We start from the raw sequence: 57671 nt of genomic DNA on the forward strand, positions 1-57671 counted from the left end.
CAACCGCAACGCGGCGGGCGCTGGCCTTGTCACCCAAGGCGCGCATGGTCTCGGCTTTGGGACCGATAAAGGTGATGCCGTTGGCAGCGCAGGCATCCACGAAATCAGGGTTCTCGCTGAGCAACCCGTAACCCGGATGGATCGCATCCGCGCCACATTCCTTGGCCACGCGGATGATCTCGTCAATCGAGAGATATGCCGCAACAGGCCCCATCCCCTCGCCAATCCGATAGGCCTCGTCCGCCTTGAAACGGTGCAACGACAGCTTGTCCTCTTCCGCGAAAACAGCAACCGTCCGCTTCCCCATCTCATTCGCAGCGCGCATCACACGGATCGCAATCTCACCACGGTTCGCTATCAGAATCTTGTCGAAGTCAGGCATGGGTTTCCCCTCTTGTTTGCTCTGTCTAAAAAATTTCACAAGGCCTAAGCCATGCTACCACACGGGTGCAATACCTAGAATTGTGGGTTTTGACGGTATTTGTAGGGTTTCGTTACATTTCGGAAAGAATTTGTTCCTTTTTTGGACCCTAGCATGCCGGAACGATCACGACTTTTTGTGTATCGACATATTGAAACCCGAAACCGGCCATGACATCACTTTAGTAGATATTAACTTTTCGGAATGTGATCATGACAAATCGACGTTCTTTTTTGACTGCTCTTGGGGCGGCGGCACTGTTTCCGGTGGTTGCGCAAGCCAAGCTTGGGGTTCTCGGGGCGGAAGACGCCCTTGAGAATCTGGATGACGGATCCCTTATCCTTATTGATATCCGCACGCCGCAAGAGTGGCATGAAACAGGCGTGGCCAAAGGGGCGTGGCCTTTGGATATGACACAACGCGATTTCGGGCCAAAGTTTCTGGCGGTGCTCGAGCGTAACCCCGGACGTCAGGTTGCTATCATCTGCCGGACCGGCAACCGCTCTGGTTATCTGATGGATGTGCTTGCCAAGAACGGGATCACACATGTTCTGGATGTAGCGGAAGGCATGGCCGGAGGGCCGAATGGCAAAGGGTGGATCCCTTTGGGGCTGCCCGTTGTCACAGGTGAAGCAGCCATGAAAAGCCTGCCCGCAGATTTGGTTGCGACCTAGGTCTTGAGACAAGACGGCAGGTCGGAGAGGTTTTGTGCCCCGATTTGCCCCATATTGGCTTGGATATCCTGAAACAGGATGTCGAAAAGGTGGTCGGGGCCCTTTGCGCCAAGCGCGGCCAAAGCATAGTGAAAGCCGCGCCCCATCATCACAAAATCGGCCCCTAAAGCGCGCGCCCGCATGATGTCGAGGCCGGTTTCGATACCGCTATCAAGGATAAGAGGCAAATCCGTCTGTGCGCGAATGGCTGGCAGAGCTTCAATCGTGGCGGGCGCGGCATCAAATTGTCGTCCTGCGTGGTTGGATATCCAAAGCGCATCTACGCCCGCCTTTTCCAAGCGCGGGGCGTCTTCGGGGCGCAGCACGCCTTTGACCACAAGCGGACCCTCCCAATGGTCGCGCAACCAGTCGAGGTAGCTCCAATCGGGCGAGGTGCGCAAAAGATACCCGGCATGCGCCGTAGAGTTGAGGCCGGTCAGGTTTTCTGAATATTCGTCAACCAATCGCATGCGCGGCATGCCATGACGTGCGATGCCCAATGCCCAAGCGGGGCGCGCGATGATTTGGGCCAAAAGCCGTGGTGACAGGCGGGGCGGGGTGGTGAGGCCAGAGCGCACCTGCCGTTCTCGCCGACTTGCAACCGGCACATCCACCGTCAGGACCAAGGTGGAAAACCCCGATGCTTTGGCGCGGTTCAGCATGTCTTTCCGGATGTCCGTATCGTGGGGCGGATACATTTGAAACCATGCGTGGTCGCCCAGATGCGAGGCCATGTCTTCGGGTGTTTGCGTGGCCACAGTCGACAAACAATAAGGGATGCCAAGCCGCTTTGAGGCCTGCGCCAAAAGCTGTTCGGCTTGAGGCCAAATCAATCCGGACATGCCAATGGGGGCGATTCCAATGGGCAAACGGAAATCGGATCCGAACAGGGATGCCTCGCTGCTGCATGTGATCTCACCGTGCAAAATCGATGGCCAGAACAGGAATTCGTCCAGCTTGGCGCGGTTGCGCGCTTTGGTCCGTTCATCGCCTGTTGCGCTATCGAGATATTCCCACACGAATTTGGGGATACGTTTCTGTGCTTTTTGGCGAAGATCGCTCAGAGCGGGGTATGAGGCATGCAAATCCATGCCTCTTTGTTGAACTCTGCTGCGGATTTGTCCAGAGCCGTGCGCGGCGCCGCCTGTGAGCGCGCTAGGCGAATTGGAACATAATGGGAACTTCCCTTCGCGGATGACTGGGGTTACATTGCCGGACATGAGCAGTTTTGATGAATCCGATGCGTTTGAAAGCGCCTCTTTGTCCGCCCGAGCCATGGCCGCGCGGCCGATGCCCTATTTGAACGAGCTGAACCCCGCCCAACGCGAAGCTGTCGAGCGGTTGGATGGTCCGGTTTTGATGTTGGCAGGGGCCGGAACGGGCAAGACCAAGGCGTTGACGGCGCGGATCGTACATCTGTTGAACACTGGTCGGGCCAAGCCAAACGAGATTCTGGCGGTGACCTTTACCAACAAGGCTGCGCGCGAGATGAAGAACCGGGTTGGTGGCATGTTGGGCCATGCCGTCGAGGGCGTGCCGTGGCTTGGGACGTTTCATGCCATATGTGTCAAGCTGTTGCGGCGGCACGCCGAGTTGGTGAACCTCAAGTCCAATTTCACGATTCTGGATATGGACGACCAGAACCGTCTGTTGAAGCAATTGATTGTCGCCAACGGAATCGATGAAAAGCGGTGGCCTGCACGGCTTTTGTCCAGTCTGATTGATGGCTGGAAAAACAAGGCTTTGACGCCTCAAAAACTGCCAGCGGGGGATGCTGGTGCTTTCAATCATCGTGGTGGTGAACTCTATGATCAATACCAACAGCGCTTGCGTGAACTGAACGCCGTCGATTTTGGTGATCTGCTTTTGCACATGGTGACCATTTTTCAGGAACACCCTGATGTGCTGGCCCAGTACCAACGCTGGTTCCGCTATATCCTAGTGGACGAATACCAGGATACGAACGTGGCCCAGTATCTGTGGCTGCGTTTGCTGGCCGGTGGTCACAAAAACATATGCTGTGTCGGGGATGACGACCAGTCGATCTATGGATGGCGTGGCGCAGAAGTCGGCAACATCCTGCGGTTCGAGAAAGACTTTCCGGGCGCGCATGTGGTGCGTCTTGAGCAGAACTATCGCTCGACCCCGCATATTCTGGCGGCAGCCTCCAACGTGATCCGTGGAAACGCGGATCGTTTGGGCAAGACCCTTTGGACCGAAACCGAAGAGGGGGAAAAGGTTCGTCTGATTGGCCATTGGGATGGCGAAGAAGAGGCGCGCTGGATCGGGGAAGAAATCGAGGCCATGCAATCCGGCACACGGGGTCTTCGGGCTATGTCGCTGAATGAAATGGCGATCCTTGTGCGGGCGTCGCATCAGATGCGCGCCTTTGAAGACCGTTTTTTGACCATCGGTTTGCCCTATCGTGTGATTGGCGGGCCGCGCTTTTACGAACGTCTCGAGATTCGGGATGCGATGGCCTATTTCCGGCTGGTCGTGTCGCCCGAAGACGATCTTGCCTTTGAGCGGATCGTCAACACGCCCAAACGTGGCCTTGGGAATGTGGCCCAGCAAAAAATCCAGACCTGCGCGCGCTCGAACGGTGTCTCGCTTGTCGAAGGGGCCCGCATTCTTCTCGAAGAAAAGGGGCTTGGCGGTAAGGGCGCAAAGGAACTGGCGCTGTTGCTTGAAAACCTTGCACGCTGGCGTGGCAATCTGATCGGTCCTCAAACGACGTTGCCAGATGATGATGCTGTTTTGGACGACGGTCCTGATTTGGCGTCGCCAGTATTTGACGAGCTTGGCGGACGGCCAACCCCGAACGCCGGTGTTGCAGCCGTCGGTCACATCGAGCTTGCCGAGATCATTCTTGATGAATCCGGCTATACAACCATGTGGCAGAACGACAAAACGCCAGAAGGACCGGGGCGGCTGGACAACTTGAAAGAACTGGTCAAGGCGCTGGAAAACTTTGATAATCTTCAAGGGTTTCTCGAGCATGTCAGCCTGATTATGGACAACGAAAGCGACGATGCCGAGGCAAAGGTTACCATCATGACCTTGCACGGGGCCAAGGGGCTGGAATTTCCGGCCGTGTTTTTGCCGGGATGGGAGGACGGTCTTTTCCCGTCACAGCGTAGTATGGACGAAAGCGGCCTGAAAGGTCTCGAGGAAGAACGGCGTCTGGCCTATGTCGGTATCACGCGGGCCGAAGAAATATGTACCATTTCCTTTGCTGGGAACCGTCAGGTGTATGGTCAGTGGCAATCGCAAATGCCATCGCGCTTTATTGACGAGTTGCCAGAAGATCACGTGGATATTTTGACGCCTCCGGGTCTCTATGGCGGCGGTTTTGGCGCGGCGTCCCGCCCCACGGCAACCGCGTTGGACGAGCGTGTCGCAAATGCGAACACCTATAATTCGCCAGGTTGGAAGCGGATGCAGGCCCGTGCGGGCGAGCGCGGCATGTCACAGCCACGCGAAAGCAAAAGCTCGGTTATCGATGCGAGTGCCGTGTCGAGTTTCACCGTGGGTGACCGTGTTTTCCATCAGAAATTCGGATATGGCGCGATCCTCAAAATTGAGGGTGACAAGCTTGAAGTCGCTTTTGAAAAAGCGGGCACAAAGAATGTCGTGGCAAGCTATGTGACCGGTTCGGACGACATTCCGTTTTGATCTAATCTGAGACCTCAAACGATTTTTAGCAGGTTCTGTAGCCCGCGTCTGGTGTGCCGGCTGTGTCGTGGCACCCCATCACATCCCCAAATTATGCCTTTGAAAGGCAAGAGCGCTGTTCCCCGGCGGGGCGCGAAGCGTCGATTGAAATAGAGGCGCAGGTCTGAAAACAAAAAACGACGGCACCAGGGAGGAGGAGAGGTGCCGCCGTTCTTATCTACAAGACACCTCAGGGAGGAGGAGGAGGCGCCTTGATCCGGTTGGGCCGTAGCCTGAATTCTGTGCGGCGACACCAGGGAGGAGGAGAGGTACCGCCGCTTAGTCTCAAAGCACCTCAGGGAGGAGGAAGAGATGCCTTGATTTCATGTGGACCCGAAGGTCCGAATTCTGTGCGGCGACACCAGGGAGGAGGAGAGGTGCCGCCGCTTAGTCTCAAAGCACCTCAGGGAGGAGGAAGAGGTGCCTTGATTTCATGTGGACCCGAGGGTCCGAATTTCTGCGACGACAACAGGGAGGAGGAAGTTATCGTCGCTATGAACAGAAAACCGAGGGAGGAGTGGCTTTCTGAAACTGTATTCAGTTGCCGTATGCAGCCTGATAGGCCATGCGGCGGATCATCGAGCGGTGCAGTCCCAAGTCTTTGAGCTCTGCGGTGCTCAGGTTATTCAGTTCGCGGTACGTCTGGTTGTACAGACGCGCTTTACGGAAGCGCTCGCCCAGTCCGGCAAACATCGCGACCATGCGGTCGGCGGAGCCGTTTTTGGCGGAGCTATATTCGCTGACTAATGCCATCGTTTTTGCCTCGTGATTTCCGGGAACGCTGTTCGCGGCGTTTCGTTGATATCAGTGATATAAGTTTATGCTGCAGGTGCACAATAGATTCCTGTGCAATGCTGCTATGCAGAAAACGAAAGGGGAAGCTACGTAAACCAAACACTGCCTTATTTTTGGTCATCGGCTTGAAAAAATAGACAGATTTGCGTTTGGACTTGTCTGTTAAGGCAAAAGCGGGTCTCTGTTGGGCAAGAAACAGGAGTTGAAAATGGCGGTTACGAAACAGCAAGTCCTTGATACGCTAAAACGGATAGGGCTGCCTGATGGATCTGATCTGGTTTCGAACGATATGGTGCGGGCTTTGTCCATTGAATCGGGAATCGTTCGCTTTGTTATTGAGGCGCCGAATCCGGAAACAGCGCGCAAAATGGAGAGAATCCGTGAAGCGGCAGAGAATCTGGTAGCATCACTGCCCGGAGTTGATTCTGTTTCCGCCGTGTTGACGGCGCACGAGTCGGCGCCGGCGGCCAAGAAACCGGCGCCAAGTCTCAAAATCGGCGGGCACCCGAAACCGCAGCAGGGATCGATGAAGCCCTCCGGCGTGAAAAGCATCATTGCCATCGGATCGGGTAAAGGTGGTGTTGGCAAATCCACAGTGTCGAGCAATCTCGCAGTGGCGCTTGCCCAAAAGGGGCGTCGAGTTGGCCTCTTGGATGCGGACATTTATGGCCCAAGCCAGCCACGGATGATGGGAATCAACAAGCGCCCCGCCTCACCGGACGGCAAGACGATCATCCCATTAAAGGCCCACGGGGTCACGTTGATGTCCATTGGGTTTATGCTGGAAGAGGACAAGGCGGTTGTGTGGAGAGGCCCGATGTTGATGGGCGCCCTGCAACAAATGTTGAGTCAGGTCGAATGGGGAGAGCTGGACGTTCTGCTGGTTGATATGCCTCCCGGAACAGGAGACGTGCAGTTGACGCTTTGTCAGAAGGCTGAGATCAGCGGTGCCATCGTTGTGTCAACACCACAGGATGTGGCCTTGTTGGATGCGCGCAAAGCGCTGGATATGTTCAAGACATTGAACACGCCGGTTCTCGGGCTGATCGAAAATATGTCGACCTATGTCTGCCCAAGCTGTGGACACGAGGCCCATTTGTTCGGTCACGGTGGTGTGGCGGATGAAGCCAAGAAAATGGATGTACCTTTGTTGGGGGCGCTGCCAATCGATTTGGATACACGTCTGGCAGGGGACGCAGGCACGCCCGTCGCCGCAAAAGATGGGCCTATGGCGGATGCTTATGCGCGCATTGCCGAAGGGCTTATTCGTGGCGGGCTTGCCTGACACGCAAATCTATTAAGTCGTGCACAGATCAAAAAGCCCCGCAGTTTCTGCGGGGCTTTGTTTTTCGGTGTGGCGTTATCCCATCACTTCGCCGATCAACATTTGCGGCTTCGAATTGGTAAAGTTTGGAATGTCGGCCAGGACATCCGCCGAGTCTCCCAATGCTGAGTTCAGGGCGTCTTGATCCTTGAACACGATGGTCGCGATTGCATGGAACGGCGCAGGCACATTCGGGCCGCCTGCCAGACCTTTGGTCACAAGTGTCGATTCAATGTAGGGGCCCATGTGTTTGCCCACCAAGGCCATATGTGAGCTCAGGTAATAATCCAGATCAAACGTACTGTCTTCGGATACGGGGTAAGCGACTTGAAGGGAAACAGGCATGTGTTAGTCCTTTTTTTGTGTGCCAAAGAACCGTAGCAGCCGATTTCTTTCCGGTCATTGTTTTTTAAGAAACGCGTCAAGTTCCGTAAACAGAACCTTGCGTTCGTCTTCGGATAGAAAGCTTCCGATTTCCACCGTGCGCCCGTTTCCGGTAAGGGTCACATAGTGGGGCAGAGGGCCCCCATCGACGTGCAGTTCCACACGCGCCCAATAGATATTGCAGTCCCAGCTTTTGGTTGGACCGCGCGACGGTCTGTGGGTGAGCGTCAGGATATCCCCGTCCCGCTGCAGCTCTTCAAGAATGTCGCCGTCTTTGTAGGATCGTTCGAGGCCATACCACAATGCGCCGACGACCAGCAAAATGAAGGGCAAAATACCCCAAAGAACAACCGATCCCAGCAACCCGTACAGGGGCACCGTTCCCAGCGAAAAGGCCATCAGAACCATCGCCGCAAATCCGCGACGGGGCAGGGACCGGAAGGGCCAGAGAGTTAACACAACTTTTGTGTCAGGGCTTTGAGGTGTCCAACGATAAGGCATGTTGATCGATCGCGTTTGATACGTTTGTGGGGTCCCCATTGACGCTTGCCCAGCTTGGGCAGTGCGGCCTGTGTCCCCGAAAGAATTGGCAAAGAAAAAGGGCCCCAGACATGATATCCGGGGCCCTCTTTTGAACTGATCAGGTTAACCCGTTTAGTGGGCGTGACCTTTGTCCCAGTCTTCCTGCTTTGGCAGGATTTCGAAGGTGTGCTCTGGGGGAGGTGACGGAAGCGTCCACTCCAGCGTGTCAGCATATTCGTTCCAGTAGTTGTTCTCGGTGATACGAGCGCCGCGCAGCAGCGAATAGATCATGATACCGAAGAACAGAACGAAAGAGGCAAACGACAACATGGCGCCGTACGAGCTGATCTTGTTCCAGTAAGCGAATGCTTCAGGATAGTCGATGTAACGACGTGGCATACCCTGACGACCCAAGAAGTGCTGTGGGAAGAAGGTGACGTTGACGCCAATAAAGAACATCCAGAAGTGGATTTTCGCAGCCAGTTCAGGATACTGACGCCCGGTCATTTTGCCGAAATAGAAGTATATCCCCGCAAAGATGGTAAAGGCGGCACCCATGGACATGGTGTAGTGGAAGTGCGCAACAACATAGTATGTGTCGTGATAGGCGCGGTCTACACCAGCCTGCGACAGGACGATGCCGGTTACACCGCCGATGGTGAACAGGATCAGGAAGCCCAGGGCAAACAGCATTGGTGCTTTGAATTCGACCGATCCACCCCACATTGTGGCGATCCAGCTGAAGATCTTAACACCTGTCGGTACCGCGATGACCATCGTTGCCAGCATGAAGTAAGACTGCTGGGTCAGCGACATGCCAACGGTGTACATGTGGTGCGCCCAAACAACGAAGCCGAGACCACCAATCGCGATCAAAGCCCAGACCATTGGCAGATAGCCAAAGACCGGTTTGCGCGAGAAGGTTGCGAACACGTGGCTGACCAGACCAAAGCCAGGAAGAACCACGATGTACACTTCAGGGTGACCGAAGAACCACAGAATGTGCTGGTACAGGATCGGATCGCCACCACCGGCAGGATCAAAGAATGTTGTACCAAAGTTACGGTCTGTCAGCAGCATGGTGATCGCGCCAGCCAGAACAGGCAGGGACAGAAGAATCAGCCACGCGGTGATGAAGATCGACCAAGCGAACAAAGGCACCTTGAACAGTGTCATGCCGGGGGCACGCATGTTCAGGAAGGTGGTGATCATGTTGATCGCGCCAAGGATCGACGAGGCACCGGAAACGTGCACAGCGAAGATCGCAAGATCCATCGACATGCCGCCTTCGTTGACCGACAGAGGTGGGTACAGAACCCAACCCACGCCCGAGCCAAGCTGGTCATTGCCACCTGGGGACAGGAGCGATGCCACGCCCAGCGAAACGCCGGTGACATACATCCAGAACGACAGGTTGTTCATGCGGGGGAACGCCATATCCGGCGCGCCGATTTGCAATGGCATGAAATAGTTGCCGAAACCGCCGAAAAGCGCCGGAATAACAACGAAGAACATCATCAGAACACCGTGATAGGTGATCATAACGTTCCAAAGGTGACCGTTGGGGGTACATTCTTCGCCAGTGGCAAAGAAACGTGCGCCTTCGAGACACATGTATTGAACGCCGGGCTCCATGAGCTCCAAGCGCATATAAACGGTAAAGAGGACCGCGATCAGACCGACCAGCGCCGACACGACGAGGTAAAGCAGCCCGATGTCTTTGTGGTTGGTCGACATGAACCAGCGCGTAAAGAAACTGCGCTCGTCTTCATGGTCGTGGCCGTGAATGGCTGCGTCTGCCATGTCTTGCCTCCTGTTGGTGCATTAAAAGACGCCTGAGATTCTCTCACGCGCCTTGGTTCATCGTCTTTTTTAGATGTGAAGGCCTGAGGCCGCAATCATAGGTTTTGATCTGGATCAATAAAAAGTGTCGCACCCTCTTTGATTTACTTCAAAAACACAGGTCTGAACCCCCGTTTTCCGGTTTTGAAGTGGCCGGAGGTCCTTCGACGACATATTCCGCGCGATTCGAGTCGCGCATCGCTTGTTCTTTATTTGTTCCAAAGGTTGAGGCATATTGCCAATATTGGACCGGAGGAGGCACCCAGTGACACGAACATTAGCGCGTTTTCAGGCTTTCAAAGCGCTGCACGAGGGGGCGGGGTGTTTTGTGATGCCAAACGCCTGGGATGCCGGATCGGCGCGGCTTTTGGCGTCGATGGGGTTTCAGGCCCTTGCCACAACCAGCGCCGGCTATGCGTTTTGTGCCGGCAAACGGGATTCTTTTGCCGGATTGAGTCGCGGTGAAATTCTGGCCAACGCCGCGGACATTGTTCAGGCAACCGAATTGCCTGTCTCGGCTGATCTGGAGGACGGTTTCGGCGCAACGCCGGAAGAGTGCGGTGAAACGATGCGACTGGCGGTCGAATGCGGCCTTGTTGGTGGTTCTCTCGAGGATGCAACCGGCAATGCGGATGCGCCCATTCGAGCGTTCGCAGACGCGGTTGAGCGTGTTGAGGCCGCAGCGGAGGCTGTGAAGGGAAAACCCTTTTTGCTGACGGCGCGTTCGGAAAACTATTTGTGGGGCCGTCACGATCTTGATGACACGATCCGACGTCTTCAGGCGTTTTCCGAGGCGGGCGCCGATGTGCTTTATGCGCCGGGCCTGCCTGACCTTGATGCGATCCGCACGGTGTGTCGCGAAGTGGATCGGCCGGTAAATGTCGTCATGGGCCTCAAAGAGCCTTCGTTCTCGGTACAACAGTTGGCCGAGGCCGGAGTGCGCCGCGTGAGTGTGGGAGGATCATTTGCAAGGGCTGCGTTTGGTGGCCTGAAACAGGCCGCGCAAGAGGTGCTGGGGCAGGGCACGTTCTCTTATGCGCAAAAAGCCATGCCCGGAGCCGAGCTGTTTGAGCTTATGTTTGACGGGCGCCCTGACGAGCGGACCTGACAAAGAAAAACCCCGCGCCAGAGACGCGGGGTTTGGAAATTCCGATATGGAACAGCGTTATTCGGTCGCTGCAGGCGCTTCTTCTTCGGTCGCTGCTTCTTCCATGGCAGGCGCAGGAGCGACTGAAGCCAGATAAGCTGCGACGTCATCGCCGCCCTTTTTCAGCTTGAACGACATTTTGGATTTTGCGTCGTAGCCGTTGTCTTTCAGCCATGCCTTAGGGTCGGCGACATAAGCGGCCAGAGCTTCTTCGGTCCAGACAAAGCCAGCTTCAGCTGCGCCTTTGAGGCCGGAACCGTACTTAAAGCCTTCTGTCGAACCGGCGACGCGGCCGACAACGCCATAAAGGTTAGGACCAGTTTTGCCGCCTTTGAAGAATGTTTCTCCTTCGGGCGAGACGACCATGTGGCATGCCTTGCATTTTTTGAAGGATTTTTCGCCCTTGGCAGCATCGCCTGCTGCAAAGGCGGGGGCGGACAGAGCCAGAGTTGCTGCGGCTACTGCAAAAAGGATTTTCATGGGTTTGCCTCTTTCGGGTTGCTAGCGCGTTTGGCGCACAATCGAACATGTAGCGCGATTGTGCAACGGACAATTCCGCGCGGGTACTTTGGTCGTAACAATCAGTTGATGTCGCTCTTTCAGTGAAAAAATTAACAACTTCCCGTATAGATGGCGTTCAAAGTAGAAAAAATCGTATAAATAACGGAAAAATTGACGAATCACGATTGTGGGGCTGTATGGACCAGATAGACCGGAAAATTTGTAAGTTGCTTCAACAAAGTGGACGCATGTCAAACGCAGAGATCGCCAACGCTGTTGGTGTGCCTGTTTCGACCGCCAATGACCGCGTGCGGCGGTTGGTGGCAAATGGCACCATCACGGGATGGCATGTGCATCTCGCACCGGATGCTGTCGGCGCCGACCTGTGTTGTTTCGTAATGATTGATATGGCCTACCAAGGCGAAGCCGAGGCTTGCGCGGTTCTTGTCGGTTTGGACGAGGTGCAGGAATTGCACCATATCAGTGGGGCGCATTCCTATCTGATGAAGCTTCGTCTGCGAAACACCAAAGAGCTTCAGGCGTTTATGTCCGAAAAGGTCAAACCGTTACCCGCCGTGCAGCGGACAGAGACCATTTTCTCAATGGATGCGCTTAAGGAAAGTTCGGCCCTTCGCATAGCTCAAGATGTTGGAAGCAAGTGAGGGGGCGGAATGGAAATTGACGTATTGCTGCGCGGGATTGGCATTGGCTTTGCCATTGCGGCACCAGTTGGTCCGATAGGTCTGTTGTGTATTCGCCGTACATTGGCGGACGGGCGGGGCGCGGGCATCGCCACCGGTATGGGGGCCGCAACTGCGGATGCGGTCTACGGCTTGTTGGTCGCGGTTGGTTTTGCGGCAACTGGTGTTTTGCTGCGTTATGCGACGCCGATGGCCTTTTGCGGGGGGCTCTTGATCATATGGCTCGGCATAGGAACCCTGCGCAGCTTTTTCGCAGCGGGTACCACGCGCGATTCGCAGTTGGCAGTCTCATCTCACAAAACGATCTTGCGGTCTTGGGCGACGACGTTTGTTCTGACCCTGTCCAATCCCATGACCATTCTGGCCTTTGTGGGATTGGTGGCCGGGCTCGGGGCGACAACTCAGGGCACGCAGACCGGTCCTTACTGGCTCGTCTTGGGCGTTTTCCTTGGGTCTGCGCTCTGGTGGTTGATCCTTGTTCAACTGGCCCTGACCGCACGCACCCGTTTGACACCCGATGTGACCCGTTGGTTCGATCTGTTCTCGGGATGCCTGTTGTTAGGGTGGGGGGCGTGGATCGCGGTGACTGCCGTGGTTTAGGCGTCGCCAAAAATCTCGCCAAATGAACGTTGCAGCGCGACATCGACGTCGTGCATCGTAACAGGCAGCCCCAAATCAACGAGTGACGTCACACCATATTCGGTTATGCCACAGGGCACGATGCCGTCGAAATGCGACAGGTCGGGCTCTACATTGATGGAAATTCCGTGAAAGCTCACCCATTTGCGCAGACGAATCCCGATCGCGGCAATTTTGTCTTCCGCCTTTTGCCCCGTGATGGTCAGGGGGCGATCCTCTCGGGCAATCCACACGCCAACACGTCCTTCGCGGATTTCACCTCGCAGGTTGAAGTCGGCCAGCGTCGCGATCACCCATTCTTCGAGTTGATGCACGAATTTGCGCACATCATGCCCACGTTTTCCGACATTGAGCATGACATAAGCCACGCGCTGTCCCGGTCCGTGATAGGTATATTGCCCCCCGCGTTTTGACGGGTACACAGGGAAACGGTCCGGGTCTGTCAGGTCTTCAATCTTTGCGCTGGTGCCTGCCGTATAGAGCGGCGGGTGTTCGACAAGCCAAATGCATTCTTCAGCTTCCCCTTTGGCGATGGATTCTGCGCGGGCCTCCATAAACGCCACGGCCTCGTCATAGTCCAGCAACCCGTCATGGGTGATCCATTCAACCATTGTTCTACTCCGCGTCTTTTGCCCGTTCTTAACGGTGATGTGGCCAAAAGAAAACACAAGCGCACAAGCGGGATAATTGAGGAATCTGGGCCCGAATGAAAAAATCCGCATCAACCTGTGTGTTTACCTGCGTTTTCCGGCTTGGCATCCCTGTAACGACTCGCTATAGACCCCCCACCAAGCCTAGGCGTGCGGCCGTGGCGGAATTGGTAGACGCGCAGCGTTGAGGTCGCTGTGGGGTAACACCCGTGGAAGTTCGAGTCTTCTCGGCCGCACCAAAATTTTCGAAAATCAGAATAAAAGCAATCGCTTGGATGCGGGTCTCTACCCCGTTCCCCGTAGTTTCCCCAATTTTTGTTGTATTGCTTGGTGCAAACCGGCGCGAAGAGACACAAGCTCTTACGGTGTGCTTTGTCCAAAAGTCCTGACCAGTGAACGCAGGGGGGGCAGGCACAGTTCTGGTTTTGGGAGCCGTGTTGGGGCGCGAATGGGTAGGATCGGTCAGCGCGGTCAAAGCCTGACCGACAGTTTTCCCAGTCTGAAGGCCGCGCGACTATGCTCTGCTGTTAGAAGTGAAATAGGTTGGAACAGAGCCTGATGTCAGACCCTGTTCCACTGTTGCAGGCCAGTTGTTAGATCACGTCCAGTGTCAGGATGATGCTGGTGTCGTCCGGATACGGCAGACGCAGGATGATCTGGTCGATATCAGCGGCATTGTCGAACCGCACGCGGGCGTTGCCGTTTTCATAGAGCCACATATTGCTGTGGGTCGTCTGTGACACGCCAAAGCTATCAACGGTGGTGCTGCTGTCATAGCGCAGTTCAAACGCACCCGTGCCGGTCAGGCGGCCGTCAAAGACCAGTGCGTCGCCCTCTGCGGCATTATAATCGGTGATCGCGGCGCGATCCCAGCTGCCTTCGTCCGAAAAGAAGAAACGATCGGCGCCGGTGCCCCCGGTAAGGAGGTCGAACCCAGCGCCACCGAACAGGAAATCATCGCCGTCGTCGCCGTACAGGGTGTCATTGCCATAGCCCCCTCTGAGGGTATCATTGTCAGCCCCACCGGTCAGAATGTCACTGCCGCCGCCGCCAAATAGGGAATCGTCGCCCGCGCCGCCCGACAGGGTGTCTTGGTAATGGCCCACGTTGTCATCATCCCCCAGCAGGGTATCATTGCCGTCGCCACCGCCGAGATAGTCCCAGTCGCGACCGCCCGATAGCAGGTCATCGCCCGCGCCGCCACCAAGGATGTCGTCGTGAAGGCCGCCTTCCAGCGTGTCGTTGCCATCCATGCCGTCGAGACTGTCCTGCCCGTCGCCACCGAGCATGCTGTCGTCCCCCAGACCGCCATAGGCGCGATCATTGCCATTGCCTGCGTCGATCTCATCGTCATCATCACCACCGGCGATGGTGTCTCTGCCGCCGCCGCCAAGGATGGTGTCATTGCCCGCGCCGCCGTGGATATTGTCCAGCCCTTCGTGACCCAGAATACTGTCATTACCGCCCAGACCGGCCAGAATATCAGGGCCGGAGGTGCCCTCGATCGTGTCGTCGCCCGCGGTGCCGGGGCGTTCAATCGCGCTTTCGAGTGTCAGAGTGAAGGTGGTGGATGCACTCTGGCTGTCGATCTCGGTCGCGGTCAGAAGCAGATCATAGGCAGCAACCTCGGTCAGGGTTTGAGAGGGGAAGCTGAGCGTGCGGGTATCGGCATCCCACATCATCCAAGAGGGCAGGGCCTCGCCCCCTGCCAGCGTCAGGTCATAAGTCAGCGCCACATCGGTGGGATCGGTGAAGACAGAAGTGGGAAAGGCTAGCGAGAAGGAATTGTTGTAGAAATGGGTCAGATCGTCCAGCGGGGCGGTCAGTATTGGATCCAGATCCGCGCCACCCACATGGATGTTGACTGTTGCGGTGGCTGCGCCACCAAACCCGTCTGTCACCTGATAGGTGAACGAGTCCTCGATCGTGTCACCTTCGGCCACAGCGGCCAATGTGGCGGATCCGGTGGGATCATAGGCAACTGACCCATCCGGGTTCAGCGATACCGTAGCCCCAAGGGCCGATGTGCCCGCGACGGACCCGATCGACAGCACATCGCCATCATCGTCATTGTCATTGACCAGCAGATCTGCAGCGGCGATGGTCAGGACCGCGTCTGCAAAGGCGGCCGGATCGTCGCCCGCCGAACTGACGGCAGCGTTCAGCACAGCCAGCCAACCACCCGAATGGCTGCCCAGAGGTGCCGCATCGAACCAGTCCCAACCCAGATAGGTGATCTGCCCGTCACCATAAGGCATGATCGCAACATTGGTGGCGTTACCGGCGGTATAGATTGAGAGGCTGCCGTCAGGCAGGCTGCTGGTCGTCAGACCGGTGGTAGCATTGGCATTGGTTAGCGTGGGCGGTCTGCCCTCGAAGGTCGTGTTGGTGGCATCTGCGGTGATGGACGAAGATCCGTTATGGCTGCCGCTGATGGAAAACCCGAACAGCGTATTGAGCGTCACAGGGCCGTTATGGGACAGCACCAGGCTGCCGCCGCCAGCCACGAAATCGCGGATCGCCTGTTCGCCATCATCAGTCAGCACATTGATCAGACTGCCGCGTTCCTGTTCGGGAAGCACCAGCACCTGCTGGCCCGCCAGCGCAGCAGACAGGCCCACACCATTTACGGCGGTGGTGGTGCTAACGGTATGGCCGAACATGGCCAGCGTTGCCTGCATTGTATCGGATTCACTGTATGCAGCGCCTTCGGTATCCACGACCGAGGCATTGTCAAACACGGTCACATTGGCCGTTGTGAGCTGGGTATGGGCCAGACCGCCAGCGCCGCCCAAAGTGTCGTTAGCGGCAGTGGGCGTGGTGTTGTCGGTCGCGCCAGATGGCAATGCGGTGTCTGTGGACATGGGAAAACCTCGGGAAAAGAACGATTGGAAAAAACGAGCATAAAAATGTTGCTATCAGCTTCGCATGGAAACCGGATTCGCGCAAATACTGGTTGTGCATAACGGCACGTTTCGCCGAAAAAGTGTTGAACCGGCACGCGAAAAAAAACGCGGCACAGGGTGCCGCGTTTCCAAACTTAGACGGAAATGATTTTGAGCTCGTTGTCCTGATACATCTGTTTCAAGACACCACGTTGGAGTTTGCCGCTGGTTGTGCGGGGGATGGCACCGCGCAGAACAAATTCTAATTTGGTGAGTGGTATGCCCAATTCTTGGGTGATGTGGCCCGAGATTTCCGTCCGAAGTGTGCGCAGGTCCTCTTCCGTGCTGTTGCGGTCGACCTCGACAATTAGAAGAACATCTTCCCCTTGAACCTCGCTTGGCACAGAAAAGGCAGCAGTCCGTGCCATGCCGCCACCGCCAACTTTGGCTTCGGCCAAACCTTCCAATTCGTGTGGCATGATGTTCGTGCCATTGACGATCAAAAGATCCTTGATGCGGCCCGTGATATAAAGCTCATCGTCTCGCATGAACCCAAGATCGCCCGTGACAAGCCAGCCGTCCGCAAAGGCCTCGGCCGTGGCTTCGGGATTGTTCAGATAACCGCTGAAAAGGCTGGGCCCTTTAACGCGCACGGCGCCGATTTGCCCATCGGGCAATGGGGCTTCGTCGGTGCCGACGATTTGAACCTGCATACCGTCAATTGGCGTGCCACAGCCGACCACTTCGGTGATGGCACCATTAGCATCTGGGTCGGATTTGCCCAACCTTGGCCCCTTGCGCTTGCCATCCATCGTGACGATGAGAGTGGTTTCCGCCATCCCATAGGCCGAGGCAAACACATCTGGTGCAGCTTTGGCCGGGGCAAAGTGCTCGTTAAAGGCGCCAAGCGTCTCAATCCGGTTCATTTCGGCCCCAACCACGGACATACGCCATGCAGACAGATCAAGATCTGCCACTTTCTGTGCCGTGATTTTGTCGACGCAATGATAGAATGAGAAATTGGGGCCTGCGCTGATGACATTGCCGTCATGAGCCCCAAGTTGGCGCAACCATTCGGCAGGACGGGACAGAAAAGCCTGCGGTGGATAAAGGTGCAGGTTACGCCCGAGAAGCATAGAGCTCAGCGTGGAGAGAAGGCCAAAGTCATGGAACAGCGGCAGCCAGTATACGCCTGTGTCCGGCCGCTCGTCGTCGCCTGGATACATTTCGCTCACGCGCGCATTTGTGGCGTGAATGTTATGTTGCAACGCGCCGTGTGAAATCTGTGCTGCTTTGGGAATGCCTGTCGAACCGCTTGTCAATTGAAGGTATGCCGTGTCTTCGGGTTTGGCGTCTGACACATCGAATGCAATCGGGGTGACTTCTGTTCTGATCTCTTCGGGAGTGCGCACGGTCAATCCGTCCGGCGCATGTTCGGCCTCATCCCGAAGTACGGCTCCGCAAATCAAGAGGCGCGCATCGATACGCTCGGCCAGAGCGAAGATTTTACGTTGTTGATGCTCTCCCGACCCAAGAGAGAAACCTGGTGACGCCGCAACGGGCAAAGCCCCGAGGAAAACCGCGCCCATCCAGCAATCCAGCCAGTCCCACCCGTTTGGCAGGCAGACGATCACCCGATCGCCTTTTTTGACGCCCAGAGCAGCAAACCTGCCGGCTATTCCCTTGGCGGATTCAAGAAAGCCGCGCGTTGTTTTCGTTTCAACAGGCTTGCAGCGTGCGTTGTAGGTGGTGATGGTGGATGTGATTTTGTTCTCTGAACTTTGCATCAAAGCTTGGAGAAGGTTTTTTTCTTGCGTGATTTGCATGCATGTGTTCCAAATTTTCACAAATTTCGAGAAATTTGTCTCTCAATACTTTTTTTGTAAGTTAATTTTGCCGATAATATTATGACTAGTTAACTCTGGTGTAGGCTTGTTTATGAATAGACTCAACAATATAGAAAAACAGGATTAGTTTGGTTTAAGGTAATATTTTTAGAACAATTTATTGCAACAGGTGATGCAAATGGCAAATCGAGAAAAAATTCTACAACTGCTGTCTCAATACGCAGAAGTGCCCTCCATTAAAATGGACGATATGCTTTTTGGAAGTGGTCTTAATTTGAGCTCAATCAGCTTTACAGAATTCGTTGTGGATTTTGAGGATCTCTTTGACATCGACGTGAATATGGAACGTCTTGGGGCCGACGTAAAAAGCGTGGGTCAATTTGTCGAAGTGCTGGAAGATCATCTCAGTTAAGCACGGAATCAAGGCCATAGGCCTTGCAAAACGATGTGCCAAGCCAGCCTAGGCTGGCGTTTGGGACATCGCTGAAATTTGTCTTAGGATGTTGGAAAACGTCTCAACGCCCTGTGCGCCGGATGTGGCGTGTTTGGCGTTAAAGATCATTGTGGGCACCCCGGAAACACCGCGCGATGTCCAAAAGTGTTCCTTTTCGCGAACCGCTTCGGCAAAACGGGCATCTTGAAGAACACTTCGTGCTTCTGCCGCATCAAGACCAATGCTCTCGACAACACCGATCAGGGTGTCCCGATCAGACACGTTTTTCCCGTCTTCGAAATAGGCCGTCAAAAAGGCCTGCTTCAAGTCATGGGTGCGGCCGAAATCCTGTGCCCAATGCAGCAGTTGATGGGCTTCGAAGGTGTTGTAAATCCGGCTGTTGTCACCAAAAGCAAAGGCAATCCCAAGGGATGCGCCAATGCCTTGCAGGGTTTGCCGGGCTTGGGCGGATTGCTCGGCTGTGCTGCCGTATTTGCGCGCAACATGCTCTCGCAGGTCTTCGCCTTCTGGCACCATATCGGGGTTAAGCTCGAACGGATGCCAATAGGGCTCGACCTCGATACCGGTTTCTTGCGAGGCTTGTTTGAGCTGCCGGTATCCCACGATGCACCATGGGCAAACGACGTCAGAAATAATGTCGACGCGGATCGGGGTTGTCATGGCAGGCTCCTGTTGTTGCGCCGCTCAAAGATGGGGCGCGGGGCGCAAGGTTACAAGTCACCATACCGCGAGGTCAGGGCAGGGTGCCAAGCCACAACCAGATCGTCAGAATGGCCAGCGCCGTCGCAATCAACACGGTCGAGGCTGCGGTGCGTTCGGCCCGGCCATAGAGAGTCGCAAACAAATAGGCATTGATCCCCGGTGGCATCGAGGCCGTCAGAACCGCAGAGCGCATCGCATCCGTCCCGAGCCCGTTAAAGCCGCCAAGCACCCAGACGATTGCCGGATGCAGAACAAGGCTCACGGCGCAGCAATAGGCGATCGTGCGCAGGTCGCCTTCGGGGCGATACCGATACAAAACGCCCCCCATTCCGAACAAAGCGGCGGGCAGGGCGGCGCGGGCCATTAGGTCAACAGCGACAGTTGCGGGTTCGGGAAGCGTGATGCCGGACAGGTTCACCACAAAGCCAAGCGAAATCCCCAAAATCAGGGCATTGCGGAACATGGCCTTTAGAACTGTTGGCAAGATCGTTGCAGGAGAGCGGCCGCGCGCCCGCATGATTTCCATCGCGGTGATGCCAACGCCGTAACAAAACGGCGAGTGCACAGCGATAATGGCATAGTTTCCGGACAGCGCGTCCGAGCCAAAAGCCCGCTCTGTTATCGGCAGTCCCAGCAGGAGAGAGTTTGAAAATAGGCAGATGAACCCGATTGCGACGGCATCTTCCCAATCACGTCCAAAGAAAAGACGCGCGCCAAACAGACCTGCGCAGAACGAAAGCAACGCACCGGCATAGTAGCTTCCTAAAAGGACCAGGTCGAATTCCGCGGAAAGGTCCAGATTTGCAATCGCGCGAAACAAAAGGACGGGCACCGCAAAATTGGTTGCAAACCGCATAAGCCCATCGACGTTGGTTTCCGAAAACAAGCCTCGCCAGGCGGCCACATATCCAAACCCGATCACCAGAAAGACAGGAAGGATAACCGTGATCATTGTTTGCATGGGAGTTAGACCTGATAAACGATCTGCATCCCGTCATAGGCTGCACTGATGTGCTCGGGTGTTTCTTCTTCAACGGCGGCGTGGTCGAGGTCGATATGCATGTTGGTCAAAACTGCGCTACGAGGGGCAACCTGTTCGATCCACTTCAGGGACTTTTCGAAATGCGCATGTGTCGGATGCGGTGTCCGGCGCAACGTATCCAGCACCCAACAATCCAGGCCCTGCAATTGCAGCCAGGCATCGTCATAGATTTCTGCGACATCCGGCATATAGCACAGATCGTTGATGCGGAATCCAAGGGCATCAATACTGCCGTGGTTTACCTTGATGGGGGTCAGGGCAATCGGGCCGCCGTCTCCGGTGATTTCGACGTCACCTTTGATCGTATGCATGTCCAGAATTGGCGGATAGGGTGAGCCTTCGGGTTGCACAAAAGCATATCCAAACCGCGAATACAGGGCGTCTTGCGTGGCGCCGTCTGCCCAGACCGGCAGGCGTTTGCGCATGTTAAAGACGATCATGCGCAAGTCATCAATGCCATGAACATGGTCTGCATGGCTGTGCGTATAGACCACCGCGTCCAGCTTGCCGATCCCGGCATCCAGCAGTTGTGACCGCATATCCGGAGAGGTGTCGATCAACACCGTGGTTTTACCGGCGTCGGTCTCTCGTTCGATCAGCAACGAACAGCGTCGGCGCCTGTTTTTGGGGTTGTTCGGATCGCAATCGCCCCAATGCCCGCCAAGGCGTGGCACACCTCCGGATGATCCGCATCCCAGAATTGTGAAGGTTAACGTGGCGCTCATACCGCCTCCGCTGGAAGCTTGGCCTTGGTGAACAAGCGGTCAAAGTTCGCCTGTGTCTGTGCCGCGAAGTCGGCATAACTGAGCCCGAAAACCTCGGCACCGACTTGGGCAGTAAGCGCACTATAGGATGGCTCGTTGCGTTTGCCACGGTGGGGTGGCGGCGCAAGATAAGGCGCATCCGTTTCAACAAGAATCCGGTCCACGGGCGCGGCTGCAAAGATATCGCGCACCTCTTGGCTGCGGGGGAACGTCGCAATGCCGGACATCGACAGGTAAAATCCGAGCTCAACAGCGGTTTTGGCCAGTTCCGGCCCCGAGCTATAGCAATGCATTACACAGGAAAAAGCGCCCTGCGCGTGTTCCTCGGAAAGGATCGCCGCCATGTCTTCGTCTGCATCACGTGAATGGATGATCAGAGGAAGACCGGTTTCACGAGCAGCGGCAATATGAATGCGCAGCGATTGTTGCTGAACGTCCATGCTTTCAGAGGTGTAGTGATAGTCGAGGCCCGTTTCGCCGATACCCACGAATTTGGGATGCCGGGCCAATGAGACAAGGTCCTCAAGCGTGGCCATGGGTTCGTCTGCGACGCTCATCGGGTGGGTGCCTGCCGCATAGAAAACGGGGGCGTGTGCCTCGGCGATGGCACGGACCGATGGTTCGTTGCGCAGGCGCGTGCAGATGGTCACCATGCGCGTCACACCAGCACGCGCGGCACGAGAAATGATGTCGTCCAGCTGACCTTCGAAATCAGGGAAGTCCAGATGGCAGTGGCTGTCAGTGATCTGAGGAATGTCGGTCATGTCTCAACGCGATGCGGTTTCAGTGATCTTAAAAACCGTATCTAGGACAAGTGCGGCAGGGTCAAGGTTGACCGCTTGGCCGTGACGTGTGCGCTCGGAAATCTGTTGTGCAATATCCGCCCAGTGGCGCGCTTTTGTCGGGTTTGGTGAAAGACGCAGCAACACCTCTGCCTCTCCTTTGGCAGCTTCGGGCACGGGCGCGCTGCCGGTGGCGCCGGTGCGCGCGAGTCTCGCCAGAAAGACATCTATCAACGTCAACAGAAGTTCGAATTTGTCGGCGGCACCTCGGGCGGCGGCGGCCTCGGCAAGCTTCATGGCGCGGGGTCGGTCAAGTCCGGGCAGGGTCGCAAAAATACTCACGATCTCTTGGTACATGGGCAAGCCGCCCAATCGCGTCAAACGCACGGCTTCACCGACAGATCCCGCCGACAGGGCAGCAAGGGCAGGGCTTTCACCTTCGGAGGCGTCTGCCTGAACCAGTGCCATGTGCATCATGTCGGCCTTCAAAGCAGACAGGCGCAATTCACGGCACCGCGACCGAATGGTCGGAAGCAACCGCGAGGGTTGATGCGAAATCAGCAAAATGGTGGTCAGGGACGGGGGCTCTTCCAGCATCTTCAAAAGCGCGTTTGCGGCGTTGACGTTCATTTCATCTGCAGCATCCACGATAACAACACGGCGTCCGCCCTCGGTCGATGACATCGTCAAAAAGTGTGTAAGGCCGCGCACGTCGTCAACCGTGATCATGTCGCGCAAACGGCCTGTTTTTTCATTCACGGACCGCGTGATCGAGAACATGCCGGGTTCAGAGCGCGCCAAAAGGCGATGTGACACGGGGTGATCCGGCGAGATGTCCAGCGTGTCGTAAACCGGCGGTGCCTCTCCAAACAAACCGCCGCCCTGATCCATCGGGGTGGCCAGCAAGAAACGCGCAATGCGCCACGCCAGCGTTGCTTTGCCAACCCCCAAAGGTCCGGTCAGCAGCCACGCGTGATGAAGGCGCCCGGAATTGAAGGCTTCTAGAAAACCGGCTTCGGCAGCTTCCTGACCAAACAGACGCTCGGTTTCGCGTGGGTGCGGTGCGCCTTCAACGCGATCTGCCTCGGGCAGGTCGTCGCCACTCATGCCAGATGCGCCAACACGGTTTCGCAGATATCGCGGCTCACATCTTCGATGGGTTGATCGCCATTGATTTTGCGGAACCGGTCGGGGAACTCTTGTGCCAAAGACAAAAAGCCTTTTCGCATTTGTTCTTGCAGGGCCTGACCAAAGTCTTCGAACCGTTCTTCTGATGTCGCACGGGATTTGGCGCGTGCCAGACCTGTTGCGGGGTCCATGTCGATCAGGATCGTCAGATCAGGTTCGCGCCCGATCATAATCGTGTGCAACTGGTCAACGATGGCCCGCAGGTCGCCGCGCGAAAGCCCCTGATACATGCGTGTTGAATCGGCAAAGCGGTCGCACAAAACAATTTTCCCTGTCGCAAGGGCGGGCAGGATCGTACGCTCAAGGTGGTCACGTCGCGCGGCCGTAAACAAAAGGATTTCCGTTTCCGCAGACCAGCGATCCGGGTCGCCCTCAAGAACCAAAGACCGGATTTCCTCTGCACCGGGGGAGCCGCCGGGTTCTCTTGTGGTGATGACTTCATGTCCCGCATCGCGCAACGCATCTGCCAAGTGGCTGATTTGCGTTGTTTTTCCGGAGCCGTCGATACCCTCAAAGGTAATAAATTGACCTGTCACGTTCCGGACGCCTCTTCGTCGCTATTGCCCATCTGGCTCAGCAATACAGTCAGAGCGGTGCGCATGCGAACCGTAAACCCGCCTTGGGCGACGGCTTTCTCGGCCACAAGGGGAACGCGAATTTCCGGCAAACCTTCGGGCGTCACAACCAGATCGGCCAGCTTTTGGCCTTCGGCAATAGGCGCCTCAACGGGACCGTAGTACACAACTTCACCCTTCACGTCGTCTTCGCTCAGCACGGGCCACAAAACATCGATGTCTTGCGCGGGAACCAGCCCGACGCGGTTGTCTTTTCCCATCCAGACCTGTGCTTCTGCAATCCGCTCGCCCTCTCGGGCCAGCTTGGTTTCGGAAAACTGGCGGAAGGCCCAATTGACGATCTGTTCAGAAACCTCGGCGCGGGATGCCGCGCTCTGCAGACCCGAAATGACAAAAATCACACGGCGGTTGCCTTGGCGGGCAGACCCGACCAAACCATATCCCGCTTCGCTTGTGTGGCCGGTTTTGAGACCATCTGCGCCGATGTCGAGGTACAGCAGCGGGTTGCGGTTCTTTGTGTTGCCGGGCGCGCGCCCATCAAACTGAAACTCGGTTTCCGCGAACATAGGATAGAATTCGGGAAAGTCGGTGATCAACAGGTTCGCCAACAACGCAAGGTCGCGCATGGACATACGATGACCCGGTGCGGGCCAGCCGTTGGAATTGGCAAACGTGGAATTGGTCATGCCCAGTTGTCGGGCCCGACGTGTCATCATGCGTGCGAAACCGGCCTCGGTGCCATCGGGTGACAGCGCCTCGGCCAGAACGGCGCAGGCGTCGTTGCCCGACAGGACGATAATGCCTCGCAGCAAATCCGCGACTTTCACCTTGTCCGTGGTGTCCAGAAACATAGTCGACCCGCCATAGTTCATGGCGTGTTGCGAAACAGGCAGGCGCTCTTCCATAGACAAGCGGCCTTTGGTGACCGCTTCGAACGCAAGATAAAGCGTCATCAGTTTGGACATGGACGCTGGCGGCAACGCTTCATCTGCGTTTTTGGACATCAAGATGGTGCCTGTGCCTTGGTCCATCACAAAGGCAGCTTTTGCTTTTGTTTCGAAGGCAAAGACCTGTGTGCCGGCCAACAAGAGAACAAAGGCGGCGGTCAGAGTTGTTTTCATGACGCGGATCATGAGGATCTCCTTTGGTTCCTAGTTGCTGACAGCATAGGCGTCGGTAAATCCGGTGGCATGGATCTGTTTGACCAACTGGCTACGTTCAGATTTGCTCGAAGCGGGGCCCACAATAACACGCCAAAAGGTTTTGCCCTTGCTTTCCATCTTCTTGATAAGCGGCACCATGCCAGAATTGCGCATCTGGTTTGCTGCGTTTTTGGCATTTGCCTCGACACTGAAAATGCCGATCTGAATATAAGGCTTGTCGAGCGATGAAGAGGCAGGGACGGGCGCTGTCTCGGATTCCACCGCTTGGATTGGCGCTGCTGCGGCCTCTGCTTCTGCAATGGCAGCTGATGCAGCAGCCAGTGGTTCAAGAGGCTCTGCACTTACATTTTCGGCTTCGGGGATGGCGTCTTGGGCCTCCATCTCTTCGGCAACTTCTTCACGTCGCAGGGCCGTCACGTTCAACTCGACAGGTTGTCCCGCCAACATGCCCAATGCATCTGCTGCGTCGGCGGAAATTTGGATGCGGGGGCCCGGAATTTCGCGTTCGCGCCGGAACAAGGCACCAATGACAAATTTGCCGTTGGACTGGTTACGAATGATGACGCGCTCGGGATCATCCACATCGGGATGCGCCGCCCAGACACCGCCAAGGCTGGGACGTCCATCCCAAAGTCCCGCTTCGGTGACCGAAAAAACCTCTGGCGCTTCGACGTCGCGCTCAACCAGCTTTGTGGTTTGGGTTTTCGCTGCGGGGGCCGTTTCGGTGTTTGGCTGGAAAAGGGAAAAACCTTCGCCGTCTTCACAGGCTGTCAAAAGCGCAAGCGCCGCGACAGCCAACCCCAAGCGATGCGCCGCCGTCAATCGCTGGATCGGAAAAGTAATGGATGTCATGCCTAGCCCTTGTGCCTGTCGAAGTCTCTGCCGTACCAAAGCCGTTCTCCGGCCATTATGAGCGCCGTCCAGCGCCGATTTGGGCCCAGTGTAGCCTCCAGCGTGCATCAAGAAAAGTGGCTGTTATGTAATCGGCAAAAAATCCCCTTTGGACTCTTTAAGAATCATTTCATGCGTTCTAATGAAGAGGCGTCGGAGGAGTGGCAGAGTGGTCGAATGCACCGGTCTTGAAAACCGACGAGGGTTAACGCCCTCCGTGGGTTCGAATCCCACCTCCTCCGCCACCGACCCCGGTCTCAGTTTTCCCTGCAGAATTGGTTGCGAATAGTGGCGACATTTCCGTCGGTTACGCGGGTGTGTTTCGAACTGAGACTCACCGTGGTCTGAATATTCCCGCGACTATCTCAGGCGTCTCAGTTGGCTATTTTTGTCGGTGAGGTTTGGTGGGGATTTCCCTGTTACAGGTCGATTTACAGGGAATTTGGAGGATTTAGATGTATTTTTTGCGAAAGTGGGCCTGATTGCTGCATAAATAACAGAGGCTTACGTGCGATTTCCCTAAGCCCAATAACAGGGAATTTGAAATCAGGAACAGGGAATATTTGGGAACGGAACAGGGATATTTTCCGGGTATCGGGGATCAGCTGATTTGGGTGAAGCCCAACAGGCGTTCCTGGGCTTGCCATTCCATCGGCAACTTGGTGCGTGCAATCGTTTCCAGCGTGAGAGCAACTGGCTGAGTGCCAGACACGATCGCCTGCTGAATTCCAGGCGACAAAAACGCCATCGGAATGATGCGCGTGACGTAACTTTCAGAGACGGAAGTGTTGGTAGAGATTTGTTTGACCGAAACGCCGGTCTTCATCTGTTCCACCCAAGAATGTGCGTTCTTCAGCGCCCGCACCAGTGTTTGATCCGGGTGGGCTCTTTGTTCGCCGACAATTATTTTCATTTCTGTGCCACGTCGGCGGCATTTGAACGGTGTCTCCACCTGCAGAAGGTGTGGACAAAAATCACTTACGTCTGCATCAAGTTTTGTGGACAATTTCGCTTTTAGTGCAGCCGGCGACAATTCGATCTGAAGCCTGCCAGCTGGAATCGTGCCTGAAACGATAAGTGGTGCAACTTCGCTGGCCCCTGAGGCTTCGATGGTTTCTGCCAGGGAAAAGCATGCCTCACTTGCTGTTTTGGAATTGGCAGCGTCTCGCGTGTTCAAAACCGAGTGGCGCTCTGCGGCTCTCCTCAGATGTTTTACGACCGACCTGACGACAGCATCTTCGAAGGGCGGTGTCAAAGGAAACTCGGTTGTGAAGGTCAGGGCAGCGATTTAGCGTGGAAGCATGATAAAACGATCCCCCTTTCGGTACTTCAAAACCAGCCCCGAGATCATCCGCCTGGCAGTGATGCTCTACGTTCGTTTCCCGTTGTCACTTCGGAATGCCGAAGATCTGCTTCATGAACGAGGCATCGATGTGAGCCACGAAACCATCCGTTTCTGGTGGAACAGATTTGGTCCACTGTTTGCCGCCGATATCCGTCGGAACCGCGTCCAAAACCTCCGAACATTTTCTAACTGGCGGTGGCACTTGGACGAAGTTTTTGTGAAGATCAACGGAGAACGGCATTACCTTTGGCGAGCAGTAGATCACGAGGGCGAAGTGCTGGAAAGCTATGTAACGAAACGCCGGGATCGCACCGCGGCCCTTAAATTCTTGAAGAAAGTGATGAAACGCTACGGCACGCCGGAAACCGTTGTCACGGATAAATTGCGCTCATATGGCGCCGCGATGAAAGTTATCGGTATTGAAACCAGGCAGGAAACGGGGCGCTGGAAGAACAATCGCGCTGAGAATTCACATCTGCCTTTTCGACGAAGGGAACGCGCGATGCACCGCTTTCGCCGAATGCGAAGTTTGCAGAAATTCGTCTCCGTTCACGTTTCCGTTTTTAACCACTTCAATCAGGAACGTAGCCTCTCAAAACGAGATCATTTCAAAACCGCCCGTGCCGCCGCTCTCTCTGAGTGGCGTGGTCTTTGCGCGGCATAAAGGACAACTTCACTGGCCTTGTAGAGACTGGTTCGAATTGGTCTGACAGCACCGGGAAATCGTCTATTCACTCCGCGAAGCCCAAATCATCATCGAAAGCTGGAGGAAGCATTACAACACCAAACGACCCCACAGTGCTCTGGGCTACCGCCCACCTGCGCCAGAAACCATCGTTCCGATGGACCAAAGGCCAATCATGCACTAACTTTCAAATTGGACCACTCAAGTGGGGCTGCTCACGTTCGAATGTCGCGTTCTTCGTTCGTCATGAATACTTCCTCCATCCCAAATCAGGGAATTTACAGGAAGTGTCCCGAGAGTCTGTACTTATCTACAGGGAAAATATTGCGACAGATCCCGCCAGCGCAAGTCCAACACAGTTTAATCGGTTCAAATCTTTGCAACAGAACCGTTTCAGAACTCACTCACCCGAAATATGCGCGATTTCTAAGACGATCTCGTCGATATCGCCAAGCAAGGTGAAGCCATCAGAAACATGCTCCAGCGTATACCCAAAGAACGCTTCGCGCACATTCTTTGATGCATCATCATAAGATTTTCTCTGGCTTGTGCTGCGCGTCTGTTCTTCACGGGCCTTGTCAAGAACTGCCATCCAGGTGCTCTCGTCCGGCATGGCTTTGAACATGTTTTTCGCATCTTTAAGCATTCTCAGGCACCTTAGTTTGGCGATCCTCTTATCCCTGATGTATCCACGCGCTTCTGCTCTTTGGTATGCAGGACGATAATAGGCGACATAGGCCCGCATAAATTTGGCCCGCGCGCTGAGCAGGTCTTTTTGATTTGCGTCGTTTGGATCCTCCAGCACAAGTGCTTCAAGACACTTGATTTCTTTTCGTGAAATCTCTTCCAGAATTCGGCCACTTTCGATTGCAGCCGAAAAGAAAACCCTTTCTGAACCGCCATACTGCTGCAAAATGCGCTGGACGTGAAACAGAATGGTTTCGGCTTCATCCAAACTGCCACTGCGTCTCTGAATACGCCCCAACAAGATTAGGTATCGCATGCCATCGTGCGGATAGTCTTGTGTCATGGCATTGATGGCCTGGCTGTTAGTCAAGGTCCGTGCCCAATCACGCAACCTTGTTGACTCTTCGGGACTCTCTTTGACTATCTGTGCGCTAAGACGGTCAATGGCCGAAATATATCTCAGTTCGAGGTCTACGCTGACGGGATCGAATTTCTGAAACAATTTTTTCCGGGAACCGAGATCCGGCAAAACCGCCAGAACCGCGTCACGGGCTCCCTTGAAGTCTTTTCTATCATACTTGATATAGGCTTGCTGCGACTTGATCCGCTTTACCAGATTATAGGCCCTGCGGGTCTTATCGGACTTCGAACCCTTTTTGTTTTTGCCTGCGAGATATCGGCCCGTCTGTTCGAACAGATCCTGTAACGAGTTTTCCAGCTCATCCAGGATGTGCTCCGCTTCTTTGTCCTTGCCGCGTTCCTTCAGTATGACTGCCCGGTCCAGTTGGCCGTACTCATACGTGTATTTCGCACCATCGGCGGGACTAAAGTTTTTGAGCTTTTCAAAGCACTCTTCGGCCTTGTCTAAATCACCGATATCCAGCATCGCCAGACCGCATTGCTTAAGATAGGTCTGTTTTTGGCTGGGATGAAGATACTCGTGTGGTTCGCCCAAAATGCCCTCCTGGCCCAAGATTTGCAGAAGCTCGACATCCAGTTGAACTCCACCAAAGGCCCTGCTCAGCTGGCGGCGGTGATTGTTGATAGACTCCTGATAAAGCCGGGCAAAACAATAGTTCACAACATGACGATTTCGTTCCAGAATGCCGGCAGCATCGCTGGTTGGCGTAGCCGGAAACTTGCCCCGCATGACATTTTTGCTTTGCCAATCCCGCGTGCCATCCACGGACGCGAGAGGTTGCAGTGATCGCATCAAATGACGAAGCGTCTCTGCGACAAAGAACAGCCGGCTGTCCCCCCGAAAGGGCGAGTAAGGAAATTCCAGCTTCAGCATGATTGAGTCATTGCGCGAGTGTGCCAGGCGGCTGGCGACCCGGTGATGGGCAACCGCCCTGTCATGCGGCCTTTCCAAGCGCCATCGATCCTGAATATATGCCTTCAGGCTCAGAGGTATGGAATAGCGATGTCCTTTGTTCTCATTCGGAAGCTCCAAGTCTCTAACGCGCATAACCTGATCATGTTCGACCAGAATCGTGTTTTTGACGAGAGCGGGAGTGGGAACGGGATATTCGAGATCCTTGTCTTCGCATCGACTGAACAAATCCACGTAAACCCCGACCGACGGAACGTTCTGGTAAGCATGATACCCCAACCAATACTTTGCAGTGCTGGCAAACTCCAAAAACCGACTGGGCGGGAATTTTTTGAGGTTTTCGGGCGTTCGCCCAAAAGGCTGCATGCGCTTGTTGCGCCGAGAATCGATGAAAGTCAGGTAATCGCGCATTTCTTGCCGATGCAACCGCACGTCATCGGGCTCGCTGTCCAACTCGCCAACCAGACGATCGTAACCCTGAGTCGGATCAAAGAATGAAAACTCCGCCAGATTGGTCGCGAACAGGGCGCGATGTCGTATGTCAATCGGCCAGACCGGTCTCTTGTTGTAGTCGCTGTAATAGCTCAGCGCCCTTTTCGGGCGCATACCCGCTTCTTCAAGGGTCGCATTGCCACGGATAACGTTAAACCTCTTCCATTGATCATGAAAGTATTCGACCCGCTTTTGTTTCTTGATTCTGCATTTAGAGAACCAGCGAGATGTGTGCGTCTCGCCACCAATTTTTGGCAACACTCTGTTGGTGGTACCCTTACCGAGAGCGCCTTTTGGATTGAACTCTACCGTGTTGCCAACGCAAAGCAGGACGGCGTTACCTTTCTGCCCCGAGTTCAAGCCTTTGGCTAACTCCACGAGGTTGGGCCGTTGGTTCTTCACCCCGGCGAGGTTCAGGTGATAACAATCCCAGGCTACCAGAAGAATGCGATTTTCGGTCAGAAACTGGGCGAACTCTGCGGTCGATGTACCGGTTTGTCCCAACTCCCGCCGTGCCGCCAAAAGGGCTTCGTCAAACTTCGGTCTAACTACCCGCAAAGGGGTGGCGGCCTGTTCTGTAGACGACATCGATCCCGGTCGCAGAAAGACGATTTTGTCGTAATTCCTGCGGATCAAAGCGTTGTGCTGAAGCAGCCATGTAAAAAAGTTTGCCCCGCACAAAGGTTCGGTCGGCATTTGCCAAACCTGCGATGACCCGCGGGCCTCCGATTGCCCGCGGGTCAGACACTCGGCTAGTACCTCCAGCATCTCTCGTTCTTTACTGCCAAGCGCAAACTCATCCAGTTTTGCCGATGTGCCTTTTTCCGAGATATCCACGATCTCTAATAAGTCAATGCCGTTGCCCGCCACCAGCACGTCGTAGAGTGCTTCTGCCGTTGTTGCTTTGGCAATTCCCGGGATCCCGAGCTTGTCTTCCAGCCACTTCTCCAGCGCCGGGCCAGCATATTCAAACGCTTTGACATATGTCTCAACGACCCCTCCGGACGCGGAGTAGTCTTTGAAAAGCTTATTGAGAGTAGTCGAGTGGACTTCCTGAGCTTTCTCGCCGGAAACCTGTGCTTGCCCCTTCCGAATGCTATTTACCTTGTCACATAACGCGGATAGCGTAACGGTCGCTTCTTCGCCTTTGGCGGTCATGCCATTTCGGAAACGATTCACTTTGTATACGAATTTTAACTTGTCAAATATATTCATTACCCGTATTCCCCGCCAACCAGCGTGAATCACACACATACGCGCTTGCCCATGAAAGCCAAAACGGTTTTTTTGACCTTGCCTGAAAACGACAAGATGGCTTCTGGGTTTCCCCCTAAAAAGCAAACCTCGCTTCCTGATTTCTGCTCAGGATAGCCGGTCGACTTCTGGCAAAACTGCTGTAAACAGACAATGACTTCTGGCTGGTTGCTTATTTTTGCGACCTCATTAACTTTTGTTTTATTTGCCAAGTTCCTCTCCGATGTTGGGCTCGAAACCAACGAGGAGAACCACCATGGCGCAGATCACGACAACCGACTCCACCAAGACACGCACCCCTCTTCTGAATGAAAAGGATCTGTTGCGTGCTTCCATTCCGCTGGGTTTCCCCAACGTGGGCTTTGGCTCTGCTCATCCTCATTGTGGTGAACTCCTCCAAGGTGTGACTGAATGCCCGACAAGCCTCGGGCCGCGCTTGGTACGCTGCTTGACCTCATTACCGGTGCCAACCCGCCTTGGTTCGCGGGCGGCGTTTTGCCTCGATCCGAAGCGCCGGGGGGATTTCGCTCCTATTCCGGGGCGCACCGGGATTGAGGTTCATCCCAAGCATTTTTCAAAATGCGAGGTCGCCGCGCGCCTTGTTCTGAACGAGCACGGGCTGCACGAAATGGGCGGCGTCCTGCATGTAGATACCGTGGTCCGCGAGGGGTCGGGACAGGGCTCATCGACGTCCGGTATCGTCGCCACCGAAGAAGCGATCCGCAATGCTGTGAGCAGCCTGTTTGATTGCCGCCTGCCGCCACATCCTGAGACCCGTGCCCGTATTGCCGTCAAGGCCGAGCAAGCCAGCGACGCGATCATGTTTGATGCCAATGCTCCTGCCGTTCTGTTTTCCCATCGAGAAGGGCGGGTTCTCAAGGTTTTCGCCGGCCCCTTGCCCCGCATGACGGTGCTGGCATTCGACACTGACCAGCAAGGCCTGAACACCGACAAGCTTCCTCGTGCCCGCTACAACGCCGATCAGATCGGACAGTTTGCAGCTGCAATCGGCCTCTTAGAGCGCGCCTGCATACGCAACAGCGTCGCCGATATCGGCCTTGTTGCCACGGTCTCGGCCAAGATCAGCGAAACCGCTGTGGAAAATCCTCTGCCCAAGCCCCGGTTCAGCGAGATTCTCGATATTTGCCATGACCATGGCGGCGCCGGCGTTGCCGTCGCGCACAGCGGAACCGTCGTCGGTATGATCTTCGACCCGGCGCTGGACGATCTCGAGATCCGGCTGATTGCCAGCCAGCACGATTTGCGCGCCATCGGTTTCGTGGATCACGACATTTTCACCACCCCTTACTAGCCCTCAGAAACGCAAAGGAATCCAATCATGCGACACGTTCGTACCGAAATCACCCAGGATCACGCCAATATGCGCATCCTTCCGTTGTTTGGCGACACGTTTGGGGCGCTGGCGTTTGGCGTCATGAAGGTTTTGCCGGCCGCGGCCATTCTGGGCAAGGGTTTGCAAAGCGGCGAGATTTCTGCCGATACCACCATTGTCGAAACCACCAGTGGCACGATGGGCTATGGGCTGGCCGTGGTCTGCAACCAGCTTGGTTTGCCGCTGACGTTGGTGGGTGACAGCGGGTTCTCGGCCGAATTCAAGGCCATGCTGGAAAACCTCGGCGCCAAAATCATCATTGTCGACGCTCCGGCCAATGACGGCAACATCCAAGCTGTGCGTATGGCCGAGGTGAAACGCATCCTGGCGGCAGGGAACGCTTTTTGGCCGCATCAGTATAATAACCCGGTAAACCGGCAAGCCTATGCCCCGGCGGCACAGCTGGTCTGCCGTGATTTCGGGCGTGTTGATATCCTTGTTGCGCCCACCGGATCCGGTGGGGTTTCCGGTGGGTTGTCGGCCCCGCTACGGGCATTGAACCCGGCCATGAAACTGGTTGGCGTGGACACTTTCAACTCGGTCTTGTTCGGGCAGAAATTAGGGGCACGCGCGTTGCGCGGGCTGGGAAATTCGATGATGCCGCGTAACCTGCTGCACGAGCAGTTTGATCACGTGCACTGGCTGTCGGCCAACGAAGCCTTCCAAGCCACGCGTAATCTGCATCGCACCACAACCCTGAAACGTGGGCCAACCAGTGGCGCCGCTTACCGGGTTGCCAACTTTTACGCAGAAAAATTTCCCGAAAAGAAAGTGTTGGCCGTCTTCCCGGACGAGGGTCATCGGTATGAAAGCAATGTATACAACGATGCCTGGTTGCAAGCCAACGGCTTTGACGCAGACGACATCGCAGAGGGCCCACATAAAGTGACCCACCCGGTGCTCGCCAAGGGCAGCTGGAGCTGGATCGACTGGCATCGCCGTTCACTGAACCGAGTCCTCAACCCTTCCGTGATTACCGAAGCGGGGATTATGCCATGACCGCCCGTGCAGCCGTCTTCGTTGAATCCAACACCACCGGGTCTGGGGCTGACTTTATCAATTCAGCTATCCGGCTTGGCCTAAAACCATTCCTGTTGGCCAACAAGGCTGACCGTTACGGTTTCCTTGAGGCGATGCAGGACGTCGAGGTGCTTAGTTGTGACACGTCCTCGGATCAGACCATCACGGCGGCGATCGACACCATTGCTGTGGATCATGCTGTTTCGCTCGTGATCTCTACAAGTGATTACTACTTGCAGGCCGCAGCCCGGCAAGCCAAACGCCTTGGTCTAACTGCGCCGGACCCCGACGCCATCGCCATGTGTCAGGACAAGGCCATTCAGGCACAGGTGCTTGCGCACCAGGGGATTGGCGTTCCGACAGATCATGTCACGGTCAACACAGTCGCTGATATCGATGAGGCCCTCTTCAAGGTTGGCCTCCCCTGCATTGTGAAACCCGTCGTCGGCACGGGTAGCATCAACGTGCGGTTGGTTCGCGCGCAGCGTGACGCGCGCGCAATGGCCACCGCCATCCTTGCTGCCAAAGTCAACGATCGTGGCCAGACCGTGCAAAACCGGGCGCTTCTGATGTCTTATGTCGAAGGACGGGAGTTCTCGGTCGAGATCCTCGATGCAGAGGTGATCGGGGTGACAGCCAAGCATCTTGGTCCTTTGCCATATTTTGTTGAAACCGGGCACGATTTCCCCGCGCCGATCCCCGAGAAACTGACCCAGCAACTTGGTGAGACAGCTCAACGGGCTGTCCTGACTCTTGGTTTGGATAAAGGACCGGCGCATGTCGAACTGCGTTATGACGGCGACGCAATCAAAGTTATCGAGATCAATCCCAGGCTCGCAGGTGGGAACATTCCGACCCTGATGCGCCTCGCAACCGGCCATGACATGACCGAAATGGTGCTCCGGTCGGCGCTCGGCCTGTCTCGGCCAAAAGATATTGACGCAAAGGTACATACGGCCCTGCGGTTTATCATTCCCGGCCATAACAGTTGGTTCTCACCCATCGGTAAGCGCGGTCAAATCCGCGCTCAATTCGGCCTAGAGGATGTCACCTACTATCGGCAGTTTCCGGTCAATTTCCGCTGCACCTACGACTTCAATGATCGGCTGGGGCATGTCATCGCGACCGATCCTTCACCAGTCTCCGCCATGACTCGCGCTGACAACGCCATCGTCCACATTTGCCGCTCAAAGGAAAACTAACATGAAGAATACCGGACGTATCGCAACCCTGTTGCACCCCGAAGCCCGGCGGATCGTGTTTAACGACAGCCTGCATGCCGCTGCCAAGGAAAACCTGCCACACTACGCAGAAATGGACCGTGCTCAGGCCGTTATGCTGGCCGAGACCGGATATCTGCACACGGATTTTGCCATGAAAATCATCCGTCAGCTGGATGAACTTGAAGTGACCGACTTCCGTTCGATTGCGGCGCACCCTGCTCCGCGCGGCGAATACCTTGCCTACGAGGACGCCTTGCGAGAGCTGCTTGGAAACACGGTTTCAAATCTGCATCTAGGTCGCAGCCGCAATGACCTGAGCGCAACGCTGCTCAAGCTGAAGCTGCGGAAACCATTCCGGGCGCTTGCGAGCGAGGTTATCCAACTGGTCGAAACTCTGATTGACAAGGCGCGCGACAATCTGGAAACGCCCTTGCCGCTGCACACCCACCGCCAGCCTGCAGTACCGTCGACACTGGCGCATCATTGCGCCGGGTTTGCCACCTGTCTCCTCCGTGATCTCGACGCCATTCTTGCGCTTGCTCCCAGTCTGAACACGTCTTGCCTCGGGGCGGGCTGCGGTGGTGGAACAACAATCGCCATCCGTCCAAAAAGAACGGCCGAACTTCTTGGTTTTGCAACACCGGTGGGCAACTCGATTGATGCAGTCGCCTCACGTGATCTGGTTCTGCGGCTGTTGTCAGCCCTATCCATCTTGAGCAACAACTTGGGCCGAATTTCCGAAACTTTGCTGGGGTGGTTGGGAGACGCAGGTCTTGCCTCGCTTCCAGACGCGCTCGTTGGGTCGTCATCCGCGATGCCTCACAAACGCAACGCATTCCTGCTGGAACAAGTTCAAGGCAAATCAGGAGTCGTTACCGGTGTGCTCATGTCCGCACTATGTGCGTCACAAGCTTCTCCCTTCACAAATTGTGTCGCCGTGGGCACCGAGGCGAGCGGGCAGGTATGGCATGGCGTCGAAACAACGCGGCAAGCGCTGGTCCTGACCCGCCTATGTATAGATGGTCTCGAGGTGAACCAAGACGCCGCTTTCGCCATGATGATGGATCGATATGTCAATGCGATGGAAGCCGCCAACAAGCTGGTCGAAGCCGGAGCAAACGACTTTCGATCCGCACATGCCGAAATCGGCCAGCTTGTAACCCAGGCCGAAGCTGTGCCCAAAACGGAACTGCTGTCGACCCGCAAGGCAGCCAATCTGCCTGTCTTGGAACGGGCTCGGGCGGATCTCACGCCTTCGGCCATCATCCTGGCCGCATCTCATGGCGGTGGCCCTGCCCCGGACGCTGTAACAGCCACGCTTGATGCTTTGACTGCGGCCCTGACTGGCTGCGGGAAACAGGTTTCAGCGCTCAGTACCGGCTGGGATCACGCCCAAAAGCAGCTCTCAGAAGCGATCGCCAAACTCAACATCCACGCCTCATCACAACACGCCTGAACTCAAGAAACAAAGGAGATAACCATGAAACACGCCGTTTTCGTTTTTTGCACCGACCTAAACAAAGATCCTGTCGCCAGCCACGTGCTGTCGGCTCTCGCAAATGAAGTCCAGCTTATCGACACTGAACTTGAAATTGACGGTTGTGCAGTGCAGAAGACCTCGACCCCCGAGGGGAACCGTCTTTCCGTGGTGCGCACCCACGAAGTCGCCAGTCATGACTATGCCCGCTATGCCCCGTTGCTAAACGCGCATTTCAGCGATGCTGACCTGATCGGTCTGGTCAACTGGCATCAGGGCGCGAAGGCCCCCGAAAAAATCTTTACTGTTCAAACAACCGGAGACATGGGCAGCGGGTCATTCAGCCCGGTTGACCCGGCCCTTGTTCGCAGCCTTTTGCTTGCCATTGAGGACAAGCGTCAAAGTGTTGGCCTGGGCGATTTTCACACCCTTATCGAAGCCACTCACTGGTCCGGAGTGCAATATGGGTCCTCCGGGAAAGAGGTGCTCGACATCGCAGCCTCTGTGGTGGACATCGAAATCGGCAGTTACCCGGACGACTGGGCCAATCCAATTGCCGCCAAGGTGCTCGCACGTGCCTTGCCCCATGTGTTCGATCGGGCAAATCAGCCGCTGCGGTCTTTGCTATGTTTCGGCGGAGTGCATTTCGAACCTGGGTTCTGCCAACCGGTTTTTGCCGAAACTGACGGGGCACCCTTCGCAACCAGCCACATTTTGCCAAACCAATGGTTGGTGTCCGAAGGCTATGATCAGCCCGACCGCATTAAGGCCCTGCACGCCTGTGCGGCTTCTGTTACCGGGGGTGTTGACGCGATCGTGTTTCACGACAAGCTGAAGGCCTCCTACAAGGCTATGGCACGCCAGCTTGCCGAAGATCTCGGCGTTCCAGCAGTGTCCCACAAGAAACTGCGCAATCCCACCACACTGACTTTCTAAAGGAGAATGACCATGAGCCTTTCGATTCTCGTACTTTGCTCAGATGGCCCTCACCATGGCTATCTCACGTCCAAACTGTCTTCACGTTTCACGGACCTGCGCATTGTCTGTGAATCTGAGGCGGCCCAGCTGAACAAACTATGGCGGGCACGGCGTTACCGTGACTACACTTGGCGGCGCTATCACGGCCTGCGCCGTCAGGTACTTGGGTTGGACAGCTACCGGCGTTCCTTTTTTGGCGGCTGTTTTTCTACAGTCGCGCCAAACCAAGGCCATGTAACCAACGTCGCTGACATCAATGGCCCCGAAATTATGGCCTGCATCCGGGCAAGGCGCCCGGATGTGATCGTTGTTATGGGTACTTCAATCCTGAAGGGTGATGTGCTTTTTCAAGATATTCCCATTGTCAACATACACGGTGGTTATCTTCCCGATTACAAGGGAAACCATTGTATCTTCTTCGCGCTACTGCACGACCGACCGGACCGAGTTGCGGCCACGATCCACTATGTCGACGCAGGCGTAGATAGCGGCGCCATCATCGATCGTGCCCTGGGTTCCGTTACCCCCTCCGACATCCCCGAAACCCTATACTGCAAAGTCGAACGAGATGCCGTCGACCGCCTGGTTGAACTGCTGCTCAAACTGAGCCGCGGGCATCCGCTCGCGGCCATCAGCCAACCTGACAATGGCCAAGTCTTTCGAACCTGCGACCGAACACCTTGGCACGACCTGCGCCTTTGGTTGTGCCGGGGTCGCCTGTTACCGCCCACAAAGAATGGATGAGGAAAATGCCCGACAACAATCAGAACAGTGACGACGTTCACATTGCCGAGTCCTCCATGGCCTTTTCCAAAAAAACGATGCTGCGTATCGGTCCTGTGCTGGATGTCATCACCAGTGCTGGACGCCAATTTGCAGCGATCGATATCGATGGAATCATGGTGTTCTACGCGCCCCTAGAAGATATCCGAATAGAGCCATGCTAAGCCCGTTCATGTCAGATTGGAACGGCTTGCCGTCGGTTGGCCAACAGCGCTGCCGGTGTTGTCACGTAAACTACGCCGCGTTCAGAGGCCGACATTTGCTCTTAGGGCAGTGTCAGAGCAAATTCACCTTGAGACGGGTAGGGTGGTTTCGTAGCGTCTGTCCATGCCAAAACGCTCCCCTTTTCGATACTTCAAAACGAGCCCCGAGATTATCCGCCTAGCGGTGATGATGTATGTTCGGTTTCCACTTTCTCTGCGTAATGTGGAGGATCTTCTGCATGAGCGGGGTATCGATGTCAGCCATGAAACCATCCGGTTCTGGTGGAACAGATTTGGTCCGTTGTTTGCCGCTGAGATCCGTCGAAACCGTGTCCATAGTCTCCGCGCGTATTCCAATTGGCGGTGGCACTTAGACGAGGTTTTCGTGAAGATCAACGGTGAGAGACATTACCTTTGGCGGGCGGTTGATCACGAGGGTGAGGTGTTGGAAAGTTACGTCACGAAGGGCCGAGACCGTACCGCAGCCCTTAAATTCTTGAAGAAAACGATGAAACGGCATGGGTCGCCGGAGGTCGTTGTCACCGATAGATTGCGGTCATATGGCGCTGCAATGAAAGTTATCGGGAATGCGTCCAGGCAAGAAACCGGCCGCTGGAAAAACAATCGTGCAGAAAATTCCCACTTACCTTTTCGAAGGTGAGAACGAGCCATGCACCGCTTTCGCAGGATGCGAAGTTTGCAGAAATTCGTCTCCGTTCACGCTTCCGTCTCCAACCACTTCAATCAGGATCGCAGCCTTTCTCAAAGAGAGCATTTCAAGCTGAATCGCACCGCTGCTCTCGCTGAGTGGCGCGGTCTCTGCACGGAATAAAGGGCAGTGATGCTGGCCTAGTTGAGACTGGTTCGAATTTGTCTGACAGCACCGCCATAACCTCTGTCTCACAAATCGCTGAAAACTGGCGTTGCAGCGTTGTCAGAGGAAACCGGCTTGAGGCGGGCAAGGTTGCGACTTAGCCTCGTGTCATGACAGCACGCTCTCCTTTTCGCCTTTTCAAGACAAGCCTGTAGGTCATCCGGCGAACGGTGATGATGTGTGTCCGATTTCCGCTTTCGCTTTGAAAATCGGAAGTTTTGCTGCAGAAGCGCGGCACCGATGGAAGCCACGAAGCCATTCGTTTCTGGTGGAACAGGTTCAGTCCCTTGTTTGCATCCTAAATTTGAAAAAAGCAGGCACATCAACTTCGATCTCACTCGAACTGGTGTTGGCACCTCGACGAGGTTTTTGTGAAAGCAACAGCGTCCAACACTATCTTTGGCGTGCGGTTTAACTCGAAAGCGATGTGCCCGAATGTTTCGTCACCAAGCGCCGCGACCACACACCTGCCCCTAAATTCCTAAAAAAAGGCGATCAATGGTATGCCTAACCGTGGGGCATCGTCACCGAAAAATTGCGTTCTTACGGTGCCGCGACGAAGGTCATCGGGAGGGTGGCGAGGCAAGAGACCGGGCGTTGGAAGAACAACCGAGCAGAGAACTTACATCTACCTTTGAGACGAAAGGAACATGCCATGCTCCGCTTTCGCCGAATGCAAAGTCTGCAGAAATTTTTTCTGTCCACGCGTTCATTTTCAATCACTTCAATCAGGGCCATAGCCTTTCGCAAGGAGGCTATTTCAAGCTAAACTGTACCGCTGCTCCTGCTGAGTGAATTGGTCTATGTGCGGGATAAAGGGCAGCATTTCTGGCCTTGTAGAGACTGACTCGAATTGATCTGACAGCCCCTTCCTTTTGTCCCTGCATGCGTGAAGCGGCTCCACCGTATTTGTTCGTGATCTCAGAAGCTTGAGTAAACGCCAAATTCGAACAAGGGAGAATTTTGGGGGCCGGTGACTTTCGTTATCTAGGCTGAATTTGACAAAAAAGCCAAAAAATGCACGATTTTGAGAGAACAGCGTAAGCGAACTTTATTTAGAGGGTTTTCATGGCTGATTTTGACGGAACCGAAATTGATGATGTCTTTGTAGCGACCCCTTCATCAGATGGTCTTGAAATTATAGGAAACGGAGGGGACGACTCTCTTACAGGTTCCGGTGGCGCGGACTTCATCCGGGGGGACAGTGACACGACCCCAAATGTCGGAGACGATAGTCTTTTCGGATTGGGCGGCAGCGACACCCTCATAGGGGACGGCGGGGACGACTTCCTTGACGGCGGAGCTGGGGACGACTCTCTGATCGCCGGAGAAGGATGGGATACCCTAGGTGGCAGTGATGGCAACGACACCCTCCAGGGCGGACCGGTCAATCCGAACCGCCTTTTGGGGGGCTATGGCGATGATCTGGTTCTGGGTGGTGACGTCCGGGATTCTCTGTTGGGTGGTGCAGGATCTGATACCCTGAGAGGGGGCGGAGGCGATGACTATCTCATTGGAGATGGAGACTACGATCACGACGAAACCAACGACGGTTCAATTCATAATGCCTTTGCTGACAGCATTTCAGGAGAAGACGGTGACGACGCGCTTTTTGGAGGCGGGCTGGACACGTTGGATGGCGGTGCAGGCGATGACGACCTGTACTATTACATATTCGATACGCTCCCGACATTTGACAATATTCAAGGCGATGCAGGCTCTGACGTGTTGTCCATTCGCGGGATCGTACCCGTATCCGGGAATACGGGTGAAAACGCAGTCGGGATGAACCTCGTTCTGACGGACAGTCACGGGATCGAGCGCCTCTTGGTCGACCGGTTCTTTACGATTGGAGGTGACGGTGACGACTTCGTAGATCTGTCCCAGGTCCTCCTGCCGGAGGGAACAAGCGGTACCTTCAGGTTGTTTGATGGCGATGACACGATGCATGGTTCGATGCACGATGACACCATCATTGGCGATTCAGTAGATGACGGCAATACCCTAGACGACGGCGATGACAGCCTGTTCGGCGCCGAAGGCAACGACGATTTACACGGCGGCGCGGGCAATGACAGCTTGTTTGGTGAAGACGGTGATGACGACCTCTATGGCGGGCATGGGGCAGACTATCTGTCGGGCGGAGTTGGCAATGACACGCTACGAGCAGATGTCTCAAACTCTAGTAACCACTTCGGGCATAGCAGTGGTCCGGATGGCCTGAACGACACGCTGGATGGCGGGGCCGGTGACGACGTGCTGTATTCTGGCCAGTATGCGCAGTTGGACGAATATGTCGGTACAGAAGTTTATCTGGGAGGCGAAGGCGAAGATACACTTTCCGTGGGCGGTTTGCGTGGAGACCTGATCCTTGACAGCGGGGCCTCGATCGAAGTTTTGATTGGTAGGATTTACGGCCTTGAATCCGGGATCACAGTCGATTTGAGTGGCTTGTCTGCTACAGGCCAGGAACAGGATTTCCATCCGATTGGGGAGGAATTGGCCCCGTTTGTCGCCGGCGACACATCTATCGCCTCTCTGACAACGGAACGTCAAAACACGCATTCTGTGCTTGGTGCTGGTGCGGACATCATGACCGGCAGCATGTTCAACGACCAAGTGGTTGCCGGTGCCGGGAATGACGTCATTGCGGGGGGCGCTGGGACGGATGTGCTTGAAGGCCGCGAAGGCGACGACTCTCTTGATGGGCAGGATGGTGACGATTTCCTGATCGGGGATCAGGGCAATGATACGCTTGTCGGTGGGGATGGGAATGATCACTTTTACCTGCGTGCAGCCGCAGGGGATCGGGATGTGCTGCGCGGGGGGGAGGGTATCGATACCGTCCATACGAACCTTCAGCTATTTAGCGGCACTGACTATCGCACGATTTCCAGTCTTATCCTGGACGAAGCAGCATCGATTGAACTCCTTGAAATTGGCCATACCGACGTCCGCGCAACCGAAGGCGATGATGTCTTTTTCCTAGGCGATCTCGTCTCGATTTCACATCGCAACCCATCCGACCCCACGGATACGTTCAGGGTTCAGTTGCTTGGCGGCAATGACCGTTTCGAAATTGGCGATGTCGGGGCAACGGGCATCACGGACCAGCAGATTCACGGCGGCGACGGCGATGACCTGATCGATTTCACCGGTGAGGGGCTAAGCGGTCTTACCGGCGCATACCGGACCTATATCCATGGCGAGGCAGGAAACGACACGCTGCGCGGCACGGCGACGGCAGACTTTCTGTCCGGTGGTGAGGGTAACGATGTCATCGAAGCGGAAGCCGGAGATGACAGCATCAATGCCGGATCCGGCGCCGATACGGTTTTCGGGGGCACGGGCGACGACACGATCCGCTCGCAAGCGGTTTCGGGCGAATCCGTTGAACTTGATGGGGGTGAAGGCGACGATACCTTTTTCGCAAGTATTCTGGACGACGCAGCCATCCGGGGCGGTGTGGGTCATGATCGCTTATATTTTGACAATTTTTTTGGATCATTGATTTTCGATGAGACGACTTCGATCGAATATCTAAATATTGACTCAAGTTCTCTGGGTGGCAGTGGCGACGATTATCTGGACGTTGCGAATGTGGCTGAAATAGATACGCGCCGCCCACTCGACTTACCTACCTATGGGAATTGGGATGCCTCTTTCAGGTTCGGGTCCGGGAACGATACCCTGATCGGGTCGCAGTTCAGCGAGATTATCAGTGGCGGCGAGGGTGACGACAGTCTCGACGCCGGTGCAGGGGACGATTTGTTCCTTGCTTACCAAGGACGCGACACCCTGCAGGGGGGGGCGGGTGTGGATACTGTCATACTTGAGTCGCGACCCGAAAGCTCGGGCGGTGGCGCCGTCGACACCTCCGAAGTCTTTCTGGATGCAACGACTTCGGTCGAACGCATCGACTTTAACGCGCAAGCCTTTTTCGGGGCCGCCGCAGATGAGCTGTTCGATTTTGGCGGCGTCACCAATTACATCAGCTATGTGGCCATGGACCTTGGCGGCGGGGCAGATACGTTCGTGGGCGGTGCAGGCAACGATGTCCTGACCGCGGGCGGGAACAGCCGTTTTCTGGATGGCGGCGATGGCACTGACCGGCTGACGGCTGATTTCTCGGCCATATCGAACGATATTATAATGTCGCACGGCGCGCCAGCAACAGCGACAGACTATTCCCTCGCTTTCTCAGGGGCGCCCGACATACGTAACTTCGAACAAGCGTTCATCACACTCGGGTCGGGGAATGACCGCTTTGTTGTAGACGGCAACTCTGAACTGTCAGACAGCATAATCGGTGGGGCTGGTGACGACACAATCGGCGCAGGGTCCGGGGATGCCACCTTGGACGGTGGCGAAGGCACGGACCTTTTGGTGCTGGACTTTAGCGGGTTGGGGTACAATCGCTATAATGAAACGAACACCGATGCTGGCCGGGTGCGTATGTTGCGTGACGAGTCCTCTCGATCCGAGACGAACGCGGCGACCACGCTGAGCGAGCTGTCTTTCATCATCGCCGACAACCGCGTCAGCAACTATGGCGAAACCGGCGCGGATCGTGAAGACCATATCCATGTGACCAATTTCGAACAGGCCAATATCATCGGCTCTCTTTTCGATGACATCCTGACCGGCGGAGAGCTGGATGACACGCTGATTGGCGGCGCGGGCGATGATATTCTGCGCGGCGGTGGTGGTGGCGTGGACAGCATCGACGGCGGCAGCGGGAACGACCAGATCTGGGCAACGCAATTCGGCACGCTGAGCGGTGGCGAGGGTCACGATTTCCTGAGTCTGGACCTCAGTTGGGCAGCGCAGGTCACGGCGGCGGATGCAACCGGTACGGTGGATGTGGCCGGTGCGAGCCCAACACAGTTCTCGGGGTTCGAACATTTTCAGGTGACGCTTGGGGCGGGGGATGACCTGTTCGCGGTCTCTCAGAATGCCGAGATTGCCGACACGATCATCGGGGGCGCCGGAAACGACACCATTCTAGGTGGAACAGGCGATGACTCGTTGGATGGTGGCGACGGCACGGACCTTTTGGTGCTGGACTTTAGCGGGTTGGGGTACAATCGCTATAATGAAACGAACACCGATGCTGGCCGGGTGCGTATGTTGCGTGACGAGTCCTCTCGATCCGAGACGAACGCGGCGACCACGCTGAGCGAGCTGTCTTTCATCATCGCCGACAACCGCGTCAGCAACTATGGCGAAACCGGCGCGGATCGTGAAGACCATATCCATGTGACCAATTTCGAACAGGCCAATATCATCGGCTCTCTTTTCGATGATATCCTGACCGGTGGGGAACTCGACGACACGCTGATTGGCGGTGCGGGTGATGACAGCCTCAGAGGAAACGCCGGCACGGATCAAATGGAAGGTGGCACTGGCAATGACACGCTGCTGGCCGGAAATGGCGACGACAGTCTTAGAGGGGGTGCAGGCAATGACTCTCTCGTTGGTGGCGAAGGACGGGATACCGCATATTTTGATATCAGCAGTTTAGATGCGGTCGTCTCTGTGGTGGATGGGGGTTTGCAGATTATCTCAAGCCTCGGGACCGATTTCGTTGATGCCTCTGTAGAGATGATTAGCTTCTCTGATCGCGTTCTGAGCTTTGTTGAAACGATTGGATTGTCTGACCTTCTGTTGAATGGAACGGCTGGTCCAGACACGCTTGTGGGTGCCGGAGGCAATGACACCTTGCTTGGGGAAGATGGTTGGGATGTTTTGCGTGGACACGAGGGCGATGACAGCCTGCGCGGGGGCGATGGCAATGACACATTGGTGGGCGGCGACGGTGACGACATACTGATTGGTGGCGATAGTGCGGATGATCGGCGCGACGTGATTTACGGTGGCGCGGGGAATGACTCAATTGATGGCGGCTATGGTAATGACGAACTGCGCGGAGATGCCGGCAATGACACAATCGCAGGCGGCTTTGGGGCCGATACTGTCATTGGGGGCGCAGGCGATGACACCCTGACAGGCGCGGCTTTTGGTGATCAGATCTTTGGCGGAGATGGTGGCGACTTCATCAATGGCGGTTTTGGCTATGACCTTATGAATGGCGGGGCAGGGGCAGACAGGTTCTTCCATCTCGGTATTGCCGACCACGGGTCTGATTGGGTTCAGGACTACAACGCTGCTGAAGGCGATGTATTGCACTTCGGCAATGGGGCGGAAGTGAGCAACCAGTTCCAGATAAACACAACCCATACTGCAACGGCCGAAGGAGAGCGTTCTGGTGACGATAATATCGAAGAGGCCTTTGTGATCTACCGCCCGACAGGACAAATCATGTGGGCCTTGGTGGATGGGGCTGGGCAAACTGCGATCAACCTTCAGATCGGGCAAGATGTGTTCGACCTGCAGGCATAGATAAGCTGGCTTGTTCATTTGAAAGGCCCGCCAAGTATTAGAACTTAATCTGGACTACCACATAAGAGCCGATCCCTTGCCCCTCTCCCGAGACACTCCATCTCAGGGGGATTAAGCGATCCTTCGCGCCAGGTTCATCCTGCTCTTCTATCGCATGTTGTCTGTTCTGGGTTGTGCTTAAGGACAAGTAAATAGGGACAAAAAATGGACGATACCCCATCAAAGGTTCGAACCATGTTCCGAAAGTACCGATCGAAGTATCACCGTTCTTCCGCTGGCCCTCGCGATGCAGTCATGCAGGTCGTCGGCTACGCCAAAAGACAGGAAGCTGTGCGTTGGCTGAACAACCAGGCTGAGAATTCACATCCGCCGTTTCGTTGACAACAACACGCCATGCACGGCTTCCGTCGTAAGCCAAGTGTGCAGAAGACTTGCCCTATTCACGCGTCCGTTTTCAATCACTTCACACTGAACCGCATTTCTGCTCTTTGTGAGTGGTGCGATCTTTGGGGCGCGTGATGACAGCTTTAATGGCCGAGGTCGGACGGGGTTGAATACGTCTGACAGCACCCCTTTCTGGGTCAAAATTGTGAACTATTTTGCCCTTGGAAAAATAATTATTGTGTAGCCAAATTAATTTTCTTAGAGTCCGACTGCGTGATGCCTGATTTTGGCGGAACGTCATCTGCAAGCCTGCACGACATGCGGCAAACACTGGGTTGGGGCACTTCATGACGACGAAGCAATGGCTCCGGAAAATCAAAAAGACCGTCTTTGCCGAATTCTCTTCAGGAAAAACAAATACAAATGCTTGCGGACAACACTTACTGACAGCGAGGAAACCATGAAAAAGACAACTACAATCCTAGCGGTTGCGGCGCTCATGTCGTCAACGGCTGTGGTGAACGCCGAAACCCTTAAATGGGCACGTGCGGGTGACGCCCTGACATTGGATCCGCACTCGCAAAACGAAGGCCCCAGCCACACCATGCGTCACCAGATGTATGAGCCGCTGATTATCCGCGACACCAGTGGCGCGTTTGTGCCAACTCTGGCAACCGACTGGGCCCCGAGCGCCGACAATCCCAACGTCTGGGTTTTTAATCTGCGCAAAGGCGTGAAATTCCACGATGGAGCGGATTTCACCGCCGAAGACGTGGTGTTCAGCTTTGAGCGTGCGAAACAGCCGAACTCGGACATGAAAGAACTGATCGGTTCGATTACCGCGGTGCGCGCCGTTGATGACCACACCGTTGAAATCGAAACCGAAGGTCCAAACCCGATCCTGCCGTCGAACCTGACCAACCTGTTCATGATGGACAAGGGTTGGACCGAGGCGAACAACACCGTCAATGTTCAGGACTTTGAAGGTGGTGAGATCACCTATGCGACCACCAACGTGAACGGCACCGGCGCTTACACGCTGGTCAGCCGCGAGCCTGATGTGAAAACCGTCATGGCACGCAACGAAGCCTATTGGGGTCGCAACGATTTCCCGATGGAAGTCAGCGAAATCGTTTATACGCCGATCCAGAACGCTGCGACCCGCGTTGCCGCGCTTTTGTCAGGCGAAATCAATTTCCTTCAGGATATGCCGGTGCAGGATTTGGCACGGGTTGACGGAACGGATGGTTTGGTTGTCAAACAGGCGCCGCAAAACCGCGTGATCTTCTTTGGGATGAACCAGGGCGCAGATGACCTCGAGGCCGACAACATTGAGGGCAAAAACCCGCTGGCTGATGTGCGTGTCCGCAAGGCGATGTCGATGGCAATCAACCGTGACGCCATCCGTCAGGTTGTTATGCGTGGCCAGTCCCAGCCTGCAGGCATGATCGCACCGCCGTTCGTGAACGGCTGGACTGCCGCGATGGACGGCGAAAGCTCGACCGATCTGGAAGGCGCCAAGGCGCTAATGGCCGAAGCCGGTTATGGCGACGGGTTCTCGATCCGTCTGGATTGCCCGAACGATCGTTACATCAACGACGAACCGATCTGTCAGGCCGCCGTCGGCATGCTGGGTCAGATTGGCATTACCGTGAACCTGGATGCCATTCCCAAGGCACAGCACTTCCCCAAGATCGTCGAGGGCAAGACCGACTTCTACATGCTGGGCTGGGGTGTTCCAACTTACGACTCGGAATACATCTTCAACTTCCTTGTACATGGTCGTGAAAGCGACATCGGGACCTGGAACGGGACTGGCTTCAATGATGCGGACGTAAATGCCAAAATCAAGTCGCTGGCCTCTAACACTGATCTGGACGCCCGAAACGCGGATATCGCCGCCATCTGGCGCGCTGTTCAAGATGAACAGCTCTACATCCCGATCCACCACCAGGTGCTGAACTGGGGTATGGGCGAAGGTGTAGGCATCGAGGTTGATCCCGAAGATCAGCCACGCGTCAAATACTTCACCATGAAGTAAACCGATCTGGGTCGCCTGCCTGTTGCGGGCGGCCCGTTTCTGTCGGACGGCGTTCGGGGTCTTCTCCCCGACACCCTTCCTTGATCCGTCAATTCACGCGTGACCTCGCGCGTTCTGGCACAGGAAAGTCCCTGCGATGTTGCCATTCATCCTGAAACGCGTGTTTCAGTCCATTCTGGTTCTGGTCATTACCGGCGCCATTGCATTTTCCATGTTCACCTTTGTGGGTGACCCGATTGACAACATGCTTGGTCAAGAACGCACGTTGGAGGATGTTGAACGTCTGCGTGCGCGGTTGGGCCTCGATCAACCGGTTCCTGTCCAGTATTTCAAATTCCTCAACGAAGCGGCCCATGGCAACTTCGGTGTCAGTTATCGTCAGGGTCGCGAAGTCTCCGAGATCATCATGGAGCGCGCGCCCGCTACGCTTGAACTGGCTGCGCTATCGGCGATCTTTGCCGTCGTGATGGGCATTGCGCTTGGCGTGTTTACCGCCATTCGCCGCGACGGGTTTGCCGCCCATTTCATTATGTCCGTTTCCTTGATCGGAGTGTCCTTGCCGACCTTCCTGATCGGTATTCTTCTGATCTATCTGTTTTCAGTCGAACTCGGCTGGTTGCCCAGTTTTGGCCGAGGTGAAGTGGTCAAGATCGGTAGTTGGACCACCGGTTTCCTGACTGAGTCCGGTCTCAAGGCACTGGTCCTTCCGGCGATCACGCTGGGTCTCTATCAAATGACCCTCATCATGCGGCTGGTGCGTTCTGAAATGCTCGAAGTGCTGCGTCAGGATTATATCCGCTTTGCCCGTGCACGCGGCCTGAGCGATCGGGTGATCAACTTCCGCCACGCGCTCAAGAACACGATGGTGCCGGTGATAACCGTCATTGGTTTGCAACTGGGGGCGATCATCGCCTTTGCGATCATCACCGAAACCGTCTTTCAATGGCCCGGCCTCGGGCTTTTGTTCATCAACGCAATTCAGTTCGTCGATATCCCTGTCATGGCCGCATATCTGATGATGATTTCGGTGATGTTCGTCGTCATCAATCTTCTGGTCGATATCCTCTATGCCTTTATCGATCCACGCTTAAGGGTGAGTGCCAAGTGACCGATCAACCCATTTCTGCGCAAAAAGACCCGCAAGCCGCGCCGCCGTCCCGTCTGCGTCGCGCGCTGGACAGTGATTTTTATTACGCTTTCCGCCACTCGCCCGTCGCGATGGTGTCGGCCGCTGTGTCACTGTTGCTGATCCTGTCGGCGGTGTTCGCGCCGTTGATTGCGACAACCAACCCGTTCGATCCCACGTCACTGAACCTGATGAACGGGTTCACACCACCGATGACGCCGAATTCCTTTACCGGCGAGACCTTCCTGATGGGCACCGACGATCAGGGGCGGGATGTGTTTTCAACCATCCTCTATGGCATGCGCATCTCGCTGTTCGTAGGCTTTGCCGCCGTGCTGTTCGCGGTGGTTCTGGGCATTTTCCTTGGTCTGCTGGCCGGATATTTCGGGGGCTGGATTGACAGTTTCATCATGCGCGCCGCTGACGTGCAGCTGACCTTCCCTTCGATCCTTGTTGCGATGCTGATCTTTGGCATTGCCAAGGGCATCACCCCGATCGAACACCGCGATCAAATGGCGATCTGGGTGCTGATCCTCGCCATTGGTCTGAGTGATTGGGTCCAGTTTGCCCGCGTTGTGCGCGGCGCGACGCTTGTCGAAAGAAACAAGGATTATGTGTCTGCGGCGCGGCTGATCGGGCGCAGGCCTTCTGCGATTATGCTGCGGCATATCCTGCCCAACATCCTGTCACCGGTCTTGGTGATTGCGACCATCTCTCTTGCGCTGGCGATCATTGCCGAGGCGACGCTGAGCTTCCTTGGGGTCGGTGCGCCACCCACACAACCCTCGCTAGGGACGCTGATCCGTATCGGCCAAGGTTACCTGTTTTCCGGCGAATGGTGGATCCTGTTTTTCCCTGCCTGCACGCTACTGGCCCTCGCACTGAGTGTGAATATGCTGGGCGACTGGCTGCGTGATGTATTGAACCCGAGGCTGAAATGACCGAACCCGTATTGTCCATCCGCAACCTGACGGTCGAAATTCCCACCCGCCACGGGCTGTTCAAACCTGTGAAAAACGTCAGCTATGACATTCACCCCGGCGAAATTCGTGGTGTTGTCGGCGAAAGTGGCGCAGGCAAGTCGATGACGGGCAATGCCGTTATCGGGCTTTTGGATGATCCCGCGCGCGTCGCCTCCGGAGAAATCTGGCTAAAAGGGCGCCGCATCGATAACCTCAGTCCCGAGGAACAGCGCGCCATTCGTGGCCGCGAGATCAGCATGATCTTTCAGGATCCCCTGACCTCGCTCAACCCGCTGTTCACCATCGGCGAACAGTTGGTCGAAACCATTCAGTTGCATCTCAAGGTCTCTGCGACCGAAGCACGCGAACGGGCGCTTGCCCTTTTGGATCGGGTGTCAATCCCGGACCCCAAGACGCGGTTTGACCAGTATCCGCACCAGTTTTCAGGCGGTATGCGCCAGCGGGTTGTGATCGCGCTTGCCCTGTGTTCCGAACCTTCGGTCATTGTCGCCGATGAACCGACGACTGCGTTGGACGTGTCCATTCAGGCGCAGGTATTGGATCTGATCAAGGAACTGGCCTCGGAAACGCAGGTTGGGGTGATCCTTGTGACTCACGACATGGGCGTCATTGCCGACACGACCGAGCAGGTTACCGTGATGTATTCGGGCGAAGTTGTCGAAAACGGGCCAACCGATAAGGTACTGAGCGCACCGGAACATGAATACACGAAGTCGCTGATCTCGGCCGTGCCACGTCCACAGGTCAAGCTGCACCGCTTTCCGCAGGTCAGTTATGGGGGCCGTGAAACCACCTTCAAGATCGAAGATCTTGCCCGCAACTGGCACAAACCAGAGCTATCCAAATCCGGCAAGCTGGTCGAGGTCAAAGGCATCACCAAGAAGTTCCTTGAAAAATCGGCTATTCTGCCGTCGCGCCGCACATATTTCACAGCGGTGGATGATGTGTCGTTTGACATCAAGGATGGCGAGGTTTTCGGCCTTGTCGGCGAAAGTGGATCGGGTAAATCCACCGTTGCGCGTATGATCGGCACGCTGTTGCCGGTCGATGGTGGCCAGATTCATTTCGATGGTGAAGACGTGACCGCCATGTCGGCCGAGGACATGGCGAATTATCGCAAACAGATCCAGATGATTTTCCAGGATCCATTCTCAAGCCTGAACCCGCGCATGAAAGTGGAAAGCATCGTGGCCGAGCCGCTGATACATCACAAACTCTTGCCGCCGGATCAGATCAGCGGGCGCGTGCATGAATTGCTGGACCGTGTTGGCCTGACAAGGGCTGCGGCAAACAAGTATCCGCATGAGTTTTCTGGCGGACAACGGCAGCGGATTTCGATTGCTCGCGCCTTGGCGACGCAGCCACGGTTCCTGATCTGCGATGAACCCACCAGCGCACTGGACGTGTCCATTCAGGCGCAAATCCTTAATATTCTTAAAGATTTGCAGGAGCATCTGGGCCTGACCATGTTGTTCATCAGCCATGATCTTCCTGTAGTGCGCCAGATGTGTGACCGCGTAGGCGTGATGAAACAGGGCCAGTTGATCGAGGTGCAGGACACCGAAACGCTCTTTGCCAACCCCAAGCAGGATTATACTGCGCAATTGCTCGATCTGATGCCCCGTCTGGCGCAGTTGTCGAGTTAAGAGAATGCGTCGTTTTTACATACCCCTAATTGTCGGCATAGGCCTTACCTATGCCGACTTGAAACAGGGGTAACACGATGGCATCCGATCAGATCGAACAGGCCAAGCTGGGCAACTTGATCCGCAAGTGCAGGCAGAAACGCAGGCTGACCTTAAAAGAGCTTTGCGACAAGGCCGGTGTGTCCGTCGGCTATCTTTCACAGGTTGAGCGGGGCAATGCCACGCCTTCGCTGGGAACCTTGGCACAGATTGCCCGCGCGCTTGATCTCGGTCTTGATTACTTTGTGACCCGTCCCAAACCGGGGGATGCCGTCTCTTATGCCGACCAGCGGCGCAAGTTCTCGATTTCGGATACGGGTGTCACCTATGAGGCGCTCAGCACCGAGTTTCCCGGTCACGAATTGTCGGCCTTCATCATGAATTGCCCCCCGGGATTTCAGTCCGAGACGTTTCAGCACGAAGGTGAAGAGTTCATCTATATCCTGAGTGGGTCGATCGAAAAAAGTCTGGATGGCGAAACGTTTACCCTGCGGGAAGGTGACAGCCTGCATTACAACGGAATGACACCGCATGCGTGGAAAACTCTGGGTGACACGCCTGCGCGCATGCTTTGGACCGGCAGTTTGGTCGTCTTACAAGGCGCACAGAACGGCCGGCTTCCCGGCCAACGCAGCTAACCCCACCCAAAAGAGTGCCACCTAGGAGAGGTTTTATGACTGATATTGTTGAAAACAGATTGTCACGGCTGCGCACATGTATGGTCGAAACCAACACCGATCTGGTGGCTCTCGGTCCGGGAAGCCATATGCAATGGCTCTTGGGATTGAACCCGCATGGCGACGAACGCCCGGTTATGGCAATTGTAACGGCCAGCCATGTTGGCGTGCTCATGCCGCTTTTGAACGCAGAGGCATCGCGCGCCCAATGCGCGGACGTTCCGTTTTATGAATGGAGCGATGCCGACGGTCCGCTGGGGGCTCTTACACAGCTTTTGTCCGAGGCAAATGCCACTGGTTCTGGCCTCAATATCGTGCTGGACGAAATGATGCGTACTGACTTTTCGTTCCTTCTGCTCGATCAGCTTGACGCCCCGACCCACCGCTTCACACTGGATACGGTTGGCCTCTTGCGCGCTCAAAAAGACGACGGGGAACGCCAGCTTTTGAAAGACAGCGCGCTTTTGAACGATGCGGCCTTCGAGCGGGCGTTTGATGCCCTGTGCACGGGTATTACGGAACTCGAAGTGCGCGACATCATTGTCGAGCACTACCTGTCAAACGGGGCCGAACCCGCGTTCTGCATCGTCGCCTTCGGCAAGAACGGTGCCTATCCACACCACCACACAAGCGCGGCCACCTTGCAGCCCGAAATGGCAGTGCTCATTGATGCCGGTTGCCGGTTGCGGGGCTACCCTTCGGACATGACACGTTGTGGATGGTACGGGGATACACCCGATCCACGGTTTACTGAGATCGGCTCCATTGTTGAACAAGCGGTGCAATCGGCAGAAACCGCAGCCGTGCCCGGCGCTCTGTGCAGTGACGTCGACAGGGCGGCGCGCGGCGTGATCGAGGCCGCAGGCTATGGTCCGGAATTCCTGCACCGCACGGGGCATGGTCTGGGCGTTGACGTGCACGAACCCCCCTATATTGCCGCCAACTATCCTGAACCTTTAAGGGCGGGTAACGTGTTTTCCATTGAGCCGGGCATCTACTTGAATGAAGAATTCGGTATCCGGCTTGAAGACGTGGCCTTCTTGGACGCCGACGGTGTCGCAATTCTGTCTGACATGCCCCGCACCCTGCGCATGCTGCCGGTCAAAAGCTAAAATCACAATTGAATTTGGAGGCAGAGGGATTGAAGCCAGACCCAATCCGGATGGCGTTGTTTGTAGAATCTTGGTTGAAGCGGGCAGGGTGGTCTTCTCGTTTTGTCCGATCACCAAACTCTCGCCTTGGTCGCAAATGTACCGCCGCCTCAACCTTTCAAGAGAGATTTCAAACAACGATAGCACGCACGACTGAATGTGCTCGATTTCTTGTACCCTAGGGCCCGTCCGCGATGGATCATGGAAGGAGCGCTGTTTCAGCTCGGTCAAGACGATGGTGCCGCCATCACCGGTTTCTGACCGGGTCGTTTGGACACAGTATTTGCTTCACAGATCTAAAAGCGAAAGGCGCAGCGGCACGCCCCACTGACAGCCCCAATCGATCTATTTGTAAGTCTCGCCCAGAGAGGCGATGCCATTCAGCTTTAGCAAACGCTTGTTCGAAGAAATGATCCCCAAAACAACAATCGTGACCAGATAGGGCAGGCTTGTCAGGATCTGCGACGGGATCGACAGGCCAGCGGTCTGTGCCGCGATACCGGCAAGCGATACTGCGCCAAACAGGCACGCTCCGAGGAAAACCCGTCCGACCATCCATGTCCCAAAGACAACCAACGCGACCGCGATCCAGCCCCGTCCCGCGATCATGCCGTCCGCCCATAGCGGCGTATAGACCGTCGAGGCATAGGCACCTGCAATACCTGCCATCAGGCCGCCAAAGGCCACAGCGCCAATCCTGAGCGCGAATACGGAATATCCCAGAGAATTGACGGCTTTGGGGTTCTCTCCCACAGCGCGCAACAGTAATCCGGCCTTCATCCGCGTCAATGCATACCAAAGTCCGGCAGATGTCAGGATTGCCAGCCAGACCACGATGTCCTGCGAAAACAAACCGCCGATGACCGGAATGTCAGACAGCACAGGGATCGATATCTTGCTGATCCCCTTGATGGTGTAGCTTTCATAAGGTTTCCCGAAAAAGGCCGACAACCCAAGGCCCAAAATGCCGATGGCAAGCCCTGTGGCCACCTGATTGGCACGAAGCCCCAGCGCCACAAACGCAAACAGCAAAGACAGCAAGACACCGCCAATGCCCGCGACCAGAAAGGCCAGGATATGACCGCCACCATTGTAGACAATGATAAAGGCCAAAGCCGCACCAAAGGCCATCATCCCTTCGACGCCGAGGTTCAGAACACCTGATCGCTCCGCAACCAGTTCGCCCAAAGCCGCAAGCAAGAACGGGGTCGCGGCGGCCAGCATGCCGGATATGATGAACTCAATCGCATTCATGCGCCTTGCTCCCCATGGGGCGTTGGCCATTCCAAACGATTGCGAACAAAGGTCGCCAGAATTAGATAGGCGAGAAGCAGGCTGCCTTGAAAAACGTGAACGGCCGCAATTGGCAATCCCGCGGTGACCATGGCGTTGTCCCCGCCGATATACAGAGTTGCCATCAGGAAAGACGACAGCACAATGCCAATGGGGTGAAGCCCGCCAAGATAGGCCACGATGATCGCGGCATAGCCATAGCCGGTCGAAATCGAACGCTGAAGCTGCCCGACGGGGCCTGCAACCTCGGCCGCCCCTGCAAGACCGGCCGCAAAGCCCCCGATCAGCAATGAAATCCAGATCGCTTTGCTTTGCGAAAATCCTGCATAGCGCGCGGCACGTGGGGCCAGTCCGCCAACCTCAAGCTTGTATCCGGCAAAGCTGCGTTGCACGAAAAACCACGCGACCACGGACAGCGCCAGCGCCAACAGCAACGAGACATTCACGCGCGTTCCCGGGATCAGGGTGGGCACCATGGCATCCAGTGGAAACATCACCGATTGCGGGAAGTTGAATCCCATCGGGTCTTTCCACGGTCCCAAAAGCAGATAGTTCAGAACCTGGATCGCGACAAAGGACAGCATCAGCGATACGAGAATTTCATTCGCATTCAACCGCACCCGCCAGAAAGCGGTGATGCTGGCCCAGCACAGGCCACCCAATGCCCCAAGCAGCAGCATAAGAGGCCAGACCCAGACGCCCGTGATGTTTGGATACCAGACAGGGATCGCCGAGGCGAAGATCGCCCCAAGCACAAACTGGCCTTCGGCACCGATGTTAAACACCTTGGCGCGAAACCCGATCGCCAACCCTTGGGCAATCAACAAAAGAGGGCTGGCTTTCAACAGCACTTCCGAAAACGAATACATGCTCAGGAACGGCTCGATCAGCATGGCATGCAGGACAATCAAAGGGTTTTTGCCGAGCATCCCGTAAAGCACGAGATTGGTCAGCACGGCCAGTCCAAGCGCGGCAAAAGGGGCGATCAGCATCATGGGCATGGACGCCCGTTCGCGCCGAACCAGTCGGGGCAATTTTGACAAAGCAAGACCCATCACGCGACATCCTCGGCCGAAGAGATCATGTGCCGCCCTATGTCTTCGGGCTGAATCTCGCTGGTCTTGAAACGCGGGCTCAATCGGCCTTGATTGAGAACTTGAATGTGATCACTCAGTTCAAACAATTCTTCTATCTCCTCGGAGATGACCAGAATCGCGCAGCCTTGGTTGCGCAGCTCGATCAAACGTTTGCGGATGGCCGCAGAGGCACCGATATCCACGCCCCAGGTTGGCTGGTTGACGAACAGCAGCTTCGGCTCGAGCATGATTTCGCGGCCCACGATGAATTTCTGCAGGTTCCCGCCAGAAAGGGCGCCTGCCTCGGCTTCTGGTCCCGGCGTGCGCACGTCATAGGCCTCGATGCACTCGTTGGTAAAACGCGTGGCCTTGGAGAGATTTACCATGCCGCGCTTGATCAGACCCTTGGAATGGGCCGTCAAAAGGCTGTTTTTGGTCAAAGACAGCTCGGGCACAGCGCCTTGGCCCAGACGGTCCTCGGGGACAAAGGCAAAGCCCAGCTTGCGTCGCGCAGCGGCGTTCAGGGTGCTGACGTCTTGCCCCATCATAACGATTCTTTCGCCTTCTGACGGGGGCAGAACCGTTTCGCCGGAAATCAATTCGGCCAGCTCGCTTTGTCCATTGCCCGACACACCGGCAATCCCGAGGATTTCCCCCTCGCGGACCTGCAGGGAAACATCATGCAGCGAAACGGCAAACGGGTCTTCCATGATGTGGGTCAGGTTCGCCAGTTCCAGCTGTTTGAGACCACGCGGCATCGGTTTCGCGGGTATGGTTTCGGGCATATCGCGCCCGATCATCATCTTGGCCAGTTCATGGGTGTCGAAATCACGCGGCGACACGTTGCCGGTCACATGCCCCGACCGCAGAATGGTCGCGTGGGTACAGATTGAGCGGATTTCTTCCAGTTTATGAGAGATAAACAGGATGGAAACTCCCCGCTCGGCAAGGCGGCGCAGCGTTTCGAACAGCAGCTCAACCGACTGGGGCGGCAATACCGACGTGGGCTCATCCAGGATGAGCAGTTTGGGATCCGCCATCAGACATCGAATGATTTCGACGCGCTGGCGTTCGCCCACCGACAAGGAATGGACATGGCTGAGCGGGTCAACCTTGAGGCCGAATTCTTCACCAAATTGAATGATCTTGTCGGTCAGTTCTTTTTTGGTTCCGGGCACAACAAGCGAGACATTCTCGACCACCGTTAGGGTTTCAAACAGCGAAAAGTGTTGAAACACCATACCGATGCCCAGCTTGCGCGCCTCTGACGGCGATGCGATGCGCCGCTTTTCACCTTGCCAGAAGATCTCGCCCTCATCGGGGCTTTCGACGCCATAGATCAGTTTCATCAGCGTGGATTTACCCGCGCCGTTTTCACCAAGGATGGCATGAATCGCGTTAGGCGCCACGTCCAGGTCCACAGCGGTATTCGCGTGGACCTGGCCATAGCTTTTGGACAC

46 protein-coding genes, 2 tRNA genes and 3 pseudogenes (1 of these 51 running past the window's edge) are annotated in these 57671 nt (G+C 55.7%); 27 read left to right on the top strand and 24 right to left on the bottom strand.

Translation table 11 applies throughout. The features are described 5' to 3' along the window. Positions 1-382, bottom strand: a 382-nt coding sequence (locus tag PH7735_RS16855; RefSeq protein WP_305879429.1) for a biotin carboxylase N-terminal domain-containing protein, incomplete at its 3' end; no start/stop codon positions are given. Between the two features lie 251 nt (positions 383-633). Between PH7735_RS16855 and PH7735_RS16860 the strand changes: the two genes are divergently transcribed. Next, complete coding sequence (locus PH7735_RS16860; protein WP_058312604.1) at positions 634-1095, top strand: rhodanese-like domain-containing protein; 462 nt, start codon at positions 634-636, stop codon at positions 1093-1095. Here the strand turns inward: PH7735_RS16860 and PH7735_RS16865 are convergent. Next, positions 1092-2225 carry an alpha-hydroxy acid oxidase gene (locus PH7735_RS16865; RefSeq protein ID WP_058312605.1) on the bottom strand — a complete coding sequence of 378 codons (1134 nt, stop codon included), beginning with the start codon at positions 2223-2225 and terminating at the stop codon, positions 1092-1094. The two genes, PH7735_RS16860 and PH7735_RS16865, sit on opposite strands and share 4 nt — an antisense overlap. A gap of 127 nt (positions 2226-2352) precedes the next feature. Here PH7735_RS16865 and PH7735_RS16870 point away from each other — a divergent pair, with 127 nt between their 5' ends. Next, positions 2353-4809 (top strand): ATP-dependent helicase, encoded by a 2457-nt coding sequence (locus tag PH7735_RS16870; RefSeq protein WP_058312814.1) that lies wholly within the window; start codon positions 2353-2355, stop codon positions 4807-4809. 576 nt (positions 4810-5385) lie between these two features. On the opposite strand, the gene PH7735_RS16875 is transcribed toward PH7735_RS16870, so the two are convergent. Continuing rightward, positions 5386-5601 carry a DUF1127 domain-containing protein gene (locus PH7735_RS16875; RefSeq protein ID WP_058312606.1) on the bottom strand — a complete coding sequence of 72 codons (216 nt, stop codon included), beginning with the start codon at positions 5599-5601 and terminating at the stop codon, positions 5386-5388. A gap of 250 nt (positions 5602-5851) precedes the next feature. Between PH7735_RS16875 and PH7735_RS16880 the strand changes: the two genes are divergently transcribed. Next, the gene (locus PH7735_RS16880) at positions 5852-6928 is read left to right on the top strand and encodes an Mrp/NBP35 family ATP-binding protein (protein WP_058312815.1); all 1077 of its coding nucleotides are present in this window, start codon (positions 5852-5854) and stop codon (positions 6926-6928) included. Positions 6929-7003: 75 nt separating this feature from the next. Here PH7735_RS16880 and PH7735_RS16885 read toward each other — a convergent pair whose 3' ends face one another. From PH7735_RS16885 to PH7735_RS16895, 3 genes are all read right to left on the bottom strand, one after another. Continuing rightward, positions 7004-7312 (bottom strand): EthD family reductase, encoded by a 309-nt coding sequence (locus PH7735_RS16885; RefSeq protein ID WP_058312607.1) that lies wholly within the window; start codon positions 7310-7312, stop codon positions 7004-7006. Positions 7313-7366: 54 nt separating this feature from the next. Further along, entirely contained in the window at positions 7367-7891 is a 525-nt protein-coding gene (locus PH7735_RS16890) for a DUF2244 domain-containing protein (protein ID WP_233488343.1), read from the bottom strand. A 114-nt stretch (positions 7892-8005) separates the two neighbouring features. Beyond that, complete coding sequence (locus tag PH7735_RS16895) at positions 8006-9676, bottom strand: cytochrome c oxidase subunit I (protein WP_058312608.1); 1671 nt, start codon at positions 9674-9676, stop codon at positions 8006-8008. Between the two features lie 304 nt (positions 9677-9980). Here PH7735_RS16895 and PH7735_RS16900 point away from each other — a divergent pair, with 304 nt between their 5' ends. Next, on the top strand, positions 9981-10823 hold the full coding sequence (locus tag PH7735_RS16900; protein ID WP_058312609.1) for an isocitrate lyase/PEP mutase family protein: 843 nt from the start codon (positions 9981-9983) through the stop codon (positions 10821-10823). Positions 10824-10880: 57 nt separating this feature from the next. On the opposite strand, the gene PH7735_RS16905 is transcribed toward PH7735_RS16900, so the two are convergent. Next, positions 10881-11342: a c-type cytochrome gene (locus PH7735_RS16905; protein ID WP_058312610.1), complete on the bottom strand. Its 462-nt coding sequence runs from the start codon at positions 11340-11342 to the stop codon at positions 10881-10883. Positions 11343-11560: 218 nt separating this feature from the next. On the opposite strand from PH7735_RS16905, the gene PH7735_RS16910 reads away from it, so the two are divergent. Further along, complete coding sequence (locus tag PH7735_RS16910; protein ID WP_082645296.1) at positions 11561-12025, top strand: Lrp/AsnC family transcriptional regulator; 465 nt, start codon at positions 11561-11563, stop codon at positions 12023-12025. A 9-nt stretch (positions 12026-12034) separates the two neighbouring features. After that, the gene (locus PH7735_RS16915) at positions 12035-12664 is read left to right on the top strand and encodes a LysE family translocator (RefSeq protein WP_058312612.1); all 630 of its coding nucleotides are present in this window, start codon (positions 12035-12037) and stop codon (positions 12662-12664) included. Here PH7735_RS16915 and lipB read toward each other — a convergent pair. Further along, positions 12661-13425, bottom strand: coding sequence for a lipoyl(octanoyl) transferase LipB (lipB, locus tag PH7735_RS16920; RefSeq protein WP_082645297.1), 765 nt, complete (start codon positions 13423-13425; stop codon positions 12661-12663). The genes PH7735_RS16915 and lipB overlap by 4 nt on opposite strands. Positions 13426-13505: 80 nt before the next feature. On the opposite strand from lipB, the gene PH7735_RS16925 reads away from it, so the two are divergent. Continuing rightward, positions 13506-13592: transfer RNA gene (locus tag PH7735_RS16925), tRNA-Leu, on the top strand. Positions 13593-13946: 354 nt separating this feature from the next. Here PH7735_RS16925 and PH7735_RS21180 read toward each other — a convergent pair. After that, a complete protein-coding gene (locus PH7735_RS21180) occupies positions 13947-16217 on the bottom strand; it encodes a cadherin-like domain-containing protein (RefSeq protein WP_058312614.1) in 2271 nt (756 codons plus the stop codon). A gap of 176 nt (positions 16218-16393) precedes the next feature. Next, positions 16394-18064, bottom strand: coding sequence for an AMP-binding protein (locus PH7735_RS16935; RefSeq protein WP_058312615.1), 1671 nt, complete (start codon positions 18062-18064; stop codon positions 16394-16396). A gap of 199 nt (positions 18065-18263) precedes the next feature. On the opposite strand from PH7735_RS16935, the gene PH7735_RS16940 reads away from it, so the two are divergent. After that, positions 18264-18497: an acyl carrier protein gene (locus tag PH7735_RS16940; RefSeq protein ID WP_158503265.1), complete on the top strand. Its 234-nt coding sequence runs from the start codon at positions 18264-18266 to the stop codon at positions 18495-18497. A gap of 48 nt (positions 18498-18545) precedes the next feature. Here PH7735_RS16940 and PH7735_RS16945 read toward each other — a convergent pair whose 3' ends face one another. From PH7735_RS16945 to PH7735_RS16980, 8 genes are all read right to left on the bottom strand, one after another. After that, entirely contained in the window at positions 18546-19199 is a 654-nt protein-coding gene (locus PH7735_RS16945; protein WP_058312617.1) for a DsbA family oxidoreductase, read from the bottom strand. 73 nt (positions 19200-19272) lie between these two features. After that, complete coding sequence (locus tag PH7735_RS16950) at positions 19273-20202, bottom strand: AEC family transporter (protein WP_058312618.1); 930 nt, start codon at positions 20200-20202, stop codon at positions 19273-19275. 5 nt (positions 20203-20207) lie between these two features. Next, complete coding sequence (locus PH7735_RS16955; protein WP_058312619.1) at positions 20208-21008, bottom strand: MBL fold metallo-hydrolase; 801 nt, start codon at positions 21006-21008, stop codon at positions 20208-20210. Continuing rightward, positions 21005-21811 (bottom strand): TatD family hydrolase, encoded by an 807-nt coding sequence (locus tag PH7735_RS16960; RefSeq protein WP_058312620.1) that lies wholly within the window; start codon positions 21809-21811, stop codon positions 21005-21007. The genes PH7735_RS16955 and PH7735_RS16960 overlap by 4 nt, the downstream gene beginning before the upstream one ends. 3 nt (positions 21812-21814) lie before the next feature. After that, positions 21815-22936, bottom strand: coding sequence for a DNA polymerase III subunit delta' (locus tag PH7735_RS16965; RefSeq protein WP_058312621.1), 1122 nt, complete (start codon positions 22934-22936; stop codon positions 21815-21817). Next, positions 22933-23553, bottom strand: a complete 621-nt coding sequence (gene tmk / locus PH7735_RS16970) for a dTMP kinase (protein ID WP_058312622.1) — start codon at positions 23551-23553, stop codon at positions 22933-22935. The genes PH7735_RS16965 and tmk overlap by 4 nt, the downstream gene beginning before the upstream one ends. Further along, positions 23550-24725 carry a D-alanyl-D-alanine carboxypeptidase family protein gene (locus PH7735_RS16975; RefSeq protein WP_058312623.1) on the bottom strand — a complete coding sequence of 392 codons (1176 nt, stop codon included), beginning with the start codon at positions 24723-24725 and terminating at the stop codon, positions 23550-23552. Before PH7735_RS16975 ends, tmk begins: the two co-directional genes overlap by 4 nt. An 18-nt stretch (positions 24726-24743) precedes the next feature. Next, positions 24744-25607, bottom strand: a complete 864-nt coding sequence (locus tag PH7735_RS16980) for an SPOR domain-containing protein (protein ID WP_058312624.1) — start codon at positions 25605-25607, stop codon at positions 24744-24746. A gap of 194 nt (positions 25608-25801) precedes the next feature. Between PH7735_RS16980 and PH7735_RS16985 the strand changes: the two genes are divergently transcribed. Continuing rightward, a tRNA-Ser gene (locus tag PH7735_RS16985) sits at positions 25802-25891 on the top strand. A 356-nt stretch (positions 25892-26247) separates the two neighbouring features. On the opposite strand, the gene PH7735_RS16990 is transcribed toward PH7735_RS16985, so the two are convergent. Beyond that, the gene (locus PH7735_RS16990; RefSeq protein WP_145865365.1) at positions 26248-26901 is read right to left on the bottom strand and encodes a hypothetical protein; all 654 of its coding nucleotides are present in this window, start codon (positions 26899-26901) and stop codon (positions 26248-26250) included. Between the two features lie 46 nt (positions 26902-26947). Here PH7735_RS16990 and PH7735_RS16995 point away from each other — a divergent pair, with 46 nt between their 5' ends. Together PH7735_RS16995 and PH7735_RS20405 are read left to right on the top strand one after the other, a co-directional pair. Further along, a complete protein-coding gene (locus PH7735_RS16995) occupies positions 26948-27655 on the top strand; it encodes an IS6 family transposase (protein WP_058312626.1) in 708 nt (235 codons plus the stop codon). A gap of 55 nt (positions 27656-27710) precedes the next feature. Then, positions 27711-27860 (top strand): annotated as a pseudogene (locus tag PH7735_RS20405) (integrase core domain-containing protein); the annotation flags it as partial. A gap of 216 nt (positions 27861-28076) precedes the next feature. On the opposite strand, the gene PH7735_RS17000 reads toward PH7735_RS20405, so the two are convergent. Both PH7735_RS17000 and PH7735_RS17005 read right to left on the bottom strand, forming a co-directional pair. Beyond that, positions 28077-31403: a hypothetical protein gene (locus tag PH7735_RS17000; RefSeq protein WP_145865366.1), complete on the bottom strand. Its 3327-nt coding sequence runs from the start codon at positions 31401-31403 to the stop codon at positions 28077-28079. A gap of 29 nt (positions 31404-31432) precedes the next feature. Continuing rightward, positions 31433-31654, bottom strand: a complete 222-nt coding sequence (locus PH7735_RS17005) for a hypothetical protein (protein WP_058312628.1) — start codon at positions 31652-31654, stop codon at positions 31433-31435. A 44-nt stretch (positions 31655-31698) separates the two neighbouring features. Between PH7735_RS17005 and PH7735_RS17010 the strand changes: the two genes are divergently transcribed. From PH7735_RS17010 to PH7735_RS17085, 16 genes and pseudogenes are all read left to right on the top strand, one after another. After that, positions 31699-32754: a hypothetical protein gene (locus PH7735_RS17010; protein WP_058312629.1), complete on the top strand. Its 1056-nt coding sequence runs from the start codon at positions 31699-31701 to the stop codon at positions 32752-32754. 27 nt (positions 32755-32781) lie between these two features. After that, entirely contained in the window at positions 32782-33834 is a 1053-nt protein-coding gene (locus PH7735_RS17015; RefSeq protein WP_058312630.1) for a pyridoxal-phosphate dependent enzyme, read from the top strand. Then, on the top strand, positions 33831-35057 hold the full coding sequence (locus PH7735_RS17020; protein WP_058312631.1) for an ATP-grasp domain-containing protein: 1227 nt from the start codon (positions 33831-33833) through the stop codon (positions 35055-35057). The genes PH7735_RS17015 and PH7735_RS17020 overlap by 4 nt, the downstream gene beginning before the upstream one ends. A gap of 1 nt (position 35058) precedes the next feature. Further along, positions 35059-36534, top strand: coding sequence for a lyase family protein (locus PH7735_RS17025; RefSeq protein ID WP_058312632.1), 1476 nt, complete (start codon positions 35059-35061; stop codon positions 36532-36534). A gap of 24 nt (positions 36535-36558) precedes the next feature. Then, entirely contained in the window at positions 36559-37491 is a 933-nt protein-coding gene (locus PH7735_RS17030) for a D-aminoacyl-tRNA deacylase (RefSeq protein WP_058312633.1), read from the top strand. Positions 37492-37503: 12 nt separating this feature from the next. After that, positions 37504-38277, top strand: coding sequence for a formyl transferase (locus tag PH7735_RS17035; protein WP_058312634.1), 774 nt, complete (start codon positions 37504-37506; stop codon positions 38275-38277). 5 nt (positions 38278-38282) lie between these two features. Next, positions 38283-38480: a hypothetical protein gene (locus PH7735_RS17040; RefSeq protein ID WP_058312635.1), complete on the top strand. Its 198-nt coding sequence runs from the start codon at positions 38283-38285 to the stop codon at positions 38478-38480. A 163-nt stretch (positions 38481-38643) separates the two neighbouring features. Beyond that, positions 38644-39351, top strand: a pseudogene (locus tag PH7735_RS17045) (IS6 family transposase). Between the two features lie 200 nt (positions 39352-39551). Continuing rightward, positions 39552-40188, top strand: a pseudogene (locus PH7735_RS20410) (IS6 family transposase). 273 nt (positions 40189-40461) lie between these two features. After that, entirely contained in the window at positions 40462-45795 is a 5334-nt protein-coding gene (locus PH7735_RS21090) for a calcium-binding protein (RefSeq protein ID WP_058312636.1), read from the top strand. Between the two features lie 844 nt (positions 45796-46639). Beyond that, a complete protein-coding gene (locus tag PH7735_RS17060; RefSeq protein WP_058312817.1) occupies positions 46640-48220 on the top strand; it encodes an ABC transporter substrate-binding protein in 1581 nt (526 codons plus the stop codon). 136 nt (positions 48221-48356) lie between these two features. Beyond that, positions 48357-49328, top strand: coding sequence for an ABC transporter permease (locus tag PH7735_RS17065; protein ID WP_058312638.1), 972 nt, complete (start codon positions 48357-48359; stop codon positions 49326-49328). Then, complete coding sequence (locus PH7735_RS17070) at positions 49325-50287, top strand: ABC transporter permease (protein WP_058312639.1); 963 nt, start codon at positions 49325-49327, stop codon at positions 50285-50287. Before PH7735_RS17065 ends, PH7735_RS17070 begins: the two co-directional genes overlap by 4 nt. Then, positions 50284-51975 (top strand): ABC transporter ATP-binding protein, encoded by a 1692-nt coding sequence (locus PH7735_RS17075; RefSeq protein WP_058312640.1) that lies wholly within the window; start codon positions 50284-50286, stop codon positions 51973-51975. The genes PH7735_RS17070 and PH7735_RS17075 overlap by 4 nt, the downstream gene beginning before the upstream one ends. A 77-nt stretch (positions 51976-52052) precedes the next feature. After that, positions 52053-52652, top strand: a complete 600-nt coding sequence (locus PH7735_RS17080; protein WP_058312641.1) for a helix-turn-helix domain-containing protein — start codon at positions 52053-52055, stop codon at positions 52650-52652. 35 nt (positions 52653-52687) lie between these two features. After that, positions 52688-53803, top strand: a complete 1116-nt coding sequence (locus PH7735_RS17085) for a M24 family metallopeptidase (protein ID WP_058312642.1) — start codon at positions 52688-52690, stop codon at positions 53801-53803. Between the two features lie 384 nt (positions 53804-54187). Here PH7735_RS17085 and PH7735_RS17090 read toward each other — a convergent pair whose 3' ends face one another. The 3 genes in view from PH7735_RS17090 to PH7735_RS17100 are tightly spaced (each overlapping or abutting the next) and all read right to left on the bottom strand, a layout consistent with a single transcriptional unit that may run on beyond the window. Next, on the bottom strand, positions 54188-55096 hold the full coding sequence (locus tag PH7735_RS17090; protein ID WP_058312643.1) for an ABC transporter permease: 909 nt from the start codon (positions 55094-55096) through the stop codon (positions 54188-54190). Further along, complete coding sequence (locus tag PH7735_RS17095) at positions 55093-56190, bottom strand: ABC transporter permease (RefSeq protein WP_058312644.1); 1098 nt, start codon at positions 56188-56190, stop codon at positions 55093-55095. The genes PH7735_RS17090 and PH7735_RS17095 overlap by 4 nt, the downstream gene beginning before the upstream one ends. Beyond that, positions 56190-57671, bottom strand: partial view of an ABC transporter ATP-binding protein gene (locus PH7735_RS17100; protein WP_058312645.1) — the 3' portion only. Its footprint extends 30 nt past the window's final position; only the last 1482 of its 1512 coding nucleotides appear in the window; its start codon lies off the right edge, out of view; it ends in the stop codon at positions 56190-56192. The genes PH7735_RS17095 and PH7735_RS17100 overlap by 1 nt, the downstream gene beginning before the upstream one ends.

The sequence above is a fragment of the Shimia thalassica genome (assembly GCF_001458215.1).
Lineage (GTDB): Bacteria > Pseudomonadota > Alphaproteobacteria > Rhodobacterales > Rhodobacteraceae > Shimia > Shimia thalassica.

Coding starts and splice junctions, on each gene's coding strand:
- PH7735_RS17080 (WP_058312641.1), top strand. CDS start 52,053: ATGGCATCCGATCAGATCGAACAGGCCAAGCTGGGCAACTTGATCCGC.
- PH7735_RS16995 (WP_058312626.1), top strand. CDS start 26,948: ATGATAAAACGATCCCCCTTTCGGTACTTCAAAACCAGCCCCGAGATC.
- PH7735_RS16890 (WP_233488343.1), bottom strand. CDS start 7,891: ATGGGGACCCCACAAACGTATCAAACGCGATCGATCAACATGCCTTAT.
- PH7735_RS16950 (WP_058312618.1), bottom strand. CDS start 20,202: ATGCAAACAATGATCACGGTTATCCTTCCTGTCTTTCTGGTGATCGGG.
- PH7735_RS17060 (WP_058312817.1), top strand. CDS start 46,640: ATGAAAAAGACAACTACAATCCTAGCGGTTGCGGCGCTCATGTCGTCA.
- PH7735_RS17075 (WP_058312640.1), top strand. CDS start 50,284: ATGACCGAACCCGTATTGTCCATCCGCAACCTGACGGTCGAAATTCCC.
- PH7735_RS17065 (WP_058312638.1), top strand. CDS start 48,357: ATGTTGCCATTCATCCTGAAACGCGTGTTTCAGTCCATTCTGGTTCTG.
- PH7735_RS17040 (WP_058312635.1), top strand. CDS start 38,283: ATGCCCGACAACAATCAGAACAGTGACGACGTTCACATTGCCGAGTCC.
- PH7735_RS17015 (WP_058312630.1), top strand. CDS start 32,782: ATGCGACACGTTCGTACCGAAATCACCCAGGATCACGCCAATATGCGC.
- PH7735_RS17010 (WP_058312629.1), top strand. CDS start 31,699: ATGGCGCAGATCACGACAACCGACTCCACCAAGACACGCACCCCTCTT.
- PH7735_RS17020 (WP_058312631.1), top strand. CDS start 33,831: ATGACCGCCCGTGCAGCCGTCTTCGTTGAATCCAACACCACCGGGTCT.
- PH7735_RS16905 (WP_058312610.1), bottom strand. CDS start 11,342: ATGAAAATCCTTTTTGCAGTAGCCGCAGCAACTCTGGCTCTGTCCGCC.
- PH7735_RS16880 (WP_058312815.1), top strand. CDS start 5,852: ATGGCGGTTACGAAACAGCAAGTCCTTGATACGCTAAAACGGATAGGG.
- PH7735_RS17025 (WP_058312632.1), top strand. CDS start 35,059: ATGAAGAATACCGGACGTATCGCAACCCTGTTGCACCCCGAAGCCCGG.
- PH7735_RS16860 (WP_058312604.1), top strand. CDS start 634: ATGACAAATCGACGTTCTTTTTTGACTGCTCTTGGGGCGGCGGCACTG.
- lipB (WP_082645297.1), bottom strand. CDS start 13,425: ATGCGGATTTTTTCATTCGGGCCCAGATTCCTCAATTATCCCGCTTGT.
- PH7735_RS16865 (WP_058312605.1), bottom strand. CDS start 2,225: ATGGATTTGCATGCCTCATACCCCGCTCTGAGCGATCTTCGCCAAAAA.
- PH7735_RS16895 (WP_058312608.1), bottom strand. CDS start 9,676: ATGGCAGACGCAGCCATTCACGGCCACGACCATGAAGACGAGCGCAGT.
- PH7735_RS21090 (WP_058312636.1), top strand. CDS start 40,462: ATGGCTGATTTTGACGGAACCGAAATTGATGATGTCTTTGTAGCGACC.
- PH7735_RS17000 (WP_145865366.1), bottom strand. CDS start 31,403: ATGAATATATTTGACAAGTTAAAATTCGTATACAAAGTGAATCGTTTC.
- PH7735_RS16955 (WP_058312619.1), bottom strand. CDS start 21,008: ATGAGCGCCACGTTAACCTTCACAATTCTGGGATGCGGATCATCCGGA.
- PH7735_RS16945 (WP_058312617.1), bottom strand. CDS start 19,199: ATGACAACCCCGATCCGCGTCGACATTATTTCTGACGTCGTTTGCCCA.
- PH7735_RS16915 (WP_058312612.1), top strand. CDS start 12,035: ATGGAAATTGACGTATTGCTGCGCGGGATTGGCATTGGCTTTGCCATT.
- PH7735_RS16875 (WP_058312606.1), bottom strand. CDS start 5,601: ATGGCATTAGTCAGCGAATATAGCTCCGCCAAAAACGGCTCCGCCGAC.
- PH7735_RS16960 (WP_058312620.1), bottom strand. CDS start 21,811: ATGACCGACATTCCTCAGATCACTGACAGCCACTGCCATCTGGACTTC.
- PH7735_RS16975 (WP_058312623.1), bottom strand. CDS start 24,725: ATGATCCGCGTCATGAAAACAACTCTGACCGCCGCCTTTGTTCTCTTG.
- PH7735_RS21180 (WP_058312614.1), bottom strand. CDS start 16,217: ATGTCCACAGACACCGCATTGCCATCTGGCGCGACCGACAACACCACG.
- PH7735_RS17085 (WP_058312642.1), top strand. CDS start 52,688: ATGACTGATATTGTTGAAAACAGATTGTCACGGCTGCGCACATGTATG.
- PH7735_RS17095 (WP_058312644.1), bottom strand. CDS start 56,190: ATGGGTCTTGCTTTGTCAAAATTGCCCCGACTGGTTCGGCGCGAACGG.
- PH7735_RS16910 (WP_082645296.1), top strand. CDS start 11,561: ATGGACCAGATAGACCGGAAAATTTGTAAGTTGCTTCAACAAAGTGGA.
- PH7735_RS16870 (WP_058312814.1), top strand. CDS start 2,353: ATGAGCAGTTTTGATGAATCCGATGCGTTTGAAAGCGCCTCTTTGTCC.
- PH7735_RS16940 (WP_158503265.1), top strand. CDS start 18,264: ATGGCAAATCGAGAAAAAATTCTACAACTGCTGTCTCAATACGCAGAA.
- PH7735_RS17035 (WP_058312634.1), top strand. CDS start 37,504: ATGAGCCTTTCGATTCTCGTACTTTGCTCAGATGGCCCTCACCATGGC.
- PH7735_RS16980 (WP_058312624.1), bottom strand. CDS start 25,607: ATGACATCCATTACTTTTCCGATCCAGCGATTGACGGCGGCGCATCGC.
- PH7735_RS16965 (WP_058312621.1), bottom strand. CDS start 22,936: ATGAGTGGCGACGACCTGCCCGAGGCAGATCGCGTTGAAGGCGCACCG.
- PH7735_RS16885 (WP_058312607.1), bottom strand. CDS start 7,312: ATGCCTGTTTCCCTTCAAGTCGCTTACCCCGTATCCGAAGACAGTACG.
- PH7735_RS16935 (WP_058312615.1), bottom strand. CDS start 18,064: ATGCAAATCACGCAAGAAAAAAACCTTCTCCAAGCTTTGATGCAAAGT.
- PH7735_RS17030 (WP_058312633.1), top strand. CDS start 36,559: ATGAAACACGCCGTTTTCGTTTTTTGCACCGACCTAAACAAAGATCCT.
- PH7735_RS17090 (WP_058312643.1), bottom strand. CDS start 55,096: ATGAATGCGATTGAGTTCATCATATCCGGCATGCTGGCCGCCGCGACC.